The sequence below is a fragment of the Mycobacterium sp. genome, from assembly GCF_051006775.1.
Taxonomy (GTDB): domain Bacteria; phylum Actinomycetota; class Actinomycetes; order Mycobacteriales; family Mycobacteriaceae; genus Mycobacterium.
The window spans coordinates 1-40,384 of sequence record NZ_JBPCSX010000048.1; the positions used below are offsets into that span (position 1 = coordinate 1).

General features: G+C 66.6%; 36 protein-coding genes, 1 pseudogene and 2 riboswitches. Of the genes and pseudogenes, 22 read left to right on the plus strand and 15 right to left on the minus strand.

Going from position 1 to position 40,384, the window contains the following annotated elements:
• The coding region (locus ACR2JI_RS03315; RefSeq protein WP_526388004.1) for an amino acid permease at positions 1-1,342 on the plus strand (1,342 nt) is incomplete at its 5' end.
• Here ACR2JI_RS03315 and ACR2JI_RS03320 read toward each other — a convergent pair.
• Positions 1,339-1,938: a peptidoglycan endopeptidase gene (locus tag ACR2JI_RS03320; protein WP_526388006.1), complete on the minus strand. Its 600-nt coding sequence runs from the start codon at positions 1,936-1,938 to the stop codon at positions 1,339-1,341. The genes ACR2JI_RS03315 and ACR2JI_RS03320 overlap by 4 nt on opposite strands.
• 314 nt (positions 1,939-2,252) lie before the next feature.
• Between ACR2JI_RS03320 and ACR2JI_RS03325 the strand changes: the two genes are divergently transcribed.
• The 3 genes from ACR2JI_RS03325 to ACR2JI_RS03335 all read left to right on the plus strand — a co-directional run bounded on the left by ACR2JI_RS03325 (position 2,253) and on the right by ACR2JI_RS03335 (position 4,756).
• On the plus strand, positions 2,253-3,683 hold the full coding sequence (locus ACR2JI_RS03325) for an aldehyde dehydrogenase family protein (RefSeq protein WP_526388008.1): 1,431 nt from the start codon (positions 2,253-2,255) through the stop codon (positions 3,681-3,683).
• A gap of 4 nt (positions 3,684-3,687) precedes the next feature.
• A complete protein-coding gene (gene dtd / locus ACR2JI_RS03330; protein ID WP_526388011.1) occupies positions 3,688-4,119 on the plus strand; it encodes a D-aminoacyl-tRNA deacylase in 432 nt (143 codons plus the stop codon).
• A gap of 70 nt (positions 4,120-4,189) precedes the next feature.
• Positions 4,190-4,756 (plus strand): hypothetical protein, encoded by a 567-nt coding sequence (locus tag ACR2JI_RS03335; protein WP_526388013.1) that lies wholly within the window; start codon positions 4,190-4,192, stop codon positions 4,754-4,756.
• On the opposite strand, the gene ACR2JI_RS03340 is transcribed toward ACR2JI_RS03335, so the two are convergent.
• From ACR2JI_RS03340 to ACR2JI_RS03370, 7 genes are all read right to left on the minus strand, one after another.
• Positions 4,753-5,859, minus strand: a complete 1,107-nt coding sequence (locus tag ACR2JI_RS03340) for a PDR/VanB family oxidoreductase (protein ID WP_526388015.1) — start codon at positions 5,857-5,859, stop codon at positions 4,753-4,755. The two genes, ACR2JI_RS03335 and ACR2JI_RS03340, sit on opposite strands and share 4 nt — an antisense overlap.
• A complete protein-coding gene (locus ACR2JI_RS03345; RefSeq protein WP_526388017.1) occupies positions 5,860-6,750 on the minus strand; it encodes a metal-dependent hydrolase in 891 nt (296 codons plus the stop codon). It abuts the gene before it with no gap.
• The gene (locus ACR2JI_RS03350; RefSeq protein WP_526388019.1) at positions 6,747-7,154 is read right to left on the minus strand and encodes a hypothetical protein; all 408 of its coding nucleotides are present in this window, start codon (positions 7,152-7,154) and stop codon (positions 6,747-6,749) included. Before ACR2JI_RS03350 ends, ACR2JI_RS03345 begins: the two co-directional genes overlap by 4 nt.
• Positions 7,155-7,250: 96 nt before the next feature.
• Complete coding sequence (locus ACR2JI_RS03355) at positions 7,251-8,747, minus strand: cryptochrome/photolyase family protein (RefSeq protein ID WP_526388021.1); 1,497 nt, start codon at positions 8,745-8,747, stop codon at positions 7,251-7,253.
• A gap of 116 nt (positions 8,748-8,863) precedes the next feature.
• A complete protein-coding gene (gene malQ, locus ACR2JI_RS03360; protein WP_526388023.1) occupies positions 8,864-10,990 on the minus strand; it encodes a 4-alpha-glucanotransferase in 2,127 nt (708 codons plus the stop codon).
• Between the two features lie 10 nt (positions 10,991-11,000).
• Complete coding sequence (locus ACR2JI_RS03365) at positions 11,001-11,324, minus strand: DMT family transporter (protein WP_526388025.1); 324 nt, start codon at positions 11,322-11,324, stop codon at positions 11,001-11,003.
• Entirely contained in the window at positions 11,321-11,659 is a 339-nt protein-coding gene (locus ACR2JI_RS03370; RefSeq protein ID WP_526388070.1) for a DMT family transporter, read from the minus strand. Before ACR2JI_RS03370 ends, ACR2JI_RS03365 begins: the two co-directional genes overlap by 4 nt.
• A 54-nt stretch (positions 11,660-11,713) precedes the next feature.
• Here ACR2JI_RS03370 and ACR2JI_RS03375 point away from each other — a divergent pair, with 54 nt between their 5' ends.
• From ACR2JI_RS03375 to ACR2JI_RS03395, 5 genes and pseudogenes are all read left to right on the plus strand, one after another.
• On the plus strand, positions 11,714-12,613 hold the full coding sequence (locus ACR2JI_RS03375; RefSeq protein ID WP_526388027.1) for a sterol desaturase family protein: 900 nt from the start codon (positions 11,714-11,716) through the stop codon (positions 12,611-12,613).
• Between the two features lie 12 nt (positions 12,614-12,625).
• On the plus strand, positions 12,626-14,032 hold the full coding sequence (locus ACR2JI_RS03380) for an NAD(P)/FAD-dependent oxidoreductase (protein ID WP_526388029.1): 1,407 nt from the start codon (positions 12,626-12,628) through the stop codon (positions 14,030-14,032).
• A gap of 99 nt (positions 14,033-14,131) precedes the next feature.
• The gene (locus ACR2JI_RS03385; RefSeq protein ID WP_526388031.1) at positions 14,132-14,674 is read left to right on the plus strand and encodes a LysM peptidoglycan-binding domain-containing protein; all 543 of its coding nucleotides are present in this window, start codon (positions 14,132-14,134) and stop codon (positions 14,672-14,674) included.
• 118 nt (positions 14,675-14,792) lie between these two features.
• Complete coding sequence (locus ACR2JI_RS03390; RefSeq protein ID WP_526388033.1) at positions 14,793-15,494, plus strand: Rv1815 family serine proteinase; 702 nt, start codon at positions 14,793-14,795, stop codon at positions 15,492-15,494.
• 57 nt (positions 15,495-15,551) lie between these two features.
• Positions 15,552-17,003 (plus strand): annotated as a pseudogene (locus ACR2JI_RS03395) (FAD-binding protein).
• On the opposite strand, the gene ACR2JI_RS03400 reads toward ACR2JI_RS03395, so the two are convergent.
• A complete protein-coding gene (locus tag ACR2JI_RS03400; RefSeq protein WP_526388035.1) occupies positions 17,000-17,596 on the minus strand; it encodes a TetR/AcrR family transcriptional regulator in 597 nt (198 codons plus the stop codon). The pseudogene ACR2JI_RS03395 and the gene ACR2JI_RS03400 overlap by 4 nt on opposite strands.
• A gap of 84 nt (positions 17,597-17,680) precedes the next feature.
• Here ACR2JI_RS03400 and ACR2JI_RS03405 point away from each other — a divergent pair, with 84 nt between their 5' ends.
• The gene (locus tag ACR2JI_RS03405; protein ID WP_526388037.1) at positions 17,681-18,589 is read left to right on the plus strand and encodes an alpha/beta fold hydrolase; all 909 of its coding nucleotides are present in this window, start codon (positions 17,681-17,683) and stop codon (positions 18,587-18,589) included.
• On the opposite strand, the gene ACR2JI_RS03410 is transcribed toward ACR2JI_RS03405, so the two are convergent.
• Together ACR2JI_RS03410 and ACR2JI_RS03415 are read right to left on the minus strand one after the other, a co-directional pair.
• The gene (locus ACR2JI_RS03410) at positions 18,586-20,496 is read right to left on the minus strand and encodes an ABC transporter ATP-binding protein/permease (protein ID WP_526388039.1); all 1,911 of its coding nucleotides are present in this window, start codon (positions 20,494-20,496) and stop codon (positions 18,586-18,588) included. The two genes, ACR2JI_RS03405 and ACR2JI_RS03410, sit on opposite strands and share 4 nt — an antisense overlap.
• 3 nt (positions 20,497-20,499) lie before the next feature.
• Positions 20,500-22,395: an ABC transporter ATP-binding protein/permease gene (locus tag ACR2JI_RS03415; protein WP_526388072.1), complete on the minus strand. Its 1,896-nt coding sequence runs from the start codon at positions 22,393-22,395 to the stop codon at positions 20,500-20,502.
• Positions 22,396-22,585: 190 nt separating this feature from the next.
• On the opposite strand from ACR2JI_RS03415, the gene secA2 reads away from it, so the two are divergent.
• The 12 genes from secA2 to ACR2JI_RS03475 all read left to right on the plus strand — a co-directional run bounded on the left by secA2 (position 22,586) and on the right by ACR2JI_RS03475 (position 34,629).
• Positions 22,586-24,889 (plus strand): accessory Sec system translocase SecA2, encoded by a 2,304-nt coding sequence (gene secA2, locus ACR2JI_RS03420; protein ID WP_526388074.1) that lies wholly within the window; start codon positions 22,586-22,588, stop codon positions 24,887-24,889.
• Positions 24,890-24,935: 46 nt separating this feature from the next.
• Entirely contained in the window at positions 24,936-25,523 is a 588-nt protein-coding gene (locus ACR2JI_RS03425; RefSeq protein ID WP_526388041.1) for a CDP-alcohol phosphatidyltransferase family protein, read from the plus strand.
• Positions 25,507-26,364 (plus strand): DUF881 domain-containing protein, encoded by an 858-nt coding sequence (locus tag ACR2JI_RS03430; protein ID WP_526388043.1) that lies wholly within the window; start codon positions 25,507-25,509, stop codon positions 26,362-26,364. The genes ACR2JI_RS03425 and ACR2JI_RS03430 overlap by 17 nt, the downstream gene beginning before the upstream one ends.
• A complete protein-coding gene (locus tag ACR2JI_RS03435; protein ID WP_526388045.1) occupies positions 26,365-26,697 on the plus strand; it encodes a small basic family protein in 333 nt (110 codons plus the stop codon). It abuts the gene before it with no gap.
• Between the two features lies 1 nt (position 26,698).
• Complete coding sequence (locus ACR2JI_RS03440; protein WP_526388047.1) at positions 26,699-27,436, plus strand: DUF881 domain-containing protein; 738 nt, start codon at positions 26,699-26,701, stop codon at positions 27,434-27,436.
• 51 nt (positions 27,437-27,487) lie between these two features.
• Positions 27,488-27,880: a glycine cleavage system protein GcvH gene (gcvH, locus tag ACR2JI_RS03445; RefSeq protein ID WP_526388049.1), complete on the plus strand. Its 393-nt coding sequence runs from the start codon at positions 27,488-27,490 to the stop codon at positions 27,878-27,880.
• A 103-nt stretch (positions 27,881-27,983) separates the two neighbouring features.
• Positions 27,984-28,457 carry a glycogen accumulation regulator GarA gene (gene garA / locus ACR2JI_RS03450; protein ID WP_526388051.1) on the plus strand — a complete coding sequence of 158 codons (474 nt, stop codon included), beginning with the start codon at positions 27,984-27,986 and terminating at the stop codon, positions 28,455-28,457.
• On the plus strand, positions 28,441-29,169 hold the full coding sequence (gene ftsR / locus ACR2JI_RS03455; protein WP_526388054.1) for a transcriptional regulator FtsR: 729 nt from the start codon (positions 28,441-28,443) through the stop codon (positions 29,167-29,169). Before garA ends, ftsR begins: the two co-directional genes overlap by 17 nt.
• Positions 29,170-29,243: 74 nt before the next feature.
• Complete coding sequence (locus ACR2JI_RS03460; RefSeq protein ID WP_526388056.1) at positions 29,244-29,738, plus strand: bifunctional nuclease family protein; 495 nt, start codon at positions 29,244-29,246, stop codon at positions 29,736-29,738.
• Positions 29,739-29,981: 243 nt separating this feature from the next.
• Positions 29,982-30,614, plus strand: a complete 633-nt coding sequence (locus ACR2JI_RS03465) for a MerR family transcriptional regulator (protein ID WP_526388058.1) — start codon at positions 29,982-29,984, stop codon at positions 30,612-30,614.
• A 52-nt stretch (positions 30,615-30,666) separates the two neighbouring features.
• Positions 30,667-30,764, plus strand: a riboswitch (glycine riboswitch).
• A riboswitch (glycine riboswitch) is annotated at positions 30,765-30,880 on the plus strand.
• 24 nt (positions 30,881-30,904) lie between these two features.
• Complete coding sequence (gene gcvP / locus ACR2JI_RS03470) at positions 30,905-33,757, plus strand: aminomethyl-transferring glycine dehydrogenase (protein WP_526388060.1); 2,853 nt, start codon at positions 30,905-30,907, stop codon at positions 33,755-33,757.
• A gap of 41 nt (positions 33,758-33,798) precedes the next feature.
• A complete protein-coding gene (locus ACR2JI_RS03475; RefSeq protein WP_526388076.1) occupies positions 33,799-34,629 on the plus strand; it encodes an alpha/beta fold hydrolase in 831 nt (276 codons plus the stop codon).
• A 1-nt stretch (position 34,630) separates the two neighbouring features.
• Here ACR2JI_RS03475 and ACR2JI_RS03480 read toward each other — a convergent pair whose 3' ends face one another.
• The 4 genes from ACR2JI_RS03480 to ACR2JI_RS03495 form a co-directional block, all read right to left on the minus strand.
• Positions 34,631-36,430 (minus strand): vWA domain-containing protein, encoded by a 1,800-nt coding sequence (locus ACR2JI_RS03480; RefSeq protein WP_526388062.1) that lies wholly within the window; start codon positions 36,428-36,430, stop codon positions 34,631-34,633.
• 17 nt (positions 36,431-36,447) lie between these two features.
• Positions 36,448-38,640, minus strand: coding sequence for a malate synthase G (locus ACR2JI_RS03485; protein ID WP_526388064.1), 2,193 nt, complete (start codon positions 38,638-38,640; stop codon positions 36,448-36,450).
• A gap of 88 nt (positions 38,641-38,728) precedes the next feature.
• Positions 38,729-39,784 (minus strand): CBS domain-containing protein, encoded by a 1,056-nt coding sequence (locus ACR2JI_RS03490; RefSeq protein ID WP_526388066.1) that lies wholly within the window; start codon positions 39,782-39,784, stop codon positions 38,729-38,731.
• Positions 39,784-40,384: transporter associated domain-containing protein (locus ACR2JI_RS03495; protein ID WP_526388068.1), on the minus strand; the 601-nt coding region annotated here is incomplete at its 5' end. The genes ACR2JI_RS03495 and ACR2JI_RS03490, both read right to left, overlap by 1 nt.

Here is a 40,384-nt window from a genome sequence, read left to right on the forward strand (position 1 = left end):
TCCGCAGGCCACTTCGGCGGCTACCGGCAGGGCTGTGCCGATCGCCTTCCTGCTCGCCACGTTCGGCGTCCTGTTGATCGCCCACACGTTTGTCCGGTTGTCGCAGCGATTCAGTCAATCCGGCAGCGTGTACGCCTTCGTGGGAGTGACCCTGGGACCGCGCAGCGGCGCGGTGGCAGGCTGGCTCAATGCCTGCACCTACGTGCTCTTCGGGGTCGTGACATCGACGGCCGCGGGCATGTTCCTCACCGATCTGATCCGAAAAGTGCTGGCGCCCAGCATATTGCCGGAATGGTTGCCTTATCCGCTGGGCTGGCTGGTGCTGTTCGGCATGTGGGTGCTGGCGACGCGCGACATTCGTGGTGGCACCAAAATCCTGCTGGTGACCGAAGGCGCGACCATCCTGCTGATCATGATGGTGTCCGGGGTCACGCTGGTCCACCTGATCCGCGGCACCGGCGGACACCACATCGACCCATCGGTGTTCACCCTTGCCCCCGGCACCAGCGCCTCGAACCTATTCCTCGGCGTCGTCTTCGGATTCCTGTCATTTGCCGGCTTCGAGGCGGCCGCGACGCTCGGCGAGGAGTCCGATAATCCGCACCGCGACATCCCCCGTGCGATCCTCGCAACAGCGGTTCTGGGCGGCGTGTTCTTCGTGGCGGTCAGCGCGATCGCGATGATGGCCTTCGGCACGGATGCGGTCGGCGTCGCCGCGTTCACGAACTCCCAGGCGCTGATCGGTGATCTCGCATCCCGCTATGTCGCCGTCTGGGTTGCCGATGTGATTGTGGTCGGGGCTGCGTTGAGTGCATCGGCGTGCTGCCTGGCATGCCTGGTCGGCGGGAGCCGGCTCATCTTTGCTCTGAGCCGCGACGGGATGGGTCCGGCGAGGCTGAGCAAGGTTGACCCGGTACGTGCACTGCCGAATAACGCGGCAGCCGCATGCGCTGTGACAGTGGCTGCGGTGCAACTCTTCGGCTGGTCGGTTCTGCACGCCCGACCGTTCGAGGTCTTCACCATCTCCGGTGATGCGGGGACGCTGATCCTGCTGGTCGCCTACGCGATGGCCTGCCTGGGCGCACTGCGGCTGCTCTTCCTGACCGAAGGGTCGGGGCTGTCGAAGTGGGAGATGGTGGTCCCGCTTCTCGGTCTGGCCATGCTGGGCTACACGGTGCTCCGCAATGTGGCGCCCTGGCCACAGGGGGTGTCCCAGTGGGGCCCGGCGCTGGCGATCGCGGTGCTGATCGCCGTCACCGTCGCCGCGCTGGCCCGCCCGGGGGCGGCACAGTCGGCCGGCGTCAAACTGCTTGCGCGCAGTGGCCTGCAGGCCCCGCCCTAGGCGGGGACCTGCTCGGCTTCGGCTTCGACCGCGACCGCCGGCAGCGCCGCAGGGTCGGACACCACGGGGTCGGACGCCGCGGGGTCGGACGCCACGGGGTCGGTGGCGATATCGGTAGCGATCGTGGTGTGGGTTTCGGTGTTCGCGATGTCGATGATGACCACATCACCGGCGACATCACCGGATGCCGGCGGCGCGGCCGGGTCGGTGTTCATCGTGTCGGCCTGGACCGGCAGGTACATGTGGTGGTTGAACTGCGGCTGGAAGGCGCCGCCACCACCGATGCGAACACCGGAACCACTCTCACCGCTGGACACCGGGGTGCCATCGGGGAGTGTGACGGCGGCATGACCGCCGTTCCAGCCGATCACCACCGAGTTCGGCGCCGTGCCGTAGTGGAATCCGCGGGCCAGCAACGCCGGCTCGATATTGCCGGTGTTGAAACGACTGCCGAAAGCCGGTCTGCCGCTTGCCACGTTGGCAACCCATGAAGCAAGACCCGAGCAATCGGTTCCAGCCGGCGTATCGCCACCGGAGATATATGGCGTGCCTGCTACCTGACTGATAAGCGACAACAACGCCGCAACTGCATACATGAATTCGACGGTAACAACAGAAGTGTCATTTACTCAAAACCGATGGGGCATTGAGTTTTTCGTAGATGAATCGGGTTTTCCCTGCTCAATGGCATTGTGTATCAACCTAATAGAGAACTGCATACGACTTGCACACAGCAAATATGTTGATTACCAGGCAAATTCCCTCGATTACATCCGGGTCGTTATAAACAAGAATCAATGCGGTGATTCCCCACACATTGCAGAGCGGGATGTGACAAATCCAACGCCGATTTTCGGCGCGTCGCGGTATTTCCACCATTCGCAACGCTCTGATCAGGCAGTATGACGACATGCGTGATTACCTCAAGTTCTACATCGATGGCCAGTGGGTTGACCCGGTCGAACTCCGCACCCTCGACGTCGACAATCCGGCTACCGAGCAGGTCACCGGCAAGATCGCGCTGGGGTCCAGCGCGGATGTCGACAACGCCGTCAGGGCCGCCCGCAGGGCCTTCATCAGCTGGTCGCAGACCAGTCGGGAGGATCGCATCGGCGTGCTGGAGTCCCTGCTCGCCGAGTACTCCAAGCGGGTCGACGACCTGGCCGAGGCGGTCAACGAGGAGATGGGTGCACCGCCCACCCTGGCCGCCGGTCCGCAGGTTCAGCTGGGGCTGGGTCACCTGATGACCGCGATCGACGTGCTGAAGAACTACAGCTTCGACGAGCAGCACGGCGCGACCATGGTGGTCAAGGAACCGATCGGTGTCTGCGGCCTCATCACGCCGTGGAACTGGCCGCTCAACCAGATCGCCTGCAAGGTCTTCCCCGCCCTGGCCGCCGGCTGCACCATGGTGCTCAAGCCCTCCGAGGTCGCGCCCTACTCGGGTCAGATCTTCACCGAGGTGATGCACGCGGCCGGCCTGCCCGCCGGCGTCTACAACATGGTTTTCGGCGACGGCCCCGGTGTCGGTGTCGCGCTGTCCAGCCATCCGGGTATCGACATGGTGTCCTTCACCGGATCCACCCGGGCCGGTATCGAGGTGGCGCGCAACGCGGCCCCGACGGTCAAGCGGGTGGCCCAGGAACTCGGCGGCAAGAGCCCCAACATCGTGCTCGACGACGACGCCTTCACTCAGAGCGTGGCGTCCGGCGTGGTCGTGATGATGATGAACTCCGGACAGAGCTGCAACGCCCCGTCCCGGATGCTGGTGCCGCGTGCACGGATGGATGAGGCGATCGCGGTAGCCGGCGCGACGGCTGTCGGAGTCAAGGTCGGGGATCTGGCCGACCCCGCGGCCATCGGGCCGGTGGCATCCCGGGTGCAGTTCGACAAGGTGCAGAACCTGATCCAGCGGGGTATCGACGAGGGCGCCACCCTGGTCGCCGGCGGCACGGGGCGCCCGGACGGACTGGACACCGGTTACTACGTCCGTCCGACGGTGTTCGCCAACGTCGACAATGACATGACGATCGCCCGCGAGGAGATCTTCGGTCCGGTGCTGTGCATCCTTCCCTACGACGACCTCGACCAGGCGGTCGAGATCGGCAACGACACCGAATACGGTCTGTACGGCTATGTTTCGGGCGCCGACCTCGATCAGGCGCGGTCTGTGGCGCGCCGGATCCGGGCCGGCGCGATCACCATCAACCACGCATTCGATATCGCCGCGCCGTTCGGTGGCTACAAGCAGAGCGGTAACGGCCGCGAGTGGGGTAAGGAAGGTTTCGACGAGTTCCTCGAGACCAAGGCGATCCTGGGTTACGCCGACAACAACAGCTGAACCGATGCGGGTGCTGGTTCAGCGCGTCTCCTCGGCGTCCGTGTCGGTTGACGGCGAGATCGTCGGCGCTATCAACCCGCCGGGGCAGGGATTGCTGGCCCTGGTCGGGGTGACGCATACCGACGACGCCGCAATCGCCGCCACGATGGCCGAAAAACTCTGGCGGCTAAGGATTCTCGATGGGGAGAAGTCCGCCGCCGATATCGGTGCGCCCATTCTGCTGGTCAGTCAGTTCACCCTGTACGCCAACACCGGCAAGGGCCGCCGGCCGTCCTGGAACGCTGCCGCACCGGCATCGGTGGCCGAGCCGTTGGTGGAGGTCTTCGCCGACGAGTTGCGGCAGTTGGGGGCCGGGGTCGCCACCGGTGCCTTCGGTGCTCATATGCAGGTGAGTCTGGTCAACGACGGTCCGGTCACTGTCATGCTGGAGATCTGAGGGGGCGCACCCGAACCGTTACCGGTCCGCGTCCCGCTGTCCACATCGGTGCGTCAGACTTGAGAACCCCATGCACACCCATAATTTCGTCACCTATGAGGAATTCGGTCGTCGGTTCTTCGAGTTCGCGGTGACCGAGGAGCGCGTGGCGGCGGCATTCGCCGAGATCGCGGGCGAGTCCTTCGAGATGGGTCCGATGTCCCAGGGCCCCGGCGGTCTGGCCAAGGTCAGCGCCCGTGTCGACATCCAGCAACCGCAGGTGCGACGGACTCTGGGCGAGAACATCACCTTCGCCGTGCGCATCCCGCTCGTCATCGAACTGACCGTCGATCTGTGGCTGGACAGGCCCCGCTTCGTCGTCGACGGCGATATCGCGCTGCGCGCCACCGCCCGGGCGGCCGACCCCCTGCTCATCGTCATCGATGTGGCCAAGCCTCGGCCCTCCGATATCGCCGTGCACGTGACCTCGAAATCCCTGCGCGGCGAGATCGTCCGGATCATCGGCAATGTCGACGGCGAGATCCGCCGGTTCGTCGCCGCCCATGTGGCCGAGGAGATCGACAGCCCGGGGTCGGTGCAGGCCAAGATCATCGACGTCGCCGGCCAGGTCACCTCGGCCTGGGATCAGGACAATTAGAGGTCCAGCCTCAGGTTTTCCCCGGCAGTCGCCCGCGACACACAGGTCAGCATCATCGCGGCGTCGCGCTCCGGTTCGGTGAGCAACGTATCCCGGTGCTGCACAACGCCGTCCAGTACGCGGGTACGGCAGGTACCGCAGAAACCCTGCTGGCATGAGTAAGCGGTGGCGATCCCGGTACGGCGTAATGCGGCCAGCAGGGTCTCCTCGGCGGCCACGGTGATGACCTGACTCGATGAGTCGATGGTCACGGTGAACTCCTCACCGCCCACCACCGGTGCGGCCGCGAACCGCTCGAAGTGCAATTCGACGTCATCGCGGTCGGCAAGCCGCTCGCGAATGAGGGTCAACATGGGCGCGGGACCGCAGGCGTACACCGTCGTGCCATTCGGGCATTCGCCCAGCAGGTCACTTGCGGTGGGTATGCCGTGAACATCGTCGGTTCTAATGCTGACCCGTTCGCCGAATTCCCGAACCTCGTCGAGGAACGGGATGCTGTCGGCGGTGCGACCCACGTAGATCATCGACCAGTCCACACCCAGATCCTCGGCCAGTCTCAGCATCGGCAGGATGGGAGTGATGCCGATACCGCCGGCGATGAACCGGATCCGCCGGGCGGGTGAGCCGTAGCCGGGGACGCTGAGCGGGAACGCATTTCGCGGCCCATTGGTCGTCACCGCCGACCCGATGGAAAGCGACCCGTGCACCTCGATCGATCCGCCGCCGCCGTCGGGGATACGCCGTACCGCGATGCGATAGCGGGTACCGAGACCGGGGTCACCGCACAGCGAGTACTGCCGAACCCGACCGCTGGGCAACCTGATATCGATGTGCGCGCCGGGACGCCACGCTGGCAGCACAGATCCATCCGGAGCAGCAAGAGTGAGAGCGACGACGTTCTGGTCATGGGCGACGATCTGCCGGTCGACAACGGTCAATGTAAGGGTGCGATCAAGCTCCGGTAGCGCGGTCGTCCCGCGCAGTCGGCTGGTCGCGGCCCACAGACCGGTCAGCGTCACATCGGCGAGGCCGAGAAGTCCGGAATAGCGCAGACGGCGAAATCCCCTGCCGGGCAGGTCATCACGCAGGCGGCGAAGCAGCATCTACAGATGGGCGGCCCGGGCGGCGGGTGAACTGGCGAGGTAAGCCACGGCCTGGGCGGTGGAGCCGAAATCGGCAGGGGAGTAGTCGGGCCGGAAATAGGCGAGCGTGTTGCTGCCGAACATCTTGCGGTAGGTCGGAAGCAGTCCGAGTCCGGAATCCTCGGCGCGCATGCGCTGTATCTGGGGCCAGCTCAGATCGAGTTCGGGATCGGTGTGGCACAGATACAGCAGGCCGCGCTCGAAGAAGGCGAACAGTGCAGTCGCCGCCACGGCCATCGCGCGGATCCTGGCGAAGTAGCTGTCATGGAAATAGTTCGCGACATCGTGTGCCACACAACGGTGTTCGACCTCTTCGCTGCCGTGCCAGCGGAACAGATCGACCATGGTCGGGTCGGCGCCGAAGTCATCCCAGGCGGAATTGAGCGCGAAGTCGCCGAGGACGGCGGTGTAGTGCTCGATGGCGGCGATCAGCCAGAGGCGTTCGCAGAGGTGATTGAAGCGGCGCCTGGGGTCTTCCGAGGTGCTCGGGGTGAGCATCTTGGAGAACATGTAGTCGACCTGGTCGAGAACCGGTTGCGGATCGACGCCGCGGGTGATCATGAATTCGTTCAGCATCGCGTCGTGGGTGCTGGCGTGGACCGCTTCCTGGCCGATGAAGCCCCGCATGTCCTCGGTCAGTCGCGGATCCTTCACCAGCGGCAGGGCTTCGTTGAAGGTGGCCACGAACCAGCGTTCGGCGGCCGGCAGGACGACATTGAGCAGATTGGTCATATGTGAGGCCACCGGATGCCCGGGAATCCAGTGCAGCGGGGTCTTCGACGGGTCGAACGACACCTTGCGGGCCTGAATCTGGACCGGCCCGGGATCGATCTCGCGCGGCCCGCGCATCATCCGACCTGGGTGGGGATGACGGTCACGACGCCGGGAGCGCCGGGGGTGGGACGGCCGCCGCCGCCGGAACCCTGGGTGCCCGAGGTTCCGGTGCTGCTTGACGGGGCGGACGGGGCATCCGGCTGCGCGGCGGCGGTGCAGTCGAGCATCAGAGTCATCTTGGCCATGGTGAGTACCTTCTGGCTGCTGACGATGCACTGGGCCTGCGGGACGTCACTTCCCACCGAACCGCCGAAGGTGGTCTTCACACCCTGGGCGCGTAGGACCGCCACCGCCTTGGCGTAGGGCTCGCCGACAACGTTGAGCAGATTGCCCGAACCCGGGTCTGCGCTGACCGCGCCGTTGCCGAGGATCGCTGCCCCGGACGCGACCGCGCCGGCAACCACGAGCACGAGCTTCCTCACGACGAACCTCCTCACGTCGAAGATAGCGCAGCGGGAACCCACGGCCATGTCATGGATGTATCGCCGGATGGCCCCGCGAGCGTTTCACCAGGCGTCTCAGTAGGCGTCGCGATGGCGTTCCTGGTCGAGTACGGCATCAAGGTCCACCAGGCGTTTCATCGACGACACCGCCCGCGCGGTGCGCATATTGCCGGCCAGAAGCTGCTGGTGGCGGTCAACGAAGGCCCAGTAACCGGCAGTGAACGGGCAGGCGTCGGGGCCGAGGCGTTTCCTGGGGTCGAACCGGCAGTTGCGGCAGTGATCGCTCATCTTGTTCAGGTAGGCCCCACCGGAGGTGTACGGCTTGGTCGCCATCAGACCGCCGTCGGCGTGCTGACTCATCCCGATCACATTGGCCGGCATCACCCAGGCGAACCCGTCGACGAAGGCGGTCGCGAACCAGTCGTTGAGCTCGCGGGGCTGGTAACCGCGCTGCAGGGCGTGACTGCCCAGCACCATCAGGCGCTGGATGTGGTGGGCCCAGCCCCGGTCCCGGACCCCGGCCATGGCCTGTCGCAGGCATTCGGCCTCGACCGCGTCGGCATCGAGATCTCGCCACCAGTCCGGTAGCGGGGTGTGGGCCTCAAGTGCGTTGCTGTCGCGGTATTCGGGCCCGAAATGCCAGTAGAGCTGCCAGATGTATTCGCGCCAGCCCAGGATCTGGCGGATGAAACCCTCGGCGGCGGCCAGCGGCGCGGCTCCGCTGCGATAGGCCGCCTCGGCGGCGTGTACGGCGTCGAGGGGGTGCAGCACACCGAGGTTGAGCGGAACCGACAGCAGCGAGTGCGACATTGCCCAGTCGGCGCCCATCATGGCGTCCTCGTAGCGGCCGAACAACGGCAGCCGGTCGGCGATGAACCGCTGCAGTGCCACATCGGCCTCGGCCGGTGTCACCGCGAACAGCCGGGGGCCGTCTGTCCCGACGGTGTCGAGGTTCATGGCGTCGATATCACGCCGAACCTGCGCGTCGATATCGTCCTCGGTGGGCTGATAGGGCGGTGCCACGTCCAGGACGGTGTGGCCCTTCGGCGGGGATTCCCGGTTGTCGGCGTCGTAGTTCCACTTTCCGCCGACGGGTTGGTCACCGTCCATCAGCACCCCGAATCGGCGGCGCTGCTCCCGATAGAAGGTCTCCAGCCGGAATCGCTTACTGTCGCCCGCCCACTGCCCGAACTCGGCGCGCGGCAGTGCGAAGGTGGGTGTGGGCAGCACCCCGGCCACCAAGCCCTCCTGACGCAACCGTTGGACGAATCGTTCCGCGGCATGTGAGGTGGGTTCGTGCACCAGCACCGGGCGGCCGTAGCTACGCAGCGCGTCGGTGTAGCTGCCGGCGCGGATCACGCTGGCCCGATCGCCGAGATCGGCCCGCGCGTGACGCAGCGCCGACAGAATCAGGTGGACTTTCTGCCGGTGGTACCGGTGGCGCCGGAATGCCGAGGTGGCCTCGATGAGCAGAATCGGCCGATGCGCGTGCCCGCCGCCGTGAACCGCCGGCCCGAGCTGGTCGGCGAACAACCACAGTGGGGTGTCGTCATCGGTCTCGGGGGTTGTCACCGCGGTGATGCTACTGGCCGACGAGAGTCTGCGACCTTCGCCGGCACCCGCTCGTTCGACCATGCGTCAACGACGCAGACGCGGTGCTCGGACGCACCGGCGTCAGCCGGAAGCGTTCAGCTGATCGCAGTGCGCAGCGCCTCGGCCAGTCGTGCCGCCCGCGGATCGGTGAAGACGTCCTCCAGGTACATCCGTTCGCCGTCCGGCCCGCCGAGTGGAACCCGCCAGTTCGGGTACTCATCAGTGGTGCCCGGCTGGTTCTGGGTGCGTTTCTCCCCGACCGCGTCGGTCAGTGCCAGTGCCAGCAGGCGCGAGGGTGTCAGGGCGAGGTAGCGGTACAGCGCGGTGATGACGTCTTCCTCGTCGGCATGCTCTCCCAGTAATCCCACCCGGCGCAGTTCGTCCATCCAGGCCTGCTGGGCGGCCCGGTCGTCGGCCAGTTCCTCGTCGGCGGAACGGGTGAGCAGTCCCAGTTCGTGCCGCAGCCGGACGTGGTCGCCGGCCAGGTAACCGGCGGTCGGCGGCAGGTCATGGGTGGTCACCGAGGACAGGCACAGGTCCCGCCAGTGCGGGGCCTGCAGTGGGCCCCGACTGTAGGAATCGATCTCGAACCAGAGGATCGATGTACCCAGCAGCCCGCGATCGCGCAGGTACTCCCGGACCCACGGTTCAACGGTTCCGAGGTCCTCACCGATCACCACCGCACCGGCCCGGTGCGCCTCCAGCGCGACGATGCCGATCATCGCGTCGTGGTTATAGCGGACGTAGGTGCCTTTGGTGGGGGGAGCGCCGTTGGGTATCCACCACAACCGGAACAGTCCGATGATGTGGTCGATGCGCACGCCACCGGCATGGCGCAGGATTGTCTCGATCAGCGCCCGGAATGGTTGGTAGCCAAGCTCTTCGAGTTGATCCGGCCGCCACGGCGGCTGCGACCAGTCCTGCCCGAGCTGATTGAACTCGTCCGGGGGCGCCCCTGCTGTGACGCCCAGCGCGAGCACCTCCTGCAGCGCCCAGGAATCCGCTCCGCTGGGGTGCACCCCGACCGCGAGATCGTGCATGATGCCCAGCGCCATCCCGGTCTCGGTGGCCCGGGATTGCGTATCGGCGAGTTGGGTGTCGAGTTGCCACTGCAGCCAGCGATGGAAATCCACGGCCTCGGCGTGCCGTCGCGCGTACTCCGCGACATCGGGATTGCCGGGGTGGGCAAGCCCGGCCGGCCACCTACGCCAGTCGCTGCCGTGCTTCTCGGCCAGCGCGCACCAGATCGCGAAGTCGTCGAGCGCCTGACCCTCGCGCTGCCGGAACGCCTGGAACGCCAACTCGCGCCCGGCGCTGCGGGGAACCTTGTAGACCAGTTTGAGGGCGGCGCGCTTTGCGGCCCACGCGCCGTCCCGGTCGATGATCGTCGACGTGCGCGCGTGGGCCTGCACCGCCGTGTGCAGTTTGTGGACCCGGCCGCGCTTGGGCAGGAACCCGAACTCCGGTATCGCCTCGACCCGCAGATAGAGCGGGCTGACGAAGCGCCGCGAGGTCGGCAGATATGGGGAGGGCTCCATCGGTGCCGCGGGTGCGGCCGCGTGCAGCGGGTTCACCAGCACGTAGTCGGCGCCATGCCGCGCTCCCGCCCACACCGCCAGGTCGGTGAGATCGGTCAGGTCGCCGACACCCCAGGAGCCCTTCGACTGCACGCTGTAGAGCTGGGTGGCCAGACCCCACCCGCGCCGGGCGCCCATCCGGGCCGGCAGCCCCAGCCAGGCCGGGGTGACGATCAGTGGTGCGGTGGATTCGGAGTCCCCGGAGCGCAGCACCAGCCGGTGGTAGCCCAGGGGCAGGTCGGCGGGCACCACGAACGTCGCCTCGCCGACCAGGTGCCCATCCAGGTCGAATGGCGGCGTGAAGTTGTCGGCCTGACGGATGTCCTCGCGCACAGTGCCGTCCTCGAGCCGGACCGCCACCTGAGCCGGCGCGCCGTGCCTGACATGCACCCAGAACGACGACTCGGTACCCGATCGGGCCACCACCGTGGGAGGCAGAGGCCGCGACCAGTAGCGGCGGTCCTGCTCCAGATGTGCCGCGGCGCAATCATCTTCGGTCTCGGCACGCACCCCGAGCGCGGCCAGCACCGCGATGATCGTCGCGTCGTCGACGGTCACGAAGTTTCCTACCCAGTCGTGGTAGGCGGCGGCCACCCCCAACCGTTCGGCCAGGGCGCGCAACGACGGTGCTGTCATGGCTGCCATCTTGCTCGCATCAGGCCGAGCCGGACAGCTGGATGACCAGAACGCCGGCGATGATCAGCCCGATCCCGCCCACCATCGTCGGGGTGAGCCGTTCATCGAAGAGCACCCTGGCCATCAGCGCCACCAGTGCCACCCCACACGCCGACCAGACGCCATAGGCGATCCCCACCGGCATGCCCAGATGCAGTGCCAGCCACACCAGGCTGAACGACACGACGTACCCGAGCAGGATCGGCGGGATCCAGCGCTTCTTGCGGAAACCGTCGGAGGCGCGAAGACCCAGGGTCGCGCACACCTCGAACAGGATTCCGGCGAACAGCGCCAGCCAGCTCATCGGAGGGTCTTTTCTGCCCGGTGCGAGCCGAACTCGACGGTCAGCACCCCGAGGATGATCAGCCCGATTCCGGCCACGATCGGAACGGTGAAGGGGTCACCGAAGATCAGCGTGGCCGCAATCGTGGTGATCGCGGTGCCCAGGGCGCCCCAGATGCCGTAGGCCACACCCACCGGCATACCGGCCCGCAGCACGGCGGTCAGCAGAACGAACGACGCGGTGTAGCCGGCCACCACCACCAGTAGCCACAGTGGGTGGCCCTGGGATGCCCGCAGCGACAAGGTGCCGGTGACCTCGGTGGCGATGGCGCACATCAGCAGCGCCCACGTCGGCATCGGCCGCGATTGCGTCATGAGCGCCCACATTAGACTTTCCCCGGGAGGTGTCACATGTTCTCCGTACTGCCGCCGGCGATGCGGGACCCGGTGCTGTTCGCCGTACCGTTCTTCGTGCTTCTGCTGGCCATCGAGTGGACTGCGGCGCGCAAGATCGAAAAGGATGTCGCCGCCGAACCGGGGCGGCCTGAGCGCGGCTCGTACTTCGCCAGGGATGCGCGCGCGTCGGTCTCTATGGGACTTGTGTCTGTGGCGACGATGGCCTTCTGGAAGTTCCTGGGGCTCTTGGGATATGCCGCGCTGTACGCCTACGTGGCACCTTGGCACCTATCGGCACGGCACTGGTACACCTGGGTGATCGCCATCGTCGGGGTGGACCTGTTGTTCTACTTCTATCACCGCGTCGCCCATCGGGTCCGGATCGTCTGGGCCACCCATCAGGCCCACCACTCCAGCCGCTACTTCAACTTCGCCACCGCGCTGCGGCAGAAATGGAACAACAGCGGCGAACTGCTGTTCTGGGCACCGCTACCGCTACTCGGCGTGCCGCCGTGGATGGTGTTCACCAGCTTCTCGATCAGCCTGATCTACCAGTTCTGGATCCACACCGAACGTATCGACCGGTTACCCCGGCCGGTCGAATTCATCCTCAACACCCCTTCTCACCACAGGGTCCATCACGGTATGGATCCCGAATACCTGGACCGCAACTACGGCGGCATCCTGATCATCTGGGACCGGATGTTCGGCACCTTCCGGCCCGAGACGTTCCGGCCGCACTACGGGCTGACCAAACCGGTCGACACGTTCAACATCTGGACGTTGGAGACCCATGAATACGTCGCGATCGCCCGCGACGTCCGCTCGGCCCCGCGATGGCGGGACAAGCTCGGCCATATCTTCGGGCCGCCCGGCTGGGAGCCCGCCGGGATCGGTGTGATTCGCCGGGCATGACACCATTGCATGGTGCGCACCGTCTTCGACCGTGACGTCGACCCCCGCCTGATCGAACGATCGCTCGCCCCGGCCGTGTTCGGGTCGATGTGGCTCGACATTCCCCGGCCCGACTATCCGAGTCTGACCGGTTCGGCCGAGTGCGATCTGCTCGTGGTCGGCGGCGGGTACACCGGACTCTGGACGGCACTGCACGCCATCGAACGCGATCCGGGTGCGCGGGTGGTGCTGATCGAGGCCGAGCGGATCGGCTGGGCGGCATCGGGACGGAACGGCGGCTTCGTCGACGCCAGCCTCACCCACGGTGCCGAGAACGGGAAGTCCCGCTGGCCCGACGAATTCGATCAGCTTGAACGACTGGGCCTGGACAACCTCGACGGTATGGCGGCCGATATCGAGAAGTACGGCATGAAGGTCGACTGGCAGCGCACCGGCATGCTGGCGGTGGCCACCGAGGCGCACCAGGTGCCCTGGTTGCGCGAGGCGGCCGAGCACGGCGAGGGACGGTTCCTCGACCAGGCCGAGGTGCGGGCCCAGGTCAACTCACCGACCTACCGGGGTGCTTTGTTCGCGGCCGACACCTGCGCGATCGTCGACCCCGCGCGGCTGGTCTTCGAGCTGGCCCGGGTGTGTGCCGACAAAGGAGTGCGGATTCACGAGCACACCCAGGCCAAAGCCGTGAAATCCGGAGCGGGTGCGGTGACGGTGACCACCGTGACCGGATCCATCACGGCCAAACGGGTGGTGCTGGCCACCAACGTCTTCCCGAGCCTGCTGAAGCGCAACCGGTTGCGTACCGTGCCGGTCTACGACCACGTGCTGGGCACCGAACCGCTGACAACCGAGCAACTCGACCGCATCGGCTGGCGGGAACGCCAGGGGATCAGCGACTGCGGCAACCAGTTTCACTACTACCGGCTTTCGGCCGATAACCGGATCCTGTGGGGCGGCTACGACGCGATGTACCACTACGGCCGCAGGGTCGACCCCAGCCTTGAAGACCGGCCGGAGTCGTTCCGCAAGCTGGCGGGCCATTTCTTCACCACCTTCCCGCAGCTCGAGGACGTCCGGTTCGGCCACCGCTGGGCCGGGCCGATCGACACCAGCACCCGGTTCTGCGCGCACTGGGGGATGGCCGGACGGGGCCGGATCGCCTACGTCAACGGCTTCACCGGGCTGGGCGTCGGTGCCTCCCGATTCGCCGCCGATGTTTGCCTGGATCTGCTCGACGGCCGCCCGACCGAGCGCACCGAACTGGAGATGGTGCGCCGCAAGCCGCTGCCGTTCCCTCCGGAACCACTGGCCAGCATCGGCATCCAGACCACGCGTTGGTCATTGGATCGGGCAGATCACAACCAGGGTCGGCGCAACGTGTTGCTGCGGACCCTGGACCGGCTTGGACTCGGCTTCGACTCATGAGCCCAAGGTTTGCCGTACGGCCTCCGGCGGTTCGTCTTTTTCCAGTAGGCTCGCGGGCGCGCGCCCAAGCAGGAGGGCGACTTACAGAAGGAATGAACCGTGGGAGACACACTCACCGCAGGACAGAAGCTGGGTAAGGGCGATTCGCTCACCTCGAACAACGGGGCCTACACCCTGACGCTGCAGGAGGACGGCAACCTCGTCCTGGCCGCGCGTGGAGAGGCCGTCTGGGCCACCGGCACCAACGGTCAGGGCGTCGAGCGGGCCGAGGTCCAGGGCGATGGCAATTTCGTGCTCTACGCCGGCGACAAGCCGATCTGGCACACCGACACCAAGGGCAAGAAGGACGTCAAGCTGGTCGTGCAGGATGACCGCAACGTGGTGCTCTATTCCGCGGACGGCGCCGCCTGGAACTCGCGCACCGATACCGACGCCCCGCCGCCGGCCGAGGCGGTCGAGATCATCGAGGTCGCGCCGGTGGCCGTGGAGTCGCGGACCCATACCGTCGTCTCGGGCGACACCCTGTTCAACATTGCCAAGCAGTACCTGGGCGACGGCAACCGCTACCCGGAGCTGGCCGCCGCCAACGGCATCGCCAACCCCGATCACATCGAGGTCGGACAGGTCATCACGATCCCCTGACCTCCCAGGCGCGGCCGCAATAACGGGTGTGTAACGCTTCAGCTTCGACACCGATACACACCACGACACGTTATTGCGGCCGCGTCGTTTCGGGGCCGCCGACCGATCGAGGTGACTGGTGGCCCGTTTTCTGCGAACCGCGGTTCTCGCGGTGGCGGCCGGAACTGCCGCCCTGTCGGCCACGGTGTCAGCGGCCACGATCGCCTCGGCGGACACCGTCGCGGTGGTGTCTCCAGGTATGGAGATTCGTCAGGGCGGCACCATGTGCACGCTGGGCTTCGTCGATCCGGTGGCGCGGGTGGCCTTCTCGGCCGGGCACTGCAACGCCAGCGGCCCGGTCACCGACCGCAACGGCCGCTTCATCGGCGTCGTGACCGTCGCCCGGGACAACACCCCCGACGGCACGGTTGTCCGCACCGACCAGGTCATCTCTGATTACGAAACCATCAGCCTGGCCTCCGACGTCACCGTCAACACCATCCTCCCGAGCGGCCGGACGCTGGTGGCTGATGTCACCGTGCCACTGGCCGCCGGCCAGCCGGTCTGCCACTTCGGCATCGTCACCGGCGAGAGCTGCGGCACCATCGAGCGGGTCAATAACGGGTGGTTCACCATGGACAACGGCGTGGTCAGCCAGAAGGGCGACTCGGGCGGCCCGGTCTACACGCTGGCCGACGATGGAAAAGCCGTCGTGATCGGCCTGTTCAACAGCACCTGGGGCCGGCTGCCGGCGGCCGTATCCTGGCAGGCCACCGGCCAGCAATTGCGCGAGGACACCGCTCGGGCCGTCGTCAGCGTCGCCGCCGCCCCGCAGCGCTGACGCAAAACTAGAACACGTTCTCGTAATTCGTCCGTTCCGACGCTAGTGTCATGGGCCATGAGCGGCCTGGACATCCCTGCCACAGTCGATGCGTCCGATGTGACCGAGTGGTCGGATGACGTCGACGTCGTGGTGGTGGGATTCGGTATCGCCGGGGGCTGTGCCGCGGTGACCGCCGCCGCCGCCGGGGCCCGGGTTCTGGTTCTGGAACGGGCCGCCGTTGCCGGCGGCACCACCGCGATGGCCGGTGGCCACTTCTACCTCGGTGGCGGCACCGCCGTACAACAGGCCACCGGGTTCTCGGACAGCCCCGAGGAGATGTACAAGTACCTGGTTGCGATGTCCAGGGAACCCGAGCACGACAAGATCCGGGCGTACTGCGAAGGCAGCGTCGAGCACTTCAATTGGCTCGAGGACCTCGGCATTGCGTTCGAGCGCAGCTACTACCCGGAGAAAGCGGTCATCCAGCCCAATACCGAGGGGCTGATGTACACCGGCAACGAGAAACTCTGGCCGTTCAAGGACATGGCCATCCCGGCCCCGCGCGGGCATAAGGTTCCGGTGCCCGGTGACACCCAGGGCGCGGCGATGGTGATCGACCTGTTGGTCAAGCGAGCCGCGGAACTCGGCGTGCAGATCCGGTATGAGACCGGTGCGACCAACCTCGTGCTCGATGACGGTGCTGTCGTCGGAGTGTCCTGGCGGCACTTCGCCGAGACCGGTGCGATCAAGGCCGGAGCGGTGGTGCTCGCGGCCGGTGGATTCGTGATGAACAAGGACATGGTTTCGAAGTACACGCCGAAACTCGCCGAGAAGCCGTTCGTCCTGGGTAACAGCTACGACGATGGGCTGGGAATCCGGATGGGGGTCTCGGCCGGGGCCGCGACTAAACATATGGACCAGGCCTTCATCACCGCACCGGTCTACCCGCCCTCGATTCTGCTGACCGGCATCATCGTGAACAAGCTCGGCCAGCGGTTCGTCACGGAGGACTCTTACCATTCGCGGACATCAGGTTTCGTGATGGACCAGCCGGACAGCGCGGCGTTCCTGATCGTTGATGAGGATCACCTGCAGCGCCCGGAATTTCCGTTGGTCTCGTTAATAGACGGTTGGTAGACCGTTGAGGAGATGGAATCAGCTCTGGGAATTCCGACGGGGAATCTGGTAGCCACCCTCAACCGTTACAACGAGTTCGCCGCCAAGGGTGAGGATCCGGATTTCCATAAGCAGCCGGAATTCCTTGCGCCGCAAGACAAAGGACCGTGGGCGGCATTCGACCTATCGCTGGGTAAGGCGATGTACTCGGGCTTCACCGTCGGCGGTCTGGCCACCGACGTCGACGGCCGGGTGCTGCGCGGTGGCGGGGAACCGATACCGGGGCTGTATGCGGCGGGCGCGACGGCATCCAATATCGCCCAGGACGGCAAGGGTTATTCCAGTGGGACACAACTGGGTTCGGGATCCTTCTTCGGGAGGCGTGCGGGAGCGCACGCGGCAGCGCACTAGGCCGGCTGGAGGTCTGCTCCGAGAAGTGAGTCGAGCATGACGTGCACGCTCGGCTCGAGATCATCGTGACCGCAGCGCATCAGCATCAGAACACCGAGGAAACCCTGGAGCAGTGCCCGCGCAAGGTCACGATTGGGGGAGTCGAACCGATGCCCCCGGGCGACGGCCCGGTCCAGTGCGGCCAGCAGAGCCTTCTCGACGGTCGCGAACCCCCGGGTGACCGCGGCGCCGATGACCGGTATCGCGTACGACGCCTGCTGACTTGTCGTGGCGAGCAGGCAGCCACGCGCCATGTTCGGGTTGGTCGTCGGGTCGACGGCGATGAGAAAGAACTGGCGGACCCCGCGCAGTGGGTTCTCCGCCTCCTCAAGACAGCGGCGCACCCGAGAGCCCACCACCCGTTCGGAGTAGCGGTCGATGGCAGCGGCGAGGAGTTCATCGCGGGACTGGAAACGCCGGTAGATCGACGGCGCGCGGAGATCCAGAGCCACCTCGAGGTCGCGGATGGTGAGGTCGTCGCAGCCACGCTGCCAGGCCAGCGCATAGGTGACGTCGAGGATGTCGGTGTCGGTCGTCTTGGCGGGTCGGCCCATGTCATCACCTCGCTGGTTCCCGGGTTGACAAATAATAACAGTTGCTACAAAACTGCGGTGTAACCGAACTCTGGAGAGCCCGCCATGGAAATTCTGCGCACCCCCGACAGCCGCTTTGAGAACCTGCGGGATTGGTCCTACGCGCCGCACTACGCCGACATCACCGATACCGCCACCGGGCAGACCCTGCGGATGGCCTATGTGGACGAGGGACCCCGGGGCGGCGCCACGGTGTTACTGCTGCACGGTGAGCCCAGTTGGTCCTACCTGTACCGGCACATCATCTCGGCACTGGTGGCATCGGGACATCGGGTGCTTGCACCGGATCTGATCGGCTTCGGCCGCTCCGATAAGCCGGCCGACCGCAACGACTACACCTACGAACGTCACGTCGCCTGGCTGAGCCAGTGGTTCACGGCGATGGACGCGCGCGGTGTGACGTTGTTCTGCCAGGACTGGGGTGGGCTGCTGGGTCTGCGTCTGGTGGCTGCGTTCCCGGATCGTTTCGCAGGCGTGGTGGTCGCCAACACCGGACTGCCGGTCGGTACCGGGTTCTCAGAGGGATTCAATCAATGGCTGGCGTTCAGTCAGAGCACTCCGGATATGCCGATCGGCATGATCGTCAACGGCGGTACCGTGCGCAGCCTGAGCGCGGAGGAAATCGCCGCCTACGACGCGCCATTCCCCGATGCGAGTTACAAGGGCGGTGCCTGTCAGTTCCCGACGTTGGTGCCCATCACCGGCGAACACGGCTCGGTTGCCGAGAACAAGGCGGCGTGGGGGGTGCTGACGCAATTCGACAAACCGTTCGTGACAGCGTTCAGCGACAATGATCCGGTCACCGCAGGCGGCGACACGCTGTTCCAGAAGTTGGTCCCCGGCGCCAACGGTCAACCCCACGTCACCCTCACGGGTGGACATTTCCTCCAGGAGGACTGTCCGGGTGACATCGTTGCGGTCATCGAGGGTGTTGTAACGGCCGGAGCGGTTTAGACGCCGGCCGGTTCGGCCGACCGGTCCAGCTCCCACGTCCCATCGCCGTGCAGTCGCAGGTGTTGGTCGTGATGCTGCATGACCGTCCCGCGGTGGGTTACCGAGACCATGATCGTGCCGGGAAGCCGGGCTCGGACCAACCGGTAGAGCGCGAACTCATTGCCCTCGTCGAGCGCGGAGGTGGATTCGTCGAGGAATACCACCGTGGGCCTGTGCAGCAGAACCCGCGCGAACGCGATGCGCTGCTGTTCACCGGGCGAGAGCACCTTGGCCCAGTCCTCGGTATCGCCCAACCGGCCGGCCAGATGCCCCAGTGCCACATCGTCGAGGGCGCTGCCGAGTTGTGCGTCGGGAAACTCACGTTCGGTATGCGGGTAGCTCAGCACAGATCGTAGGTCGCCCAGTGGCAGGTAGGGCACCTGAGAGAGAAACATCGAGTCGTCCTCGCCACCGGGGCGGCGCAATGTGCCAGTGCTGTAGGGCCACAGCCCGGCGATACTGCGCAGCAACGTGGTGCGCCCGCAACCGGACGGCCCGGTGATCACCAGCGACTCGCCCGGCTCCAGACGCAGACTCAGGGTTTGCAGAAGCCGCCGCCCGGCCGGATCGCGCACCTCGAGGTTGATCAGATCCAGGGCGCCGTCGGTGCTGTCCACCACCTGTACACGGGGCAGTTCCCGGGTGTCCTCGTTGGCTTCGACGAGTCCGTAGAGACGGATGATGGTGGCCCGGTACGCCGCGAACGAGTCATACACCGCCCGGAAGAACGACAGTGAGTCGTGCACGCTGCTGAACGCGCTCGCCGACTGGGTGACGTCGCCAAAGCTGATCTGGCCCTTGAAGAGTCTCTGTGCCTGCACCACCAGCGGTAGTGGATTGATGACCTGACTGATCGAATTATTCCAGCCGAGCAGCGCCAGATTGCGCAGTACGTATCGGCGATAGTTGACAATGATCGCTGAGAAGCGTTGCCGCAGAACGGAATCCTCGGCTCGCTGGCCGCGATAGAAGCTTATCGACTCCGCGGCGTCACGCATTCGCACCAGTGCGTAGCGGAATGCGGCGTTGGTCAGTTCGTTGCGGAAGCTGAACAGGATCAGCGGCCGGCCGATCCAGAATGCGATCGCTGTGGTGGTCACTACGTACAGCAGGGCGATCCAGAACAGTGCGTGGTTCAGGGTGAACCCGAAGACGGTCAGTGGACCGGACAGGCCCCACAGGATCGGAGTGAATGCCGCGACCGAGACCATCGCGTTGATGGCTCCGAACGGCAATGTCGCGATGGTGCCGATTGAGGGGGTGTTGGTGCCCTGCCCGGTGCAGGTGGTGAAGGAGTCGATGTCGACCTGAATGCGCTGATCCGGGTTGTCGATCGGATTGTCCAGAAATCGGCCACGATAGAACGCCTCGTCATCGAGCCAGTCGCCGGTGAGCCGGTGGGTCAGCCATACCCGCCAGCGGATGATGAAGTGTTGATTGAGGTAGATGTCGATCAGCTGACGGCCGACGTAGAGGGTTGCGATCAATACGAAGGTCAGGATCGCCGTCCAGAAGCCGCGCACCCCGGAGTCGCGAACCGCCTGGTTGCCTGCCCCGGCGCCTTCGAAGGCCACCTGCAGCGAGGAATACAGATCGTTGCTGAAATAGCTCAGTAGTACGTCAAGCCGGACGGCGATGAGCACCGAGAACAGCAGCACGCCCAGCCACGCCCAGACCCGAATGCTGTCGCGTCCGCGGAAGTAGTCGCCGGTGACCCGCCAGAACTGCCGGCCCCAGCTGGTGTAGCGGGTCAGCAGGAACAGCACCAGGACGGTGCCAACGGCGGTGATACCCCACGCCTTGGCCGCCCACAGCAGCGAGTTCGGGATCTCATTGGCCCAGTCCAGGGACGGCTTGTAGGACTCCATTGGTCAGACCCCGACCGGCTCCCCGCCATCGATCCGGTTCAGGCGCCACTCGCCCTCGCCGCGCAATTCCAGGTGCCGTTCGTGATAGCGGTCCACCGTGGGGCGGTGGCTGACACTGACGATGATCATGTCCGGCAATTCGGCGCGAACCAGGTCGTAGACGACCTGTTCGAGGCCTTCGTCGAGGGCTGAGGTCGCCTCGTCGAGGAACACCGCCTTGGGTATGGTCAGCAGAATCCGGGCGAAGGCGATCCGCTGCTGTTCGCCGGGCGAGAGGACCTTGGCCCAGTCCTCCTTGTCGTTGAGCCGGTTGATCAGATGCGGCAGCGCCACCTTCGACAGGGCGAGTTGCAGGTCCTCGTCGGGGATCTCCCCGGCCTTCGACGGGTAGGACACCACGGTCCGAAGCACGCCGAGAGGGACATACGGCATCTGGGAAATGAACATGGTCTCGTTGCCGTCGATGGGACGGCACACCGTGCCCGTGGTGTAGGGCCACATCTGCGCGATGCTGCGCAGCAGCGTGGTCTTCCCGCTGCCGGAGCGCCCGGTCACAACCAGCCTCTCGCCCGGCTCCAGTCGCAGATCCAGTGGATCCACGAGTTGACTGCCACTCGGCGTGCGCACCTCGACCCGATCGAGTTGAACCGAGCCGTCGACACTGGCCACCGTCTCCAGACTCGGCATCTCGCGGGCATCCTGGTTGGCTTCCACCAGACCGTTGAGGCGGATGATCGCGGCGCGGTAGGCGGCGAAACTGTCGTAGGCGTTGCGGAAGAACGACAGCGAATCGCTGATGTTGGAGAAGGCGCTCGAGGACTGTGTCACATCACCGAAGTCCATCTCCGCCTTGAAGAGTCGAGGCGCCTGCACGATCAGCGGCAGGGGTGTGATGATCTGACTCATCGCCAGGTTCCAGCCGGTGAATCCCAGGGTGCGGCGGACGAATTGCCGATAGTTGGTGATGATGCTGTCGTAGCGGGTTTTCAGTAGACCCCGCTCGGTGCTCTCGCCCCGGTAGAAGCCGACGGCTTCGGCGGCGTCACGCAGGCGCACCAGCGCGTAACGGAAGGCGGCGTTGGTCAACTCGTTGCGGAAGCTCAGTCGGATCAGTGGCCGGCCGATCCAGAACGCCACCACCGTCGCGAGGAACACGTAGATGAACGCCACCCAGAACAGGGCACGATCAAGGGTGAAACCGAACAGGGTGACCGGACCGGACAGCCGCCACAGGATCGGGATGAAGGCCACCACGGTGCACACCGATGAGATGGCGCCGAACAGCAGCATCGACCCGGTCCCGATCGTCGGACTGTTGGGCGACCCGCCGACCCCGGTGGTGAAGATGTCGACGTCGTACTGGATGCGCTGGTCGGGGTTGTCGGTGTCGGAGTCGGTGAACCGGGCCCGGTAGTAGGCGCGGTCCTCGAGCCAGTCTCCGGTCAGACGGTCGGTCAGCCAGGTGCGCCAGCGGATGATGAAGCGCTGCGTGATGTAGATGTCGATCATCACCTGGGTGACGTAGATCGTGGCCAGGATCCCGAAGATGCCCAGTGCCACCCAAAACCCGTGAATGGCGCCATCGCGGACCGCGTCGTCACGGGCACTGGTCGCCTCGAATGCGACCTGCAGGGAGGTATAGAGGTCATTGCTGAAGTAGCTGAGCAGCACATTGATCCGGACCGAGATCATCACCGAGAGCAGCAGGACCGCCAGCCAGATCCAGATCCGCACCGACTCCCGGCCGCGGAAGTAGTCTCCGGTCACCCGCCAGTACTGCCGCCCCCAGACCGTGAAGCGGGCCAGCAGGAACAGCACCAGCACGGTCACCACGGCCGCGATCGCCCACGCGCGCAGGATCCAGATCATCGACGGGACGAGTTCAGCGCCCCAGTCCATTGACGGTACGTACGGCTCCAACGCGTTCTCCTCCCGGTGGGGATCCCCCCGGCGAAAGCTACCCCAGCATGCCGATAGGGCAGCGGGCAAGCATGTGTTCGGCCGGCCCGCCGGTACCGTTGAACCCGTGGCGAAGACTTCCAAGAAGACCGCATCCGGGTCGGGCCGGCTGAGCCGGGGGTTCTGGCGGATGCTCGGCGCGAGCAGCGAAACGGTGAAAGCTCACTCGATGTCCGAGGTGAACTCCTCGGCCGAGTTCGACGACAAGGCCCATGGTCTCGACGATGAGCAGCTCGCCAAGGCCGCAGGGCTGCTCAATCTCGAAAAGTTGTCCGACTCGGCCGATATCGGGCAGTTCCTGGCCATCGCGAGGGAGGCCGCCGACCGGTCCATCGGATTGCGGCCGTTCGACGTCCAGCTTCTCGGCGCGCTGAGGATGATGGCCGGCGACGTCATCGAGATGGCCACCGGCGAGGGCAAAACGCTCTCCGGCGCGATCGCCGCGGCCGGATATGCGCTGGCCGGGCGCACTGTGCACGTGGTGACCATCAACGACGACCTCGCCCGCCGCGACGCCGAATGGATGGGTCCGGTGATCGAGGCGATGGGCCTGACCGTCGGATGGATCACCGCCGATTCCACGCCCCGGGAGCGCCGCGCCGCCTATCAGTGCGACGTCACCTATGCATCGGTCAACGAGATCGGCTTCGACGTGCTGCGCGATCAGTTGGTCACCGACGTCGCCGATCTGGTCTCGCCCAACCCCGACGTGGCGCTGATCGACGAAGCCGACTCGGTCCTGGTCGATGAGGCCCTGGTCCCGCTGGTGCTGGCCGGCACTACCCACCGGGAGACACCGAAGCTGGAGATCGTGCGCCTGGTGGGCGAACTGGTCGCCGACAATGCGGGTCAGACCGAGGCCGGGCAGTACTTCGCCACCGATGCCGACAGCCGCAACGTCCACCTGACCGAGGCCGGCGCCCAGCGGCTGGAGAAGGCGCTCGGCGGTATCGATCTGTACTCCGAGGACAACGTCACCAGCATCCTCACCGAGGTCAACATCGCCCTGCACGCCCATGTGCTGTTGCAGCGCGACGTGCACTACATCGTGCGCGACGGCGCGGTCCAGCTGATCAACTCCTCGCGCGGACGTATCGCGACCCTGCAGCGCTGGCCCGACGGTCTGCAGGCCGCGGTCGAGGCCAAGGAGGGAATCGAGACCACCGAGACCGGTGAGGTGCTCGACACCATCACCGTGCAGGCACTGATCAACCGCTACCCGACGGTGTGCGGGATGACGGGTACCGCGCTGGCCGCCGGCGAGCAACTGCGCCAGTTCTACAAGCTCGGCGTCTCGCAGATCCCGTCGAACGCACCCAACGTGCGGGTGGATGCGCCAGACCGGGTCTACATCACCGCGGCGGCGAAGAGCGACGGCATCATCGACCACATCATCGAGGTGCACGCCACCGGCCAGCCGATCCTGGTCGGCACTCACGACGTCGCAGAATCCGAAGAACTGCATGAGCGGCTGGTACGCCGCAAGGTGCCCGCGGTAGTCCTCAACGCGAAGAACGACGAGGAGGAGGCCGCGGTCATCGCCGAGGCCGGCAAGCTCGGAGTGGTCACCGTCTCCACCCAGATGGCCGGGCGCGGTACCGATATCCGGCTCGGCGGGTCGGATGAGTCCGACCACGAAAAGGTGGCCGATCTCGGCGGCCTGCATGTGGTCGGCACCGGCCGGCATCGCACTGAACGGCTCGACAACCAGTTGCGCGGCCGGGCCGGGCGTCAGGGCGACCCCGGCTCCACGGTGTTCTTCTCCAGCTGGGAGGACGATGTCATCGTCGCCAACCTCGACTCCGGCAAGCTGCCCATGGAATGCGACGAGACCGGCATGGTCACCAGCCCCAAGGCCGCGGATCTGCTGGACCATTCCCAGCGCGTCGCCGAAGGCCGGCTGCTCGACGTCCACGCCAACACCTGGCGTTACAACCAGTTGATCGCCCAGCAGCGCTCGATCATCGTCGAACGGCGCAACACCCTGCTGAGCACTCCGTCGGCGCGCGAGGAGCTTCGCGAGCTGTCCCCGGAGCGCTACGAGGAGTTGGCGGAGACGCTCGGCGACGGCGCCGAGGACACCCTCGAGCTGATCTGTCGCAAAATCATGCTTTTCCACCTCGACCGGGGGTGGGCCGACCACCTTGCCTACCTGGCCGACATCCGGGAAAGCATCCACCTTCGCGCGCTTGGCAGGCAGAACCCGCTCGACGAGTTCCACCGGCTGGCGGTCGACGCCTTCGCCTCACTGGCCGCCGACGCCATCGAGGCCTCTCAGCAGACCTTTGAGACCGCCAACGTGCTCACCGACGAGCCCGGTCTTGATCTGTCCAAGCTGGCCCGGCCGACGTCGACGTGGACCTACATGGTCCACGACAATCCGCTGCGCGATGACACGCTGTCGGCGCTGAGCCTGCCCGGGGTGTTCCGCTAGCGCTACACACCGCTGCCTGCCCGGGGTGTTCCGCTAGGTTTCTGGCATGAAGCAACGGGTGTGGACCATCCCGAACATCCTGAGCTTCATCCGTCTGGCGCTGGTGCCGGTGTTTCTCTATCTGCTCTTGGCCCGGCACGCCTGGGGACCGGCCACCGGCATCCTGATGTTCAGCGGCGCCTCGGACTGGGCCGACGGCAAGATCGCCCGGCTGGTGCCGAACCAGTCCTCGCGACTGGGGGAGTTGCTCGACCCGCTCGTCGACCGGATCTACATGGTGACCGTGCCGGTGGGCCTGGCGCTGGCGGGGGTGGTGCCGTGGCCGGTGGTGGCGATCCTGCTCGGCCGTGACATCGCCCTGGCGGCCACGCTGCCGATGTTGCGCAGCCGCGGTCTGGATGCGCTCCCGGTCACCTATATCGGCAAGGCCGCGACCTTCGCACTGATGTCCGGTTTCCCGCTGGTGCTGCTCGGACAGTGGGATGTGTTGTGGAGCAGAGTCATTGGCGCGATCGGCTGGGGTTTCGTCATCTGGGGAATCGGTATGTACCTGTGGTCGGCGGTGCTGTACCTGATCCAGGTCCGCATGGTTGCCCGGCTGCCCAGGGTGCGCCACGATGCCGTCGCTTCCTGACACTGGCCGTGCGCGGGGGATGCCGTCGCTGTTGCGGTCGCTGCTGTCCGATCACCTCGACCCCGGCTACGCAGCGGCTGCCGCCGCGCGGCAGCGAACCGACGGTGCGCGTCCGCCCGGGTGGCTGTGGCAGGCGCTGGCCGCGCTGCTGATCGCCGCGGTGTTCGCCCTCGCCGTCGCAGCGGCCCGCTCGACCGCGCCCGGTGTCAGCGCCGCCCAGCGGGGACTCGCGGCCGGCGTGAGCAGCGCACAGCAGCGCACCGCGGGACTGACCGAACGGCGCGACGAGTTAGCCGCGCAATCGGATGTCGTCGAGCGTGGCACGTTGGCCGCCGACGCCACCGGTCGGACCCTGCTCGCCGAACTCGACGCCCTGAGCCTGGGTGCGGCCAGCACCGTGGAGAGCGGACCCGGACTTGCCATCACCGCCACCGAACCGCAGCAGCGGCCGGATCTGACCGACGCATCCCGCCAGCGTCTTCCCGGCACCAGGCAGGTGATCCTCGATCGTGATCTGCAACTGGTGGTCAACGCGCTGTGGGCCGGTGGCGCAGAGGCCGTCGCGGTCGGCGGTGTACGGATCGGACCCGGCGTCACCATCAGACAGGCCGGCGAAGCGATCCTGGTGGACAACCAGCCGATCGCGGGTCCCTACCGGGTCCTGGCGATCGGGCCGCCGGCCCGGCTTGCGGAGTCCTTCGGCGCCAGTACCGCACTGCAGCGGCTGCGGCTGCTGGAGACCGCCTACCGGGTCGGGGTGACCGTCAGCGCCGAGGAAGAGCTCACCGTGCCCGCCAGCCCCGCGCGGGAGGTTAAGTTTGGCCGGCGGGAAGGACCCTAGATGATCGGAATCGCCGCACTCGTCGTCGGCATCGTGCTCGGGTTGGTCCTGCGTCCCAGCGTGCCCGACGTCATCGAGCCCTATCTGCCGATCGCGGTGGTCGCCGCCCTGGACGCCGTATTCGGCGGACTGCGGGCCTACCTGGAGAAGATCTTCGATGCGAAGGTGTTCGTCATCTCATTTGTCTTCAACGTTCTGGTCGCCGCCCTGATGGTCTACGTCGGGGACCAGCTCGGGGTGGGCGCGCAACTGTCGACGGCGATCATCGTGGTGCTCGGTATCCGGATCTTCGGTAACGCCGCCGCCCTGCGTCGCCACCTGTTCGGGGCGTGAGATGACCGAGCACGGCCGCCACGAGATGCCCGGCCCGGAGTCCGGCGCGCGCTCGCGCAGGGTCTTCGGCGCGCTGGCGGCGCTACTGTGCCTGCTGCTCGGGCTGGCTATCGTCACCCAGGTCCGGCAGACCGATTCCGGCGATTCGCTGTCCACCGCCCGACCGGCCGACCTGCTGACCCTGCTGGACTCACTGCAGCAACGCGAAGCCGCCCTCAACACCGAGGTCGCCGACCTTCAGCGCAACCTGGCCGCCATGCAGGCCGCCGGCACCAGCGACCAGGCGGCCATCCAGAACGCCCAGGCGAGGCTGGCTGCGCTGTCCATCCTGGTCGGCACCGTCGCGGCAAACGGGCCCGGCGTCACGGTGACCATCGACGATCCCGGACCCGGAGTGGGGCCGGAGACCATGCTCGACGTGATCAACGAGCTGCGGGCAGCCGGGGCCGAAACCATGGAGATCCGATCGGCCACCCGGTCGGTCCGGGTCGGGGTGGACACCTGGATCGAGGGTGTGCCCGGCACGCTGGTCATCGACTCGCAGACCCTGCGTGCCCCGTATTCGATTGTGGCCATTGGGGATCCATCGACGCTGGCCGCGGCGATGAACATTCCCGGCGGTGCGGTCGACAGCGTCAAGAGAGTTGGTGGGACGATGACCGTCGCCCAGTCCGACCGGGTGGAGGTCACCGCCTTGCGGCAACCGAAACCACGCCAATACGCTCAACCCGTCAAGTAAGGCCCGTCAAGTAAGCGCCACGCCGGGCGCACATCTGATCGAAGGAGTCCTGTGAGCGACATCCCCGCCGAACTGCGCTACACCGCCGAGCACGAGTGGGTTCGCCGTACCGGCACCGACACCGTCCGGGTCGGCATCACCGATTTCGCGCAGTCCGCCCTCGGCGATGTCGTCTTCGTGCAGTTGCCCGCCGTCGGCACCGAGATCGCCGCGGGCGACACCTTCGGGGAGGTGGAATCCACCAAGTCGGTCTCGGACCTGTACGCCCCGGTGTCGGCGACTGTGGTCGCGGTCAACACCGATCTGGACGCGAACCCGCAACTGGTGAATTCCGACCCCTACGGGCAGGGCTGGCTCTTGGAGCTCCGATCCGAGGGCGATACCCTCGACCAGGGGCTGGGGGCGCTGCTCGACCCCGATGCCTACCGGGACATCCTGGCCTAGCCGTGACGGTTGTTAGGGTGCCTGCCAACAGGTCATCGGATGAGTGCGGGGCACAAAGCGACCGGGTAGCGGTACGGTCGAATCAAACCAGTGAGGAGTAGCGGTGGCGGACAACGATCGGCGGCTCGGGGCCGACGACAGCGCTGACGAACTCACCGTGGAAACGACCTCGGTCTTCCGCGCTGATTTCCTCAACGATCTCGACGCTCCGGTGAGCCCGGCTGGTGAGACGGCGGTGTCCGGGGTTGAAGGCCTGCCCCCGGGCTCGGCCCTGCTGGTCGTCAAGCGCGGGCCCAATGCCGGCTCCCGGTTCCTGCTGGACCAGCCGAGCACATCGGCCGGCCGGCACCCTGATTCCGACATCTTCCTCGACGATGTCACCGTCAGCCGCAGGCACGCCGAATTCCGGCTGGATGGCCCCGAGTTCCAGGTCGTCGACGTGGGAAGCCTCAACGGCACCTATGTGAATCGCGAGCCGGTGGACTCGGCCACGCTGGCCAACGGCGACGAGGTACAGATCGGCAAGTTCCGGCTGGTGTTCCTGACCGGACCCAAGTCCGATGACGGCGCCCGATAGCGCAGGCCCGCCCGGGATATCCATCGGAGCGGTACTGGATCTGCTGCGGCCGGAATTCCCGGACGTGACCATCTCCAAGATTCGCTTCCTGGAGGCCGAGGGCCTGGTCACCCCGCAGCGCAGCCCGTCGGGATACCGGCGGTTCACCGCCTATGACTGCGCGCGGCTGCGGTTCATCCTGACCGCGCAGCGTGACCAGTACCTGCCGCTCAAGGTCATCAAGACTCAACTCGACGCCCAGCCGGATGGCGAACTGCCACAGCGGGTTTCGGGCTATCCGGCCCCGCGACTGGTACCCGTTGCCGGACCGGCCGCCCCCCACGCGCCGGCGATGTCCGCCCCGGTCCGACTGACCCGCGAGGACCTCCTGGAACGCTCCGGTGTCACGCCGGAGTTGCTGGCCGCCCTGCGTAAGGAGGGCATCATCACCTCCGGCCCCGGCGGGTTGTTCGACGAGCACTCGGTGGCCATCGCCCAGTGCGCCGGCGCCCTCGGCGCGTACGGCATCGAGCCTCGCCACCTCCGGGCCTTCCGCTCCGCCGCCGACCGGCAGTCCGACCTGATAGCGCAGATTGCCGGACCGGTGGGCAAGGCCGGCACCACCGGCGCCCGGGATCGCGCCGACGATCTGGCCCGCGAGGTTGCCGCACTGGCGATCACGCTGCACACCTCATTGATCAAGTCCGCCGTGCGCGACGTACTGGATCGCTGAGGAGGAGTCGGGTGATGGGTACTAGACTTCGGCGATGAAGCGGCGGCTTGTCCTGCGCGGAGGTGAGGTAGTTGATGGGTGAGGTCCGAGTCGTGGGCATTCGCGTGGAGCAGCCCGCCAACCAGCCCGTTCTGCTGCTGCGCGAATCCGAGGGCGACCGCTACCTGCCGATCTGGATCGGGCAGACCGAGGCGAACGCCATCATTTTCGAACAGCAGGGTGTCGAGCCGCCCCGGCCGCTGACGCACGACCTGTTCCGCGACGTGATCGGCGCACTCGGTCATTCGCTGAAGGAGGTGCGCATCGTCGACCTCCAGGAGGGCACCTTCTACGCGGACCTGGTGTTCGACTCCGACGTGCGGGTATCGGCCAGGCCCTCGGATTCGGTGGCGATCGCCTTGCGGATGGGTGTGCCGATCTTCGTCGAGGAGGCAGTACTCGACGAGGCCGGCCTGCTGATTCCCGATGAGACCGACGATGAGTCCGGCGGGGCCGTCCGCGAGGATGAGGTCGAGAAGTTCAAGGAATTCCTGGACACCATCTCCCCGGACGATTTCAAGGCCACCTGAGCGGCTTAACCGATCGGGGGCCCGCCGGACGCTGTCGGATCACGGATGCGTCTCATATCAGTCAGTGGTGCCTAGACACGCCATCCGGATACCGGACTGCGGGTAGGCCGGCAGCCATACTTTCGATACGACTTGGGTTGGTGCAGCAGCACGACCGATCCGATCGGCAGGGCGTATGCTCAAGCAACTTGAGGGCGCTCTCCCGGCGGAGCGGTCAGCGGCGGAACGGCGAGAGGAAGCACCGTGGGCGACGAGCCGCGTCAGGAGCAGCTGGACTTCGCTGAGACATCCGCGCACTTCGAGGCGGACACCCCCGCTGTCGTCGCGGTGAGCGCACCGGTGCAGGGCGGCCTGTTCCCCGATGACTCAGTACCCGACGAACTGGTCGGCTACCGCGGACCCAGCGCCTGCCAGATCGCCGGAATCACCTATCGCCAGTTGGATTATTGGGCACGAACCTCGCTGGTTGTGCCGTCCATCCGCGGTGCCGCAGGCTCGGGTAGCCAGCGGCTGTACTCGTTCAAAGACATTCTGGTTCTCAAGATCGTCAAGCGACTGCTCGACACCGGTATCTCGCTGCACAACATCCGCGTTGCCGTCGACCATCTTCGTCAGCGCGGTGTGCAGGATCTGGCGAACATCACCCTGTTCTCCGATGGCACCACCGTCTACGAGTGCACCTCTGCCGAAGAAGTGGTCGACCTGCTGCAGGGTGGCCAGGGCGTGTTCGGTATCGCGGTCAGCGGTGCAATGCGAGAGCTCACCGGCGCCATCGCCGATTTCCCCGGCGAGCGGGCCGATGGCGGCGAATCGATCGCCGCGCCGGAGGACGAGCTGGCATCCCGGCGTAAGAGCCGCGACCGCAAGATCGGCTAGTCGTGTCCGCCATGCGGTCCGGTGCCGTGGGCGGCTAGACTCGGACACGCATCGACCCCGGGCGGGCGAGTTCCGCGGCTGCCAGCCGCGGACGCCGAAGGAGCAACACCTCTCCGTCAACCTCTCAGGCACCCGGACCGCGACGGGATCCGATGTCTCTGGAAAGTGGTGGCCCGGTACGCCGGAGTCGCCCGCCCACGGGGAAAGGCCGCCCGGTCACTCGGGTGCAGCTGAATCTCTCAGGCACCGACGACAGAGGGAGAGGGCACCGCGCCGACGCAGGAGTGCCCTTGCCTGAACACCGAACGTCCACCGATTCTGTATTCGCCGCCCGCCACATCGGCCCGGATTCTGATGCCATCGACCACATGCTTGCCGTCATCGGCGTCGGATCCCTCGATGAGATGGCCGCCAAGGCGCTGCCGGCCGGCATTCTCGACGCGGTGAACAGCCAGGGGGTCGCCCCGGGGCTGGAGACGCTGCCCGCGCCGGCCACCGAGCATGAGACCCTGGCGGAGTTGCGGGCGCTGGCCGACACCAACACCGTCGCGGTGTCGATGATCGGCCAGGGCTACTACGACACGCTGACCCCACCGGTGCTGCTGCGCAACATCCTCGAGAACCCGGCCTGGTACACCGCGTACACGCCTTACCAGCCGGAGATCAGCCAGGGCCGGCTGGAGGCGATCCTGAACTTCCAGAAGATGATCGCCGACCTGACCGGGTTGGAGATCGCCAACGCCTCCATGCTCGACGAGGCCACCGCAGCGGCCGAGGCGATGACCCTGATGCACCGGGCTGTGCGCGGGTCAGCCAACCGGTTGGCGGTCGATTCCGATCTGTTCGTCCAGACCGCGGCGGTGCTGGCCACCCGAGCCGAGCCACTCGGTATCGAGATCGTCACCGCCGATCTGCGCGACGGACTGCCCGAGGGCGAGTTCTTCGGCGTGATCGTGGGGTTGCCCGGCGCCAGCGGCCGGGTGACCGATTGGTCGGAACTCGTCGAGCAGGCCCATGCGCGCGGCGCTCTGGTGGCGGTGGGCGCCGATCTCTTGGCGCTCACCCTGATCGCACCGCCGGGGGAGTTCGGCGCTGACGTGGCCTTCGGCAGCGCCCAGCGTTTCGGCGTGCCGATGGGATTCGGTGGACCACACGCCGGATACCTGGCCGCCCACACCAGCCACGCCCGGCAGCTACCGGGCCGGCTGGTCGGGGTGTCCGTCGATGCGGACGGCTCACCGGCGTTCCGCTTGTCGTTGCAGACCCGCGAGCAGCACATCCGGCGGGACAAGGCCACCTCGAACATCTGCACCGCCCAGGTGCTGCTGGCGGTGATGGCCGCGATGTATGCCAGTTACCACGGCGCCGAGGGGCTCACCGAGATCGCCCGTCGCGTGCACGGACACGCGCGCAACCTGGCGGCCGCTCTGCGGGCCGCCGATATCGATGTGGTGCACGACAGGTTCTTCGACACGGTTCTCGCGCGCGTTCCCGGTCGGGCCACCGCCGTAGCGGATGCCGCCAAGGCCCGCGGTATCAACATCTGGCGCATCGACGACGATCATGTGTCGCTGTCCTGTGATGAGGCCACCACCGCCGGGCACATCCTCGAGGTGGCGCAGGCGTTCGGCGCTGACGCGGCCGAGGATCTCAGCGGCGTCGATATCGCCACCCGCACAACCGGTTTCCTCACGCACCCGGCGTTCACCGCCTACCGGACCGAGACGGCGATGATGCGCTACCTGCGCATGCTGTCCGACAAGGATCTGGCGCTTGACCGCACCATGATCCCGCTGGGGTCGTGCACCATGAAACTCAATGCCGCCGCCGAAATGGAGGCGATCACCTGGGCGGAGTTCGGTCGCCAGCACCCGTTTGCCCCGGCCGACGACACCCCGGGATTACGACGGCTGATCGCTGACCTGCAGGAGTGGCTGACCGGGATCACCGGTTATGACGCGATCTCGCTGCAGCCCAACGCGGGTTCGCAGGGCGAGTACGCGGGCCTGCTGGCCATCCACGATTACCACGTCGGGCGGGGCGAGTCGCACCGCGATGTCTGCCTGATCCCGTCGAGTGCGCACGGTACCAACGCGGCCTCGGCCGCACTGGCCGGGATGCGGGTGGTTGTGGTGGGCTGCCGGGACAACGGTGACGTCGACCTCGATGAACTGCGTGCCAAGATCGCCGAGAACGCTGACAACCTGGCCGCGCTGATGATCACCTACCCATCGACCCACGGCGTGTACGAGCACGATATCGCCGAGATCTGCGCGGCCGTTCACGATGCCGGCGGTCAGGTCTATGTCGACGGGGCCAACCTCAACGCACTGGTGGGCCTGGCCCGGCCGGGCAGGTTCGGTGGTGACGTCAGCCATCTGAATTTGCATAAGACGTTCTGTATCCCGCACGGCGGCGGAGGACCGGGTGTCGGGCCGGTCGCGGTCCGGTCACACCTGGCCCGGTATCTTCCCGGCCACCCACTGGCAGACGAATTGCCGAACGGCCGCGTGGTGTCCGCCGCTCCGTACGGTTCGGCTTCAATCCTGCCGATCACCTGGGCCTATATCCGGCTGATGGGGGCGTCCGGGTTGCGGGAGGCCTCGCTGACGGCGATCGCCTCGGCGAACTACATCGCGCGGCGTCTCGATGAGTACTACCCGGTGCTCTACACCGGCGAGAACGGCATGGTGGCCCATGAGTGCATTCTCGATCTGCGCCCGATCACCAAGGCCACCGGCGTCACTGTCGACGATGTCGCGAAACGGTTGGCGGACTACGGGTTCCACGCTCCGACGATGAGTTTCCCGGTGGTCGGCACGCTGATGGTCGAGCCGACCGAGAGTGAGAGCCTCGCGGAGGTGGACGCCTTCTGCGAGGCGATGATCGCGATCCGGGCCGAGATTGACAAGGTCGGCTCCGGTGAATGGCCGGCCGAGGACAACCCGCTGTGCAATGCCCCGCATACCGCGGAGTGCCTGCTGGTGGACCAGTGGGACCACCCGTACAGCCGCGAAAGGGCGGCCTACCCGCTGGGCAAGGGCTTCCGGCCGAAGGTGTGGCCCCCGGTCCGCCGGATCGACGGCGCCTACGGCGACCGCAACCTGGTGTGCTCCTGCCCGCCGGTGGAAGCGTTCGCGTGAGTCTTCCGGCCGACGTCCTCGCCTGGCAGGCCGGCGGCCGGATGCTCGGCACCCGGGCCGGATCGGTGTTCGTCCGCTCGGCGCCCGGAGACGGTCCCACAGTGCTTCTGCTGCATGGGTTTCCGTCCAGTTCCTACGATTTCCGCGAGGTGACCGGGCACCTCGGCGGCCGTAGCTGGCTGACCCTGGACTTCCTGGGTTTCGGCCTGTCCGACAAGCCCCGGCCGCATCGCTACAGCCTGTTCGAACAGGCCGATATCGTCGAGCACGTCATCGCTGCAACCGGCAGCGGACCGGTGGTGCTGATCGCTCACGACATGGGCACCTCGGTGGCCACCGAGCTTCTGGCCCGTGATGTGGCCGGCACGCTGAGCTTCGAGATCGACGCTGCGGTGCTCACCAACGGCAGCGTCATCATCGAGCGGGCCAGCCTGCGGCCGATCCAGAAGGTGCTTCGGGGCCCGTTGGGGCCGTTCGCCGCCCGGATGACCAATGAGCGGGGGTTTCTGCGCGGATTCGCCAAGCTGTTCAGCGCCGCGCACCCGCTGTCGCCGGCCGAGGCGCAGGCGCAGTGGGCCCTGCTGGCCCGCGAGGGCGGCGATCGCATCCTGCACCTGCTCAGCGCCTACCTCAATGAGCGAGTGACCTACGCGCAGCGCTGGCACGGCGCGGTGGGCAGCTGGCCCAAGCCGTTGAGCTTCCTGTGGGGCACGGGTGACCCGGTGGCCACCACCTCGGTGCTGGCGGGTCTGCGTGAACTGCGCCCGTCCGCGCAGGTGATCGAGCTACCCGGGATCGGGCACTACCCGCAGATCGAGGTGCCGCACGAGTTCACCGCTGCGGCGATGAGACTGCTCCGGCTGACAACCTGAGTCAGGACAGCAACCGCGAGATCGCCGCGGCCAGATCAGGGGAGCCCGACGTGGCAATCTCCTGGTAGCTGCCTCCGGTCAGTTTCGCGACTGCCTCCCAGACCGGCCGGTCGGGGTCACCGGCGAAGTCGATGACGTTGACCGTCACCGGGCGGTTGGGATCCATCGCCCCCTTGACGGCGTTCTGCAGGCCCGCAGCGTCGAGGCCCTGATCGGTGTGCGGGCCCTGGGTGACCACCACGATTGAATTGGGCTGTCCCGGGCGGTAATTGGCGACCGCATCGGCGTAGGCAGCTCGCAGTGTGGTGAAGGAGACACCGCCGCCGCTGGTCGGTGTGGTCGCATTCAGCACTGCGGTCAGGACCGCGGAGCGGGGCTGGTTACCCAGCTGATCACCGAGCGGGCCGGTTACCACCGCGGCACCGCTGTCGATCTTGTTGAAGGTCCACAGCCCGACGGCGGCGCCGGACGGCAGGGTGGCGATCCGGTCCCGCAACGCAGCGGTGACATTGCTCAGCCGCGGCTTTCCGCCCTCATCTCCGGTCAGCCCCTCGTTGAGCACCACCGTGGTCGTGGTGACCGCAGCGGGGGTGACCGCGGCTGCGATCGCGGCCCGATCGGCTTCATCGCCGGCGGGTAATGGCGCCGACAGCGGCGGGAAGCCGACCGAGTCGTTGCCCTCGCGGGCCTTCCCGTCGACCCGGAAGCCCGCCGTGAGGAGTTCGCTGCGCTGATCGGGTTTGCGCATGAAGCGGGCGAACTCACTGGCGCCACTGACCTGCTCCTCGGACAGCCAGGATCCCGAGAGCAGCACGGTCGGATAGTCGGCGACGGCTGACGGGCCGGCCGGGATCCAGGCCGCGACCGCACCCCGGTCGGCGGGCAGCGGGGAGGTGCGCGCGAAGAGCTGCTGCTCGGTGATGGCGACTGCGTGCACCGGTGCCGCCGCCGGATCGCCCTGTGCGGTCAGTGCGTTCCAGGCCGCATCGGCGGTGCTGTCGGCAAGTTGTGGTTGGGCGCCCAGCAGGGAGCTAACCGCTGCCAGTCCGGTGATCGCCGGGGCGTCAGGTGCCGCAGAGGTCACCGCTACCGCTTCGGCCAGCAGATAGCCGGCGTCGCCGGCTCCGGTGGCGGGCACGGCAAGCCTCAGCGCGCCCCAGCCGGGCAGGGTGAGGGCGTCGAGGCCGGCCGGGTTGGTCTGCAACCCGGGCAATGCGGCCCACCCCTGTTGTCCGAGTGCGTTTTTGAGCTGGGGCCGTACCGCGAGCACCACCGGGGAGGTGACCAGGGATCGGGCGTCGCTGACGATCTGCTTACCGGCCACCGCCTGCAGTCGCAGTGCCGGGGCCGAAGCTGCCGGAATCCACAAAGCCGGTCGCTCGCCGAGTGCACTCGGCCAGTTCCCGGTGAGTCCGGCGATGACTGCACCCGAATCGCTCACGGTGACAACGACTTTCACACAGGTATCGCCAACAGGCGAGGCCTCGGCGTTGTAGCTCTCAGCGAATGTCTTGACGTTGCCGGCGATCGAGGGGTCGGCAACCACAGCGATGGTCGCGGTGCCCTGTAAGCACTCCTTGGCGGCGTCTGCGGACCGCTGCGACAGGGCGTCGCCGAAGACCCGCCACAGAACGACCCCGGCAACCAGCACCACGATTCCGACCAGCGCGGTGACCACTCCGACACTGACCCCGCGGCGTCCTCCTACGGCCCGGCGGCGCCTGCTCGAGGTGCTCTCGGCATCCCCGGTGGACTCAGCCGGCTCTCCGGAGAAGTCATCGGGCATGCTGTGCCTGCCCATTGGCTATCCCTCTTCCGTCACAGGCCGAGACTGGCCTTCAGTTCGCGGCGGCGGCGATGCAGAATCGGCTCGGTATAACCGCTGGGCTGGCTGGCGCCGGACAGGATCAATTCCTGGGCGGCCTGGAAGGCGATGCTGGCCTCCGGGTCCGGTGCCATCGGCCGGTAGGTGGGGTCATCGGCGTTCTGCGCGTCGACCACCGCGGCCATCCGACGCAGGCTCTGCTTAACGTTGTCCGCCGTGATGACTCCGTGGCGCAACCAGTTGGCCAGCAGTTGGCTGGAGATCCGCAAGGTGGCGCGATCCTCCATCAGCGCGATGTCATGGATGTCGGGAACCTTCGAGCAGCCCACACCGGCGTCGATCCAGCGCACCACGTACCCCAGGATCGACTGGCAGTTGTTGTCCAACTCCTCGTGGATCTCATCTGGGGACCAGGCCATCTCATGCGTGGCCAGCGGGATGGTGAGCAGTTCGTCGATCGTGGTTCGCCGCTTTCCGGCCAGCTCGCGCTGCACGGCGTCAACGTCGACGTAGTGATAGTGCATGGCGTGCAGGGTGGCGGCGGTGGGCGAGGGCACCCACGCGGTTGTGGCGCCGGCCCGCGGTTGGGCGATCTTCTGCTCGACCATCTCGGCCATCAGATCGGTCATCGCCCACATACCCTTGCCGATCTGCGCCCGGCCGGCGAAACCGGTGGCCAGTCCGACATCGACGTTCTGGTCCTCGTAGGCCAGGATCCACGGCTGAGACTTCATCGCGCCCTTGCGGATCATCGGTCCGGCCTCCATGGAGGTGTGGATCTCGTCGCCGGTGCGATCCAGGAAGCCGGTGTTGATGAAGACCACGCGGTCGGCGGCCGCTTTGACGCAGGCCTTGAGGTTGACCGATGTACGGCGCTCCTCGTCCATGATTCCGACCTTGATGGTGTTGGCGGGCAGGCCCAGCACATCCTCGACCCGTGCGAACAGATCGCAGGTGAAGGCGACCTCGTCGGGACCGTGCATCTTGGGCTTGACGATGTAGACCGACCCGGTTCGGCTGTTCTGTCCGGCCAGCCCGTGCATCGCGATCAGTGAGGTGAACAGCGCGTCCTGAATGCCCTCGAAGACTTCGTGACCATCGGCCGGGCCTTCCCCGAAGATGATCGCGTCATTGGTCATCAGGTGACCGACGTTGCGAACGAACAGCAGACTGCGACCGGGCAGGGTCACTTCCGAGTCATCCGGACCGCTGTAGGTGCGGTCAGCGCTGAGCACCCGGGTGAACGTCTTATCACCCTTGCGGACCTCTTCGGAGAGGTCACCTCGGTTGAGCCCCAACCAGTTTCGGTAGCCGAGGACCTTGTCGTCGGCGTCGACGGCCGCGACCGAATCTTCGAAGTCCATGATCGTGGTGATCGCCGACTCCAGGAAAACATCCTTGATACCGGCGCCGTCCATCGATCCGATCGGCGACTCGGGATCGACCTGGATCTCGATATGCAGGCCGTGGTTGACCAGCAGGACCGACGTGGGTGCGTCCGGCTCGCCGAGGTAGCCGACGAACTGAGCGGTGTCGGCCAGGCCGACGTCACGCCCGTCGCCGAGGGTCACCACGAATGCGCCGCCGGACACCCGCAGCGCCGTCGCATCGCGATAGCTGGCCGAATCCAGCGGCACGATGTCATCGAGGAACCCGCGGGAGTAGGCGATCACCTTCTCGCCGCGCACGCGATTGAAACTGCTGCCCTTCTCGGCGCCGTTGTCCTCGCTGAGGACGTCGGTGCCGTACAGGGCGTCATAGAGCGAACCCCAGCGGGCATTGGCCGCGTTGAGGGCGAACCGGGCGTTGAGGATGGGCACCACCAGCTGGGGGCCGCACGTCGAGGTGATCTCGTCATCCACCCCGGAGGTGGTGATGGTGAAGTCCTCCGGTTCCGGCAGCAGGTACCCGATGTCGATCAGAAACTGTTTGTATTCGTTCGGGTCATAACCGCCGATGACGCGCTGACGGTGGTACTTGTCGACCTGGGCCTGCAGCTGATCCCGGCGGGCCAGAAGTTCCTCGTTACGGGGGGTCAGGTCGGTGACCACCTTGTCGACGCCCGCCCAGAAGCTCTCAGGGTCGATACCGGTGCCCGGGATCGCCTCGTCGGTGATGAAGTCGTACAACCCGCGGTCCACCCGCAGATTGCCCACAGCCACCCGGTCGCTCCCGCGATTGGTCACAGTCCCTCCCTGCCTGAAAGTGAATTGATCCTATCCGCCGGGGGACACCTGCCGGCCGGCCGCCACAGGGAACCACCCGGACAGCCCCTCACCCCCGGTGCGCGCCGTCGCGGACTGTGCCCAGCAGGTCTTCGACGAGATCTTCGAGCGCCACCATCCCGCAGACCTCGCCGCCGGGTGCGGTCACGACGGCGAGGTGGCTCTTGTTCTGCTGCAGGAGGGTGAGCGCCTCGGGCAGCGGCATGGTCGCGGGCATCCGCGGCAGGTAGCGCACCGAGGAGATTCCGACCACGGCACCGGGAAGATCGATGAGGTCGAGCATGTCCTTGATGTGGACGAAGCCGATGTAGCCGCCGGCCCCGTCGACGACCGGGAATCGGGAATACCCGGTCTTGGCCAGAGCCCCCTCGATGGAGGCCACGGTCGGTCCGGACCCCACGGCGGCGACGGGGACCGAGACGATGTCGGCCGGCGGAACCGCGACATCGCCGACCACGCGGTTGCGGATCTGCAGAGCGCGCGAGAGGCGCATGTGCTCCTCGGGGTCGAGCAGTCCCTCCGAGCGGGACTCGGCGATCATCTCCGCGAGCTCCACCATCGACACGGTGTTCTCCAGCTCGGTCTTCGGCTCGATGCCCATCGCCTTGACCACGGTGCGCGCACACCAGTCATAGACCGCGATGACCGGTCGGGTCGCCCTGACCCACAGCAGGTACGGCGGCACCAGAACCATCGCAGCCTTCTCCGGACCGGCCAGGGCGATGTTCTTGGGGACCATCTCACCGAGCAGCACGTGCAGGATCACCACGACGGTGATGGCCACCAAGAACGACACGGTGTGCAGTACCGCAGGCGGAACTCCGAACAGGTCGAACAGCGGTGACACCAGGTGCGCGACCGCGGGCTCACCCACCCGGCCGAGCGCGATCGAACCGACGGTGATACCCAACTGCGCGCCGGCGAGCATCACCGACAGGTTCTCGCCGGCCCGTATCACCGTGACAGCGCTGTGCTTGCCCTGCTCGGCGAGGGCTTCGAGGCGGTCCCGGCGAGCTGAGATGAGCGCGAATTCGGCACCGACGAAGAATGCGTTGGCGGCAATCAGCAGCACCGTGAGTACGACCGCGAAAAGATCACCGCTCATCAGATGGGTTCCTCGGCATCGGCGGGTGGACTGATCCGCACCAGGTCGAGCAGGTCGATGCGGCGGCCGTCCATCCGGGCCACGGTGGCCCGCCAGCGAGGCTGCTCGTCCGGTGGCGCGTCGGTGTCGAACGCGGTGAGTTCCACGGTGTCGCCCGCCGCCGGGATATGGCCCAGTGCATGCATGACCAGACCACCGATGGTCTCGTAGTCGCCGTCGGGTGCACGGAAGCCGATTTCGTCGGCAACCTCGTCCACGCGCAGCAGCCCGGAAACCCGATGTCCGCCGGCGATCTTCATGATCTCCGGGGTAGCGGCGTCGTGCTCGTCGCGGATATCTCCGACGATCTCCTCGATCAGGTCCTCCATGGTGACCATGCCGGCGATTCCGCCGTACTCGTCGGCCACCAGGGCGGTCTGCAGATCGGTTGACCGGATCTGTTCCATCAGCGCGTCGCCATCGAGCGTCGATGGCACCACCGGCACGGTTTTGGCGATCTTGTCCAGCCGGGTGCGGACGCGATCGGCGTGCGGCACCTCGAATACCTGTTTGAGATGCACGACGCCGATGGTCTCGTCGAGGTCGCCGCGGGTGACCGGG

Bases quoted from the DNA above. Each gene is read 5' to 3' on its own strand.
- malQ (WP_526388023.1), bottom strand. From the start codon at position 10,990: ATGGCAGCCATGACAGCACCGTCGTTGCGCGCCCTGGCCGAACGGTTG.
- ACR2JI_RS03335 (WP_526388013.1), top strand. From the start codon at position 4,190: ATGCACACCCATAATTTCGTCACCTATGAGGAATTCGGTCGTCGGTTC.
- ACR2JI_RS03490 (WP_526388066.1), bottom strand. From the start codon at position 39,784: ATGAGCGGTGATCTTTTCGCGGTCGTACTCACGGTGCTGCTGATTGCC.
- ACR2JI_RS03440 (WP_526388047.1), top strand. From the start codon at position 26,699: ATGACCGAGCACGGCCGCCACGAGATGCCCGGCCCGGAGTCCGGCGCG.
- ACR2JI_RS03435 (WP_526388045.1), top strand. From the start codon at position 26,365: ATGATCGGAATCGCCGCACTCGTCGTCGGCATCGTGCTCGGGTTGGTC.
- ACR2JI_RS03415 (WP_526388072.1), bottom strand. From the start codon at position 22,395: ATGGACTGGGGCGCTGAACTCGTCCCGTCGATGATCTGGATCCTGCGC.
- ACR2JI_RS03480 (WP_526388062.1), bottom strand. From the start codon at position 36,430: ATGGGCAGGCACAGCATGCCCGATGACTTCTCCGGAGAGCCGGCTGAG.
- ACR2JI_RS03430 (WP_526388043.1), top strand. From the start codon at position 25,507: ATGCCGTCGCTTCCTGACACTGGCCGTGCGCGGGGGATGCCGTCGCTG.
- ACR2JI_RS03340 (WP_526388015.1), bottom strand. From the start codon at position 5,859: ATGCTGCTTCGCCGCCTGCGTGATGACCTGCCCGGCAGGGGATTTCGC.
- ACR2JI_RS03405 (WP_526388037.1), top strand. From the start codon at position 17,681: ATGGAAATTCTGCGCACCCCCGACAGCCGCTTTGAGAACCTGCGGGAT.
- ACR2JI_RS03425 (WP_526388041.1), top strand. From the start codon at position 24,936: ATGAAGCAACGGGTGTGGACCATCCCGAACATCCTGAGCTTCATCCGT.
- ACR2JI_RS03325 (WP_526388008.1), top strand. From the start codon at position 2,253: ATGCGTGATTACCTCAAGTTCTACATCGATGGCCAGTGGGTTGACCCG.
- ACR2JI_RS03365 (WP_526388025.1), bottom strand. From the start codon at position 11,324: ATGAGCTGGCTGGCGCTGTTCGCCGGAATCCTGTTCGAGGTGTGCGCG.
- ACR2JI_RS03345 (WP_526388017.1), bottom strand. From the start codon at position 6,750: ATGATGCGCGGGCCGCGCGAGATCGATCCCGGGCCGGTCCAGATTCAG.
- ACR2JI_RS03375 (WP_526388027.1), top strand. From the start codon at position 11,714: ATGTTCTCCGTACTGCCGCCGGCGATGCGGGACCCGGTGCTGTTCGCC.
- ACR2JI_RS03475 (WP_526388076.1), top strand. From the start codon at position 33,799: ATGCTCGGCACCCGGGCCGGATCGGTGTTCGTCCGCTCGGCGCCCGGA.
- dtd (WP_526388011.1), top strand. From the start codon at position 3,688: ATGCGGGTGCTGGTTCAGCGCGTCTCCTCGGCGTCCGTGTCGGTTGAC.
- secA2 (WP_526388074.1), top strand. From the start codon at position 22,586: ATGCTCGGCGCGAGCAGCGAAACGGTGAAAGCTCACTCGATGTCCGAG.
- ACR2JI_RS03370 (WP_526388070.1), bottom strand. From the start codon at position 11,659: ATGCCGACGTGGGCGCTGCTGATGTGCGCCATCGCCACCGAGGTCACC.
- ftsR (WP_526388054.1), top strand. From the start codon at position 28,441: ATGACGGCGCCCGATAGCGCAGGCCCGCCCGGGATATCCATCGGAGCG.
- ACR2JI_RS03410 (WP_526388039.1), bottom strand. From the start codon at position 20,496: ATGGAGTCCTACAAGCCGTCCCTGGACTGGGCCAATGAGATCCCGAAC.
- ACR2JI_RS03320 (WP_526388006.1), bottom strand. From the start codon at position 1,938: ATGTATGCAGTTGCGGCGTTGTTGTCGCTTATCAGTCAGGTAGCAGGC.
- ACR2JI_RS03400 (WP_526388035.1), bottom strand. From the start codon at position 17,596: ATGGGCCGACCCGCCAAGACGACCGACACCGACATCCTCGACGTCACC.
- ACR2JI_RS03460 (WP_526388056.1), top strand. From the start codon at position 29,244: ATGGGTGAGGTCCGAGTCGTGGGCATTCGCGTGGAGCAGCCCGCCAAC.